Raw genomic sequence first — 47602 nt, 5'->3', positions numbered from 1 at the left:
ATCCCGTCACACCCGCGCAGGCGGGTGTCCACGAACTCCGGGCGGCATCCCGGTCCGTGTGGATGCCCGCCCCCGCCTACGCGGGGGCAGGCTCTGCGCGGGCATGACGGAATGACTTCACTGGCCATCGCGAACTGGAATCAGCGAGGCTGGCGCAGCAGGCACTGCGCAGTTCGACATGCTTCAAGTGCCGCCAGATTCCCTCCTGGGGATCGAGCTCGGGCGCGTAACCGGAGAAGCGTTCGAGGCGCAGCCTATCGCCGGCCTCCTCATGCAGGAACTGCCTGGCAGCGCGGCAGCGATGGATCGGCGCGCCGTCCCAGAGCACGAGCAGCTTGCCTGGTCAACCGGCGCCCGGGCGTCGTAGCGGCCATCCATGAAAAACAGGCTCTGTGGCGCCCTGCTCCGCGGCGGTGAAGCCATGCCGCGGTCAGTCGATGTTCGGCGCATCTACCTGCGGCTGGTGGTGCCCAGGGCGAGCCCTGAAGCGGCATGGACAGGTGCAGCGGCCTGGCACCGGCCGGGCAGGTTGGGGGCGTACGATAGGACTGTCGCGACCGACCCGGCGCGGGCCCCGCATCCCGTTTCGGCTGCACCGCCCGTTGATACACAGTGCCTTGCGCTGGCACCGTGAATGGCTCCCCTGGCCGTCATTCAGGCCTGAAACCGCTCTTTCCGCTCCTTCAATCATTCACCGTCCAATATTCACCATGCCACCTGCCAACCAAAAGCTCCTTCGTATTGGCATTTTCTACGACGGCAATTATTTTCGAGGGGTGAGCAATTACTATTCCAGTGCCCATTCACGAAAAGCCAGAATCAGCATCGAGGGCCTGCACAATTTCATCCGTTCGCGCGCGGCCGCCGAGGAAGGCATCGACATCAAGTTCACGCAGATCGTCGATGCGCATTATTTCAGGGGGCGGATGAAGGCCAGGGAGGCCGAGGAGCGCGACATTCTTTTCCAGGAACGCTCCTTCGAGGACGTGCTCATGTACGAGGGCGTCACCACCCACTACCTGCCCACGGGCCCGGGCGGCGAAAAAGGCATCGACGTGTGGCTCGCCCTGGAAGCGTTCGAGATGGCCATCTACAAGCGTTTCGACGTCCTGGCGCTGATTGCCTGCGACGGCGATTTCGTTCCCCTGGCGCGCAAGCTCAATACCCTGGGCACGCGGGTGATGCTGCTCGGTTGGAATTTCAGTTTCACCGACCACAACGGCAACCTGCGCGAGACGCGAACGTCGCAGGTGCTCCTGGGCGAGGCGACCTATCCGCTGAAGATGGCGGAACTCATCGATGTGTCGCCTCCCGGGGAAAATCCCGTGGTGGATGGCCTGTTCTATCGCCCGCAATACTCGCCCGCGCCCATCCCGAGTCCGCTGACCACCAACATCGACCTGCTGACCGCGCCGCCCGAGGCGGGCTCCATCCAGCAGGGGCGCATTCTCAATCTCAAGGGAACCTACGGCTTCATCCAGCCCGAGGCCGGCGGGGACAGCGTCTTTTTCCCATTCAGCGCGCTGTCGCCCGACGATGTGCAGCGTCTGCAAATGGGGATGCGCGTGTCCTATGAATACACCCGAGGGGATCGGGGGCCGCTGGCGCCGAAGGTCTGGATATTGCCGGACCAGGGTTGAGCAGCGTGTCGTTATACCTTGCAAGAAGCGCGTCACATGTGTCAGCGTTCCGGGACAAGTGGCCAGCCATGTATCCCGGGCATGCCCACTCCGCCGGAGCGACGCCGAGATGTGGCCGCCCTACGCCCGGGCACCAACGTTACTGACCTCTTCCCGGGAAACGCAGAAGCCGTGGCGAACTAAAGGCCGGTATTGAAAAGGTCCCGATCAAGAGCGCAGCGCATTCACCGTGGAGTAGCGGGCGAACGTCGCCACGGCGCTCATGTGGTGCAGGAAATGCCTTGGTCTATTAGCCGGAGGCCTGCCATGTTTCAACGCACCGTGTCTTGCCACCGTTCACTGTCAGCAGCATTGGTGGCGCTGGCCTTGTCGTCACCCGTGCTGGCGGCACGGGAGCTTTTTTTCGATGACTTCAACACGTTGCCGGGAAGCGCTTACCAGACGGCGCTGCCAACGGCTCCGTGGCGCTTTGCGGGGTCGGATTCCAATGTGGCCCAGTACATCGGACCATCGCAAGCAGAACTTCAAATCCTGGACGGCGCCACTGTTCTGCGCATGAACGACCTCATGGGCAATGCTCAGCGCAAAGGCTGGAGCACGGACAAAGTCTTCGACACTGCTCATGGGCTGCGCCTGGAGGTGCGCTTCAACACCATGGTGCAGTCGCCGGCCACGGCCATCGATCAATTGCTGGAATTGTGGCTGATTGATAGCGAAAATATTCAACACTATGCGCAGGGAGCGCTGCTTGCGCCAGACTATGGCAGACAGCGTGTATTCTCGGCCATCACCAGCCAAGGTGGCGGAACCGAATTTCCATTCGAGTTTCAGGATAATACATGGTATCGCTTCTCTTTGGAAGCTTCTCGTGGCGGCATCATATTAGCATCCGTGGAACCAGACACGGGCCCAAACAAATTTATCACTATAGGCGTCAGCCAATTGTTACCCGAGTACCAATCAGGCGTTCGGTTTGGTTTCAGCCAGTCCATCGGCTTGCCAGGCACTCCTTCTCCAACCGACGTAGCAATTGATTATGTTCGCGTCACAACGGCCCCCATTCCTGAGCCAGGCAGCTTTTCTTTGTATCTCGCTGGATTGGTCGCAATATTGCTGAAATTTGCAAAGGGTTGCGGCGGCATCCCTGGGGTTGCTGGACTTTCCATGCGAATCGGTGCGCTGCGGAAGAAAAGCACGCTTGCCGGATGACTCGCGGCGTAGCGTGGCCGCGTGCGAGCCCAGCCCGCGGCAGCAGCCCGAACAGCTCGTGGTCCGACTTCGTCGGATATCCCCCCGAGGCTGCCGGGCCGCTGTAGCAGGTGCCTGTACACCGACCCGGATCCACATCAATGCCAGTGCGTCATGGAGTTCGGCTCAGTTGCAGTAGCCCTGCGACGCATAGGTGCCGCCGCCGGGCGCGGCCGAGGAGCACAGCGTGTTGAGCAGTGAGCCGATGTTGCCGGCGCCGTAGCCGCCGTAGCTGGCGTTGGGATAGCGCGAGTTCTGGCGGAACTGCGAGGAGTAGTTGTCCTTGGGCGCGTTGGGATCGCTGGAGCCCCAGGAGGTCACGCCGATCACGGCCATCACGGGGGCCGTGCCCGCCACGGCGCCGCCGGTCAGCGCAGCGGTGCGCGGGGCGAAGTTCACCACCCACGGGCCGCCGCTGGAGCCGCCGGTGAGGTTGCTGCCCTGCCAGAGCTGACCCGCGCGGCCGACCGTGGTGGTGTAGGTCGGCCCGTCGGTGCGCTGCATGATCGCGCCGCGGTCCATCAGGAACGGATAGCCCAGGGTCGTGACGGCGGCGGTGTGCAGGTTGCCGGTCTTGGACGAGGTCACGAAGGAATAGTTGTTCCAGCCGTAGGCCAGATAGCCGGTGAGGTCGCCCACGAAGCGGCCCCGGGCGTCCCGTGCCAGCGCGATGACGGCCAGGTCGTTGTCCCGCGCCGCGCCGCTGCCGATGTCGGTGCCGTTGGCCCAGCTGGCCGGGCGCACCAGCGCCGCCCAGTTCCAGGTGCCGTAGGGCGCGATCTGCGCCGCCGTGGCACCGGCCGCGCCGTAGTGCCCGGGGCGGAACTGGAAGCCCGAGAAGATCGAGGCGCCGCTGCCGAAGTTCTGGATGCAGTGCGCCGCCGTCACGATCACGCTGCGCCGGATCAGGCTGGCCGAGCAGTAGCCCGCCGAGAAGGTGAGCTTGCCCACGGTGCGGTAGGGGTACGTGGTGCTCAGGCGGCTGGCCGCGGTGGTGCCCGCGGCGCTCTGGTTGCCGTCCTGCACGCGCGTGGTGGTGTAGGGAATGCCGAAGCTGCCGAAAGCGCGGCCAGCGCTGCCGCTGACGATGCCGCTGCGGGTCTTGGCGCCCGACGGGTAGGGCCCGGCGCCGATGTCGGCTGCGATGGATGAGGTGTCCGGCGCCGGTAACGGGTTCGTAAACGGTTGCAGCCGCGACAAATCTGTCGCTGACAAGCCACGCATGGAGAGTTCGGTGTTCTGCAAAGCGGTATCGCTGGCCATGGCGACACCAGAGCCGAGTACCGGCAGCACGGCTGCGGTGAGGAAAAGCACGCGGGAGTTCATACGGATTTCCTGTCAAACGTTGTCTACATGGACAGTGAGCGAGGCACTGGGCGTGATCCAGACCGATTCCTCGGACTTCGACTGGCGTTCGTCGCCGCCCCTTCTCGCAAGGGCTTGTCTTCCGGCCTGAATTCGATGAGCGATGCCTGTGTCCGGCACAGCCGTGCAGCGCAAGACTGCAACGGCCTCTCGTGGTGGCAGCGCAAATTCAAGATCCAGTGCGCTGCTCGGGGCCATGCCAGGACGGCAGTGTGCTGCCGGAGCGTTTTCGCCCGCGCCGCCGCGAGCACGGTGGCGAACGGGGTGGACAGCTCTTCCTGGGAAGCGCGCCGCGCGTAGCCAGACGTGGCCGACACCGCCGCTTGCGTGTCCAGTCCTGGACCTGTGTCCATGCTCGTCTCCTCGCTTGGTTGCCGCGTCCCAGCGTGGCGTCGGGCGCTTCGGTCGCGTTGGGTTGCCGCCAGGAGTAGAGCGGTTCAAGAAATCGGAGTCCGGAGATGGATTTCCGAGCAGGCCCAGGTTCTTGCGAGCGTGTTTCGAGGTACGGCCTGCGGCTGGCTCCCGGTGCGCCATGGCGGTAGGGCGCAGCGCCGTCTCCATGCTGAACGTTGTGCGCACAGCGCAATCTCAACGAGCTCAAGCAAATGTCTCAGCGTCCGCTGCCGTTCCAGCCTCCGCCCAGGGCCTGGTGCAGCGCCACCAGCGCATTGAGCTCGTCTCCCACCGACTGCACCAGCGCCAGCTCGGCAGCCAGCAGGTTGCGCTGGGCATCGAGCTGTTCGAGGTACGAGGAATAGCCGGCCTGGTAGCGGTTGACCGCGTGCCGCCAAGCCTCGCTCACCGCCTCGCGCTGCGCCTGCAGGTGCGCGCGCTGCTCGCGCAGCCGCGCCACGGCGCTGAGGTTGTCCTCCACCTCGCGCAACGCCACCAGCACGGTGCGCTGGTAGTTCCAGGCCGCCTGGTCGCGCCGTGCCGCCGCGGCCTCGACCTGGCCGCGCAACCTCCCGGCCGAGAAGATCGGCGCCAGCACGCTGGTGCCGAGGGTCCAGATGGTCACCGGATCGGCCAGGCTCGACGAAAAAACCTGCCCGGCCGTGGCGCTGAGGCGCAGCTGCGGCAGGAACTGCGCGCGCGCGGCGGCCAGCGTCGCGTCCGAGGCCGCCAGCGTGGACTCGGCCTGCGCGATGTCGGGCCGGCGCCGCAACAGCTCGCTGGGCAGCGCCGGCGGAACGGGCGGCGGCACGAGCGCCTGCAGGGCCGCCCCGCGGCGCACCGGAGCGGGCACCTGGCCGGCCAGCACCGACAACGCATGCTCCTGGCGCGCGATGGCGGCCTCGGCTTGGGGCAACTGCTGAGCAGTAGCCTCGTACTCGGCCTGGGCCTGGCGCCACTCCAGCTCCGAGGTGTAGCCCACCGCCGCGCGCCGCGCCGCCAGGCGCAGCGAGTCCTCGCGCGAGCGCAGTGTCTCGCGCAGGATGGCGAACCGCGCATCGAGCACCCGCAGCGTGATGTAGCCGCTGGCGGTGGCGGCCGCGACACCCAGGGCCACGACATCACGCGTCTGCCCGGCGGCCACGCTCCCCGCCTCGGCCGCCCGCACCTGGTTGCCGATCCGGCCGAACAGATCCACCTCGTAAGCCGCCTGGAACAGCGGCTGGACGCCGGTGGACTCGGTAGGGTGGCCCAGCGGATCCAGGCTGCGCGAGCGCGTGGCACCCACGGCCAGCTCCAGCGTGGGCCAGCGCTGCGAGCGGGCCACCTGCTCCTGTGCGCGCGCCTCGCGCACCCGTGCGACGGCGGTGGCGATGTCGGTGTTGTTGGCAAGGGCAGCCTCCACCCACTGCGTCAGCACCGGGTCGCCGAAGTCGCGCCACCAGTCGGGGCGCTGCGCCACCGTGGCGTCGAGACGGGTCTGCCACTGGTCCGGCAGCGCCAGCGGCGGCGGCGTTGACAGGGGCGGCGCCGTGCCGGTGCAGCCGGCCAGCAGCGCGGCGCCCAGCACCACGGTCCAGCGCGTCATGGCGTCGTCCCGGGATCAGCAGCCTCGGCGACGGCTGTGTCCACATGCGCCTGCACCGACATGCCCGGCCGCAGTCGCGACAGCAGCGGCTGGCCGGGATCGAGCGTGATGCGCACGCTCAGGCGCTGCGGCACCTTCACGAAGTTGCCGGTGGCGTTGTCGGGCTTGATGACCGCGAACTCGTTGCCCGTGGCCGGCGCGATGCGCTCGATGCGGCCCTCCAGCCGCGCCCCGCCCAGCGCATCGACCGTCACCCAGGCCGGCTGGCCGGGGCGCATCCGCGCCGTCTGCGCCTCCTTGAAATTGGCCACGATCCACACCGTGGGCGGCACCAGGAACAGCAGCTGCGAGCCCGCCGTCACGTACTGGCCGATGCGCACGCCGACCTCGCTGACGCGGCCGTCGCGCGGGGCGACGATCTCGGTGTTGGCCAAGTCGATCTCCGCCAGCCGCAACGCGGCCTGCGCGCTTTGCACGGCCGCTTCCAGGCCGGCGCGGCCCACCGTCACCGTGCGCAGCTGCTCCTGGGCGACGCTGCGTTGCGCCTGTGCCTGCTGCAGCGCGGCCTCGGCCTGGCGCAGCGCCGCCAACGTCTGGTCGCGCTCGCGCAGCGACACGGAGCGATCCGCCACCAGTTCCTCGACGCGGCGCATGTCGGCCTGCGCGCGCTCCAGCTGGGCGCGGGCGCTGGCCACCGCCGCCCCCTGCCCTTGCAAGCCGGCGGCCGCGGAGCGCTGGCTCTGCGCCGAGTTGGCCAGGGTCGCCTGCTGCACCGCGATGGCCGCGCGCGCCTGCTCGACGCGCTGGCGGTAGATGCGCGCGTCGATGCGCACGATCGGCTGGCCCTGGCGCACCTCCTGGAAATCCTGGACCAGCACCTCCGTGACGTAGCCGTTGACCTGCGGGCTGATCACCGTGGTCTGGCCGCGCACGTAGGCGTTGTCGGTGGACTGCACATGGAACCTGAAGGGCGGCAGTCCCCAGGCGTAGAGCACGACCAGCGCCCCGGCGAGCACGAAGGCCACGAACACCAGCGTCATGCGCAGTCCGCTGCGCGGCGGGGCCCAGCCCTTGGGCGCAGCGGCGGGCGCCTCGGCCTGCGTCTCGGCAACTTCCACCGGATCGTCGAGCCGGGTGTGGTCGTCACCGGCCTCACCGGCCGGGGGACGGGCACCGGCGTTGACCGTTTCACGCGGGGGCTGTTTCAAGGGCCGCCTTTCTCTGGAGCTGGTGAAGGGGTGGAGCCTTCGGCGGCACGGCTGGCCCGCAGACGGGCCAGCGTCGCCGACTCCTCGGCCAGCGGGTTGATGCCCTTGACACGGTAGAGCAGCCAGCGCGCGCCGACGAGCAGGAAGGCCAACGTGGCCAGCATGCCGATCAGGAGAAACACGTCGTTGAAGGCCAGCACATTGGCCTCGCGGCTGACCTGCTGGCTCAACAGCGTGCTGCCCACAGCGCGGCGCGCAGCCGGATCGGCCAGGACGCGGCCATAGCTCAGCGCCAGCAGGTCCAGCCGGCCGGCCACCAGCGGGTCGGTGCCCAGCAGCGCCTGCACCAACTCGTTGGAGTGCAGCCGCTCGCGCGCGATCTGGATGCTGCCCAGCAGCGATGCGCCGGCCAAGCCGCCCAGGCTCTGCGAGATGCCGAACACCGCGGAGAAGCTGATGATGTGGCTGGGTCCCCTGGCCAGCGCGGGCAGGATGCCGCTCACCATCAGCGGGCCCATGAAGTAGATCGCCGCGAAGCTGATGAGCGCCTGACTGACGTAGAACTGGGCCGGCCGCGTGAGGTTGCTGGCATCGGCGTCCATGAAGGCGCCCACGGCGATGAGCGCCAGCGAGATCACCACCGGCCGCAGCAGGTCCTTCGGGTCGAGCGTGGCCAGGCTGGCGGCCAGGCCAGCCACCGTGGCGAGGGTCACGATGGCGTAGAGCGTCACCAGCTGGTCCGGCCCCATGCCGACGGCGGCCAGCAGTCCGGTGGCGCCGAAGCCCTGTTCCGACAGGAGCACGCGCATCGTCATGCCCAGCGTGGCGAACTTCAGGATCTGGCCGCTGGCCATCCAGCGAGTGTTGAGCAGCGGATTGGCGCGGTTGTGCTCCACCAGCATGGCCGCGCCCAGCAGCACGATGGTCGCCGCCAGCGCGGCGCCGATCCAGGGCGTGCTCCACCAGGCCACGCGGCCCACCGCGAACACGCCGCACAGCAGCGCCATGCCCGGCGCGAACAGCGCGAAGGTCAGGAAATCCAGCGGCTCGAAGGTCTTGACGTGCTCGCTGGGCGGCAGCGGCAGCAGTGCCACGCAGCCCAGGCACAGCAGCGACAGGCCCCACTCCAGCAGGTACAGGTTCTGTACCTCGCCGCCTTGCAGCAGTGCCGGCGAGATCACGCGCGCCAGCGGCAGCGCGATCTGCGAGATGCCAACGCCCAACACCATCCCGCCCAGGCGCGCCTTCGCCGGCATGGCTTGCATCACGTAGAACAGCGCCAGCGTGGACAACCCGCTGCCGACGATGCCGCTGGCCGCGCGCACCAACAGCTCCGTCGCGTAGCCCTGCACGTAAAGCTGCAGCAGGCTGACCACGGCGAAGGCCGGCAGGAAGATGCGCGTGAACCAGCCCGTGCCGAACTGCTGCCGGAACTTGATCAGCAGCAGGCTCATGCACACGTTGGTCATCGAGTACGCGGCGGTGAGCCAGGCGCCCTGCACGCTGGTGAGGCCCAGCGCGCCCTGGATCTGGGCCACATTGGCAAGGAGCAGCCCGTTGCCGAAGCCGCCCGTGAGCCCCAGCAGCACGCCGATGGCCAGGTAAGCCGCCCGCCGCGCCACCGGGTGCTCGGGTGTCGCCGGTGAGCCGGGCATGAAAGGTCGTTCATGCAGCTTGAACTGATAGGCCGAATCGGCCTGCGGTGCCGGCTGGGGCTTGCGTCTGGCCATGGGGAGGCGCAAGGCAAAGCCCATTCCTGACCCTTTCCAGCACCACCACCGACACCTCGCGGTCGGCCGCGGCGGCGAGCTGCTTGAGCCGGATGGCAGTGGCCAGCCCCTCGGGGCCGGCGCCGACGACCGCCACGTCGTAGTCCATGGACTCGCGCGGGCCGTACCGTTCGAGCAGATGCAGCGGCGTCATTTCGGTATCCCGGGCTGCTTTGGCTTACAGCGCCTGGACCAGCGCCGGCAGGGCCTCGAACACGTCGGCTTCCATTCCGTAGTCCGCCACGCTGAAGATCGGCGCCTCCGGGTCCTTGTTGATCGCCACGATCACCTTGGAGTCCTTCATGCCCGCCAGGTGCTGGATCGCGCCGCTGATGCCGCAGGCGATGTAGAGCTGCGGGGCCACGATCTTGCCCGTCTGGCCCACCTGCCAGTCGTTGGGGGCGTAACCGGCATCCACCGCGGCGCGCGAGGCACCCAGCGCGGCGCCCAGCTTGTCGGCCAGCGGCGTGAGCACTTCCGTGAATTTTTCAGCGGAGCCCAGTGCCCGGCCACCCGAGACGATGATCTTCGCGGCGGTCAGCTCGGGCCGATCCGACTTGGTCAGCTCGCGGCCAACGAAGGCGCTCTTGCCGCTGTCACCCACCGCGGCCACGCTTTCAACGGCGGCGCTGCCGCCGGTGGCGGGCGCGGCGTCGAAGCCCGTGGTGCGCACGGTGATGACCTTCACCGCGTCGGCGCTCTGCACCGTGGCGATGGCGTTGCCGGCGTAGATCGGGCGCTCGAAGGTGTCGGCACTCAGGACCTTGGTGATGTCGCTGAGCTGCGCCACGTCGAGCTTGGCGGCCACGCGCGGGGCGGCGTTGCGGCCGTTGGCGGTGGAGGGGAACAGGATGTGGCTGTAGGCCGGTGCCACAGCGAGCACCTGCGCCGCCACGTTCTCCGCAAGTTGCTTGCCCAGCGCGGGCGAGTCGGCGTGCAGCACCTTGCTCACGCCCTGCACCTGGGCGGCGGCCTGGGCCACGGCGGCGGCGTTCTCGCCGGCCACCAGCACGTGCACTTCGCCGCCGCAAGCGGCTGCGGCAGTCACGGTGTTGAGGGTCGCGCCCTTGAGGGACGCGTTGTCGTGTTCGGCAATGACGAGTGCGGCCATGTCAGATCACCTTGGCTTCGTTCTTGAGTTTCTCGACGAGGGTCGCCACGTCGGGCACCTTCACGCCGGCGCCGCGCTTGGGCGGCTCGCTGACCTTGAGCGTCTTGATCCGGGGCGCGACATCGACGCCCAGGTCGGCCGGCTTGACGGTCTCCAGCGGCTTCTTCTTGGCCTTCATGATGTTGGGCAGCGTCACGTAGCGCGGCTCGTTCAGGCGCAGGTCGGTCGTGACCACGGCCGGCAGCGTGACCTCGATGGTCTCCAGGCCGCCGTCCACCTCGCGCGTCACCTTGGCCTTGCCGTCCGCCACTTCGACCTTGGAGGCGAAGGTGGCCTGCGGCAGGTCGGCCAGCGCGGCGAGCATCTGGCCGGTCTGGTTGTTGTCGTCATCGATGGCCTGCTTGCCCAGGATCACCAGGCCCGGCTGCTCCTTGTCCACCAGCGCCTTGAGGATCTTGGCCACGGCCAGCGGCTGCAGCTCGGCGTCGGTCTCGACCAGGATGGCGCGGTCCGCGCCGATGGCGAGAGCCGTGCGCAGCGTCTCCTGGCACTGCGCCACACCGCAGGAGACCACGACGATCTCGCTGGCGACGCCCTTCTCCTTGAGCCGAACCGCTTCCTCGACGGCGATCTCGTCGAAGGGATTCATGCTCATCTTCACGCCGGCGAGGTCCATGCCCGAGCCGTCGCTCTTCACGCGGACCTTGACGTTGTAGTCCACCACCCGTTTCACGGGCACAAGGATCTTCATGTGCATTCCTTACAAAAGTGTTATTGCAACCGTCCTGGGCAGCTGTGGTGCTGCAGCGCTACGCAGCCCTTTCCAATCCCGGCGCGATCTTCAAGGCTGCTTCCGTCGCTTCGAACACATCCCGGACCGTGACACCCGGCGCGGTCTCCTTCAGCACCAAACCGGTCGCGGTGGGCTCGATCACTGCAAGCTCCGTGACAACGAGATCGACGCGTCGCAACGACGTGATGGGCAGAGAACAGCGCTTGACCAGCTTGGAACCGGACGGCGAGCGGTGCGTCATTGCCACGATCACGCGGCGGGGCCCCGTCACCAGATCCATCGCTCCGCCCATGCCGGGGACCATCCTCCCTGGGACCATCCAGTTCGCAAGGTGGCCGGCCTCGTCGACTTCAAGCCCGCCAAGCACCGTCACGTCGAGATGGCCGCCGCGAATGAGACCAAACGAGAAGGCGGAGTCGAACGCGCTGGCGCCTGGCAAAGCGCCGATCGGGCGGCCGCCAGCATCGGTGAGGCAGGGATCGTCAAGTCCTTCTCCCGGCAACGGGCTCATGCCCATGATCCCGTTCTCGGAGTGGAAGTGAACGCGCACCGATGGCGACATGTAGGCGGCGACCATGGTGGGCAGGCCGATGCCGAGATTGACGCAGTCGCCATCACGCAACTCCTGCGCCACGCGCCTCGCGATGACTTCCTTGGCGTTGGGGCGGTGCTTCATGTACTGGCTCTCCTGACGAGATATCGGACCAGGATGCCCGGGGTAACGACGGCATCAGGAGCTATCGCACCGACCGGTACGATCTGTTCGGCTTCGGCGACCGTCGTGCGGCCGGCCATGGCCATCAGCGGGTTGAAATTGCGCGCCGTCAGCGCGTACTCAAGGTTGCCGTCATAGTCGGCACGCCTGGCGGCCACCAGCGCGAAGTCGGCCTTGAGTGCCGTCTCGAGCAGGAAGGTCTGCCCATCGACTTCCAGTGTCCGCTTGCCCGCGGCCGCCAGTGTGCCGACCCCTGTCGGCGTGAGGACGCCGCCAAGGCCGAAGCCGCCTGAGCGGATGCGCTCGGCAAGCGTGCCCTGCGGCACCAGTTCCACGTCGAGCGCCCCGTCGAGCATCAATTGCTGGGTCTTGGGATTGGTGCCGATGTGGCTCGTCACCACTTTGCTGACCGCGCCGGCGTCAATCAGCTTGCCGATGCCAATGCCTGGCCGGGCCGTGTCGTTGGCAATGACCGTCAGCCCGCGCTTGCGCTGGCGCACGATCTCGTCGATCAGCAGCACCGGGCTGCCGCTTCCCATGAATCCACCGATCATCAGGCTGGCGCCATCAGGGATCATGGCAACCACGTCAGCGATGAGCGCCGGGTTCTTCATCGGCCGGCCTCGGTATGCATCGCGCGTCTGGCAAGCATCGCGCGCGTGAGCTTCGAGCCGGGCTCGCGGCCAAGCGCCGCCGAGACCCACGCCGACGTGTCGACGAGCAGGTCCAGGTCGATGCCGGTCTGCGCGCCCAGGCCATGCAACAGATAGACAACGTCCTCGGTCGCGACGTTGCCGGATGCACCCTTCGCATAGGGGCAGCCACCCAGCCCGCTCACCGAGCTGTCGAAGGAGCGCAGCCCGAACTCGTACGACGCGTGCACGTTAGCTATCGCCATGCCGTACGTGTCGTGGTAGTGGCCGGCCAGGTGCCGTACCGGTACGCGCCGGGCCACGGCGTCGAGCATGCGCACGATCGAGGCCGGCGTTCCCACGCCGATGGTGTCACCGAGCGACACCTCGTAACTGCCCAGCTCATACAGCTGTGCCGACACGTCGGCCACACGCTCGGGAGCAATCGGTCCTTCGTAGGGGCATCCAACGACGCAGGACACGTAGCCACGCACCCGAACGCCCTCGCGCCGCGCGGCGTCGAACACCGGCCTGAACCGCGCTATCGACTCAGCGACAGAGCAGTTGATGTTGCGTTGGGAAAACGTCTCCGACGCCGCCGCAAACACGGCGACCTCCTTTGCCCCGGCGGCCACGGCGGCCTCGAAGCCCTTCAGGTTCGGTGTCAATACCGAATACGCGACCCCGGGCTGGAGCGGCAGGCGTTGCATGATGTCGCCGTGGTCGGCCATCTGAGGCACCCACTTTGGCGATACGAACGACGTCGCTTCGACGACTCTCAGCCCCGCCTGGACCAGCCGCTCGATCAGTTCGAGCTTCGTCTGCGTCGCTACGGGCTGCTTCTCGTTTTGCAACCCGTCGCGCGGACCCACCTCAACGATCCGGACTGCTTTGTTGTCCACGTCCGCCCCTTCGATGCTCATGCGCGGCTCCATGCGGGCTTGCGCTTCTCGAGGAACGAGCCGACGCCTTCACGGCCCTCCGCCGAAGCGCGCACCTGCGCAATGACGCTGGCCGTCATGGCGAGCAGAGCCGGGTCGATGGTCCTGTCCACGACATCGTCGAGCAGCTGCTTGGTCGCGGCCAGCGCAGCGGGCCCTGCCGCGACCAGGGATCGCGTGAGCGATGCAATCGTCGTGTCAATGGTCCCGGGGTCGCACAGTTCGTGCACGAAGCCGATGCGGTGGGCCTCGGCGGCCGAAACGCGCTCGGCCGTGAGCATGTAGCGGCGTGCCGCATGAGCGCCAAGCGCCTGGACGACATAGGGCGAGATGGTTGCCGGCACGAGCCCTATCCTGACCTCGCTGAGACAGAACTCGGCGGTTGTCTCGGCAACGATGATGTCGCACGCCGATGCCAGGCCCATGCCTCCGGCATAGGCCGGTCCATGCACCCGGGCAATCGTCGGCTTTGGCAGCGCGTGCAGCCTCTGCAGCATCGTGGCGAGCTCCATGGCGCTGGCTTGGTTCTGTGGCTCGCTGAAGTCCGCCATCCGCCTCATCCAGCCCAGGTCCGCGCCGGCGCAGAACGCCGGCCCCCTGCCTCCGAGGACCACGACGCGCACGTTGTCGTCCGAGCCCAACGCGGCCAAGGCCGCAGTGAGCTCGCTGATGACGTCCTCGTTCATCGCGTTGCGTACCGCCGGCCGATTCAGCCACAGCCTCGCAACGCCTTGGTCAATGCAAACCTCGATCGTCTGGTAGTTCATCGCAGGCCTCGGCGTTCAGTAGGACTTGGGCAGGCCGAGCGCCTTCTCGGCGATGAAGCACAGGATCAGCTGTGGGCTCACGGGCGCCAGCCGCGGGATCCATGCTTCGCGCATGTAGCGCTCGACGTGGTACTCCTTGGCGTAGCCCATGCCTCCGTGCGTGAGGATGGCGTTCTCGCAGGCGTGGAAGCAGGCCTCGCCGGCCAGGAACTTGGCGGCATTGGCCTCTGCCGCGCAGCTCTTGCCCGCGTCGTACAGCGACGCGGCCTTGAGCACCATCAGGTTGGCCGCCTCCAGCTCGATCCACGACCGTGCCAGGGGATGCTGGATGCCCTGGTTCTTGCCGATCTGACGGTCGAACACCACGCGTTCGTTGGCGTACTGCGCGGCACGCGACAGTGCCGCCTTGCCCAGGCCAATGGCTTCCGAGGCGATGAGGATCCGTTCGGGATTCATGCCGTGCAGGATGTACTCGAAGCCCTTACCTTCCTCGCCAATGCGGTCAGCCACCGGAATGCGCAGCCCGTCGATGAAGACCTGGTTCGAGTCGACGCACTTGCGCCCGAGCTTCTCGATCTCCTGCACCTCGATATGCGAGCGGTCCAGATCGGTATAGAAGAGCGACAGTCCCTGCGTTCCCTTGCATTCCTCCACCGGCGTCGTGCGCGCCAGCAACAGCATCTTGTTGGCCACCTGGGCCGTAGAGATCCAGACCTTCTGCCCCGAGACGACGTAGTGGTCGCCCTTGCGCACCGCCCGCGTCTTGAGCTTGAGGGTGTTCAACCCGGTGTTGGGCTCGGTGACCGCGAAGCAAGCCTTGTCCTTGCCTTCGATGAGCGGTGGCAGCCAGCGGGCCTTCTGCTCCTCGTTGCCAAAGACGACCACGGGATGCAGGCCGAAGATGTTCATGTGCACGGCCGAGGCGCCGGAGAGTCCCGCGCCGGTGGCCGAGATCGTCTGCATCATCAACGCCGCCTCGGTGATGCCCAGCCCCGCCCCACCGTACTCCTGCGGCATCGCGATACCGAGCCAGCCTGCATCGGCCATGGCGCGGTGGAAGTCATGGGGAAAGCCGCCTTCGCGATCCTTGCGCAACCAGTAGTCCGCATCGAAGGGGCTGCACGTGCGCTGGATGGCGTCGATGATCTGTTGCTGGTCGTCGGTGAGTTCGAAGTTCATTTCAGCGTTCCTTAGTGTCAGCATCCGTCGTCAGGTCGGGCTCGTGGTGCCCCGTGCGTTCTTCAATGCCTCGATGTCGGAGGCGGACCAGCCCAGTTCCCCGAGCACCGCAACCGAGTCCTCGCCCAGGCGTGGCGCAGGGGGCAGGTCGCGACACGGCGTTCGTGACCAGGCAGTGGGGTTGCCGATGGTGCGCATCGGGCCTTCGGTCGGATGCTCCTCGCGCCTGATGAAGCCCACGGCGTTGAGGTGTGCGTCCTCCAGGAGCTCGTGCGGCGAGTTCATCGGCATGTTCGGAATGTCGGCGGCATCGAGCAGCGCCTGCCACTGGGCCGTCGTGCGGGTGCGCATCAGTTCGGCAACGTAGGCGTAGACCTGGTCTATGTGCTTGGCGCGGTTGGTATGGCTGGAGAAGCGCGAATCGCTCTCGAAGCGCTCGCCTTGTCCAATCGCCGTGAAGAAGGACTTCCAGTGCTTGTCGTTGTAGATGAGCACGCAAAGGTGGCCATCCTTGGTCTCGTAGGGACGGCGATGTGCCGTGAGCAGCCGCGCATAGCCGGGATCACCGTTTTGCGGCTCGAACGTCAAGCCGGCGAAGTGGTCGCCGAGCACGAACTGCACCATCGCCTCGAACATGGGCACCACCACGGCCTGGCCGACGCCGGACTTCTCACGCTCGTAGAGGGCGGCCGTCACCGCGTATACGGCATGCAGTCCTGTCACGCGGTCCGCCAGGGTCACGGGGGCATAGCATGGTGCCTCTGCGCCGTACTGGCTCATCAGCCAGGGCAGGCCGGAGGCGCCCTGGATCAAGTCGTCATAAGCGGGCTTCGCGGCGTAGGGGCCGTCCTGGCCGAATCCGCAGCACGACACGTGGATGAGGCGAGGATTGCGTTCACGCACCGAGTCGTAGTCCAGGCCCAGCCGTGCCAGCGCCTTGGGTCGCACGTTGGAAATCAGCACGTCGCAGCGCTCGGCCAGTTGCAGCACAGCTTCGCGTGCCTGGGGCTGCTTGAGGTCCAGCACGACACTGCGCTTGCCCCTGTTGGCATGCAGGTAGATGTGACCCATGCCGGGATGCATCATGGGGCCGACATGGCGCATGTTGTCGCCCTCGGGGGACTCCACCTTGATCACGTCGGCGCCCAGCGCGGCGAGGATCTGCGTGGCGAACGGTCCCATCACGACCGACGTCAAGTCGAGGACCTTGACCCCTGCCAAGGGTCCGCTGCTGCGTTGCGCAGTGCCGGGACCGCTGGCCGGCCCCATGGATTCGTCGTGTTTCATGTGTCTCCTTGCCGTCGGTTGTCGTTCGAAGGAACGACGAATCACGATGGAGCCACTTTAGGCAGGGCGACGATTGCGGTCCAATTGAGTATTCGGCTTGAACGATTCGTTTTGCGAATCGTCCGCGCGCCATGCCGCTGGCATTTCAGAAGCTGCGCGGGTTCCGGCTACGGGTTTCTTACACAACCATTTGGCGCCAGCGCCCGGATAGTCCCGGCCAACGACGATTACGGGCTGGTTTCCGGCTGAAGAATCTCTTCGGCGCAGTGGACGAAGCTCTCCAGCGCAACCGAGCTATAGCTGGGGTTCCAGGCCATCAGGGCCGGAGAAGCGGCATACTCGTCGCGCAACGGGACGAAGCAGACGCCGCTCATGCCACAACGGGCCAGGCTTTGCGGCACGAGCCCGATGTCAATGCCGTTGGCAACCATCGCGATGATGGTCAGCCACTGCCTTGCGGCATGGTAAGTGCGCGGATGGACTCCGGCGTGACTGAAGGAGGCAATGACGTTGTCGTAGTTGGCCGGAGCGACGTCCCGGTCGAACATGACGAAGCGCTCCTGCGCAAGATCGACGATCCGCAGCGACTTGCGAGTGGCCAGGGCATGCCCCTCGGGCAGGCAGACCACAAGCTTGTCCGTGCGCAACGCGATGGAGCGCAATTGCGGCGGCACGGTGGCCGCGTTGATAAAGCCCGCATGCAGCTCACCGTGGAGCAAGGCGTCGACCTGTTGCGCAGAACCGATCTCGCGCAACGTGACCTCGATATTGGGCATGAGGTCGCCGAAGGCCTTCAGGATGCTGGGCAGCTCCCGGTAGAAGAGCGAGCTCGTCACGCCGATGTCCAGGCGTCCACGCAACCCGCTGGCCACCGCCTTGGCGGTCTCCTTGGCGCGCGCCACACGCTCCAGGATCACCTGGACGTCGACAAGGAACGCAGCACCCGCCGGCGTGAGCTGCACCTGCTTGCTGTCGCGCTCGAACAAGCGAACGCCAAGCTCTTCCTCAAGCGCCTTGATTGCTGAGCTCAGCGGGGGCTGGGTGATCGCCAGGCGGTCGGCGGCACGGCCGAAATGAAGTTCTTCGGCCAGGACGGAAAAGTAGCGCAGGGAATGGAGCTTCATGGCCAATTTTGGCCGGAACTCCGTCGAGGCAGGGCAGCCCGTTTCCAGTTGCGGCCCGATCTCGTCGCTGGCGCCGCCGCCGAGCGGCGGTCATGGCACGGGTAACCAACCGGGGAGATGCCTTCCCGGCAGCAGACATGCGTTGGGTGCTCAGCGTCACGCCGCCCGGATGACCTTGTCAGGCGACTCGCCGTACGGTGGGCTGTAGAAGACGAGCAGCCGTACAGGCTCATCGCTGGTCACGGTGAACACGTGTTTCTCGTTGGCGGGGAAGAAACACATATCGCCCGCAACCATGTCGAAGCATTCACCCGCAACTTCGGCCCGAGCCGTACCCTCAAGCAGGTAGCACGCCTGCTCAATGCCAGGATGCGCGTGCGGCAGCGCCCCACCGCCGCGTGACAGTGTCCCGAGCACGACTTCCATGTGCCGAGCACCGACGTTGTCCGGGCCGATCAGGCGCTGATTGCTCGTGTGGTTGTGGTTGGCCGGCTGGTAGGCCGGGACGTCTGCGCTACGGATGAGATAGCGGAAAGGATGACTCATGATGTCAGGCGCGCTCGGTCAGCCGACGCTGCTACGGTATTGGGTCACTCGGCCTGGATGCCCGCTTGCTTGATCATGGAAGTCCAGTGTGCCAATTGGTCGGTCACGTACTTGCCGAACTCTTCCGGTGACTTGCTCGGCCAGACCTCGAATCCAAGCTGGCTGAGTTGCTCCTGGACACCCTTGTCGCTGAGCACGGCCAGAACCTCGGCATTGATCCTGTCGACCACGGGTCGAGGCAAGCCAGCAGGTCCGAGGATGCCGTTCCATGACGTGACGTCGAACCCCTTGAGCGTCTGCGAGACCGGAGGTATGCCCGGGAGGGTGCTGACTGCCTTGACGGTTGTCGTTGCGAGCGTGCGAACCTTGCCGGCCTTGATCATCGCCGCGCCCGATCCGAGATCGACGACGTACATGTCCACGTTCCCGCCAATGAGCTCGGTCAGCGCCTGCGGACTCGACTTGTACGGTATGCCGACCACGTCAATGCCGGCCAGCCGCTTGATCGTCTCGGATGCCACGAGCGAGGTGCTGTTTGGCGTCGCGTAGGAGAGCTTGCCGGGGTGTGCCTTTGCATAAGCAATCAACTCCGGCAGTGACTTCACGGGCAGTTGGGGCTTGACGACGACCGCGAAGGGAAGTTCGCCGACTCGTGTAATGGCGGTGAAGTCCTTGACGGGGTCATAGCGCAGCTTGCGATACAGGCCGGGATTTGCGGAATGCGGCGTGTTCGTCGTCATCATCAGCGTGTAGCCGTCCGGCTTGGAACTGGCCACGAACTGGGCAGCGATCTGGCCATTGGCTCCGGCACGGTTGTCGATGAGTACCTGCTGCTTCAGGCGCTCGGAGAGGCCCTTGGCGACCACTCTGGCCACGGCATCCGTACCGCTGCCTGCGGCAAACGGAACAACCAAGGTGATAGGGTCCGTCGGGTACGACTGCGAATGCGCCGTCTGGGCGAACAGCAGTGCGGTGAGCGAAAGGGCAAGGGAAGCCAGTCTCATGGTTTTGTCTCCTACTTGACTCCGGTGGATCGGCAAGCGGGTCGCGGCACCTGGCACGACAGCGAGGCATGCGCGATGAGCAAGTCAGGAAGATTCTTTGGGCTGGACCGATTCGAGTCCAATTCAGAGTTAGGTTCGGTCGATTCGTTTTGTGAATCGTCGCTCCAGGCTGGCGGCCCAGGCTCCGAGCGGCGGCAGGTCCCGAACCGGCTGGCCCGGACTCACGACCGAGAGCCCAGCACCTGGCCGATGTCCTCCATGGAGGCGGGCTTGGTGAGATGGGCGTCGAAGCCGGCACTGCTGGACAGCTGCCGGTCCTTCGCAGCGCCCCAGCCGGTGAGCGCCACCAGCGTGACACCGCAGTGCGCCGGGTCCCGGCGCAGCCGCGCCGCCACTTCACGCCCGTCGATGTCGGGCAGCCCGATGTCGCAGAAGACGACATCGGGCCGCAGTGCCTGCGCGGCCTGCAGGCCGGCGCTGCCGCTGTAGCGGGCGCATGCGGTGTGGCCCATGGCCTGCAGGCACATGCACAGCGCGTCGGCGGCGTCGGCGTTGTCGTCGATGACCAGCACACGCAGCGTATTGGCCGGCTTCGGCGGACCGCTGTTGCACGCAGCTGGCGCCTGCGGCGCCGGCGTGGACAGCAGCGGCAGCGCCACCACGAAGGTGCTGCCCGCACCCGGGCCGGGACTGTGAGCGGCCACCGTGCCGCCGTGCATCTCGACGAGCCGGCGCACCAGCGACAAGCCCAGGCCCAGGCCGCCCTGCGCGCGCGAGGCGCCGTCCTGGAGCTGCACGTACATGTCGAACACGCGGGTCAGCATTTCCGGCGCGATGCCCACGCCGGTGTCCGCCACGCTCAGCTCGGCGCTACCCCCGCGCAAGCGCAACTCCACCGTGATGCGGCCGCCATCGGGCGTGTACTTGGCCGCGTTGCCGATGAGGTTGCCCAGCACCTGGACGAGCCGGGCGCGGTCAGCCTCGACCCACACCGGCTGGGGTGCCAGGTGGACCTCGACCTCATGGCGCGCAGCCCTGATCAGCGGCGCACAGCCTTCCAGGGCCGCGTCCACCACCTCTCGGAGTTCCAGCGGCTGGCGCACCAGGTCGATCTTGCCGCGCGAAATGCGCGCCACGTCCAGCAGGTCATCGACGAGCCGCACCAGCAGCCCCATCTGCCGCTCCATCATCCCCAGCACGCCCGCGAAGCGAGGGTCCGGCGATGGCAAGGCCAGGGCTTTCAGCACCGACAGCCCGTTGCGCAAGGGCGCCAGCGGGTTGCGCAGTTCGTGCGCCAGGGTGGCCAGGAATTCGTCCTTGCGCCGATCGCCTTCGCGCAACGTAATTTCCGCGCGCTCCTGCAGGAGGAGGTGATCGCGAATCTGGTACTGGCGCTCCCGCGCCCGCAGTGCGGACCGGACGGCGCTGAGCATGGAGCGGGCCGAGACGGGCCGGTCCAGCAGCGTCACGTTGCCAAGCCGCTCCAGCACTCGGGCCACCACCAGTGGCGGCTGGCGATCTCGTGCCAGCACCACCACCGGCATGTCCGACCAAGGCGGCTGCAGCGCCAGCGCAGCCACGAGCTGCTCGATGGCCGGGTCGCACAACGCGGCCTCGGTGAGCATGACCACACCTGCGCCTTGCGCCATGTGCTCGCACAGCAGGGCCGGGGTGGCGCACACCACGCCATCGAGGCCGGCCTGCGCCAGCAAGGCCAGCGTGACCTCGCCGTCGCGGCGCGTCGGCGGCAACACCAGCACGCGCTGTCCAAGCGGATTCATGACCGGGCGGCTCAGGATATCGGGCCCTCGGCGTGCAGGCTGTCTTCCACGGGCACCCCGGCCAGCACACCGCGCAGCCGCGTCAGCGGCGCGCTCAGGTGCACGCCATCACCATCGAACCAGATCTGCCGAATCGTCTCCTCGTGGCAGCCGCTGCGCTTCTTGAGCACCGAGATGGCCTTCTTCACCCGGCCCTCGTGCTCGAACATGCGCAACATGATCACGGTGTCGGCCAGGTAGCTGGCATCCACGGGCGCCTGCATGTTGGGGCTCAGCACGCCGCTCTGGGCGGCGACCAGGAACGTCGCCACGCCGTGGTTGTTGAGGTAGCTCAGCAACTCGTGCAGCTGGGCCGTGAGGAAGCGCCCGTCGGGCATGGCGTTGAGATAGCCGTTGAGGCTGTCGATGACGATGACTCGGGCCCCGGACGCCTCCACCGCCTCGCGCACCAGCGCGGCGAACTCGCCCGGCGCGATCTCCGCGGGGTCGATCTGGCGCACGTGGACCTGCCCCGCGCCCGTGCCGGCCACCAGCGGCATGCCCAGCCCCGCGCAGCGGGCCAGGAGAATGGCGCGCGACTCGTCGAAGGCGAACACCGCCGCATGCGCCCCACGGGCCGCGGCCGCGTGCGCGTATTGCAGTGCCACGGTGGACTTGCCGCTGCCCGGCGGGCCGATCAGAAGCGTCGTCGTGCCCCGGTCGATGCCTCCGCCCAGCAGCGCGTCCAGGGCCGCCACGCCGCTGGGCACGGTGTCGCGCTGGAAATCGTTGCCATGGTCGACGGCGGCCAGGCGCGCGAATACCTGCAGCCCGCCACGGCGAATGGCCATGTCGTGAAAGCCACTGCGGAAGTCGCTGCCGCGGAACTTCACCACCCGCAGCTGCCGCTGCGCCTGCCCATAGGGCGGTGCCCGCTGTTCCAGCGCAATCACGCCGTGGGCGATGCTCTGCAGTTGCAGGTCAGGCCCCTCGGCCGTGCGGTCGTCGAGCAGCAGCACCGTGCAGCGGCGCGCGGCGAAGAACTGTTTGAGCGCCAGGATCTGGCGCCGGTAGCGCAGCGAGCTGTTCGCCAGCAGCCGCAGCTCCGACAGGGAGTCGAAGACCATGCGGCTGGGGTTGACGCGCTGCACGGCCTGCAGCACCTGACGCGTCGTCTCGGTGAGCTCCACCTCCGAGGGGTGGTACATCGTCAGTTCCGCTTCGCCGTCGAGCTCGCCCTCGTGCCCGACAAGCTCCTCGATCTCCACGCCGTCCAGCTCGATGGCATGGGAGGCGGCGCCGGCCAGCAACTCGTCCCGGGTTTCGGACAGCGTGATGTAGAGGCAGCGCTCACCCACACGCACGCCTTCACGCAGGAACTGCAGCGCCAGCGTCGTCTTGCCCGCGCCCGGGTTGCCGTCAATGAGGTACAGCCGGTGCTCGATCAGCCCGCCGTGCAGCACGTCGTCAAGGCCGGGCACGCCGGTAGAGGAGCGTCGAGTGTCGTCGTGGTGTTCCATGGCAGCCGCCTCACGAAAGCAACCCGCATGCGCAGCCAGATGCTGCGCAAGGTCTGTGACTCGCAGCCCCATTGATCAGAGGCCGACATCCGGCAGCGCCGCCATGTCGGAGTCGCGTGCCCGGTGTGCCAGGGGCCGCCGCGCGGCAGGGTCAGGGACCACCGGCTCCGGCATGGCCTTGGCACTCTAACCCCTGGACACACCCAGGGACTGCCTGGGCCAGCGGAATCTTTGAGCGCTTCCTGGATCACGCGAGAACCCGCTGCCTCCATGCGTATGGGCGGCCTGGGTCCTTGCAACTGGTTCACCGGCAGGTCCACCGGCTGGCTGCAGAATTTCCCGATAGGCCCGGGGTTTGCCCACCATCTTCCCTTCGTTGCATCGTCTCCTCATGCTGGGCGCCCGAGGTGTTGGCCGGCGAAGCCGGGTCAAACGGCAGGTGCGCCCACGGGCGCCGCGGCGGGATACCGTCCGGACAGCAGCGCGCCGGCGTTGGGCACCACCGCCTCGAGCCCGAGATGGTCGAGCATGCGCCGCACCGTGCAGATGGCGGTCGACACGACGGGAACTCCCAACCGATCCTCCAGTGGCTGGATGGCGGGCAGCGAGGGCATTTGCACGCACGCGGAGCCCACCACCACATCGGCTCCTTGGGTGTTGAGGCGCTTCACGTCTTGCAGCAGAAGGTGCGGGTCGCGCAAGCCGACTTCGAGGTTGTCCGGGATCTCGAAGCAAATGGCGTCAATCACCTCGATGCCTTCATGCTCGATGTACTGCACCACCAGGTCCGTGAGCGGTCGCATGTAAGGTGCCATCAGCGAAATGCGTCTGGCCCCCAGCGTCTTGAGTCCATCGATCAGCGCGCCGGCCGAGGTCATTACGGGTGCCAACGAACGATTCGCTCGCGCGACTTCGGTCAGCTCGCGCTCGACCTTGCGGTGGTGGCCGACCCCCATTGCCATGATCGCCACCAGGCAGGCGGTACTCATGACGTCCACGCGTGCATCAGCCAGCTCGGCGGCGCAGCGCAGGCCCTCCTTGTTCATCGCTTCGAGCTCTTCCTTCGTCACCTTGTGCATGCGCATGCGGCTGGAGTGGAAGGTGAAACGCTCGGGACGGACTGCTTCGCGCGCGCGCAGCATGGCCGGAACCTCGGTTTCCATGGTGGTGTTGGAACTGGGCACGATCTGCCCGATGCGCAACGGGGTCAACATGTCGTTGTCTCTGGATTGAGCGTAAGTTGAGGATGCAGCTTCAAACCTGGACGGGTGAGGCGACAGGTCTCGGGCGCCGGGGCTCGCCCTGCGCTTGAACCGGCACGGGGATGCGGCCGCACCCGGGCTTGTTTCCCAGTGCAGCGTCAGTCGAGTTGGATACGGGCCTGCTTGACGATGTCGGCAAAGCGGCGGGTGTCGGCATCGATGGCGGTGGCGACATCCGAAGGCGCCCCACCCCACGGCTCGAAGCCGAAGACGGCCAGGCGCTCGCGGACCTCGGGGGCCATCAGCGCAGTGCCGACGCCGGCGTTGATCCTCTCGATCACGGCCTTGGGCGTGCTCCTGGGGGCGAACAGCGCCACCCAGGTCTTGAGCTCGAAGCCAGCCGGTCCGGCGGCCTCGGCCACCGTGGGCACGTCGGCGTAGCCGGGCAGGCGCTTTGGCGCCGCCACGGCCAGCAGCCTGACCTTCCCGGCCTTGTAGAGCGGAGCCACGGTGGCCGCGGTACCGAAGGCCCACGCCACCTCGCCGGTGGCCACGGCCGAGTAGAGCTGGGGCAGTTCCTTGAACGGCACGTGCGTCATGCGGGTGCCGGTGGCGGACTCGAGCATCGAGGTGCCCACATGGGCGACGCTGCCCATGCCCCAGGTGCCGTAGGTGAGCCTGCCGTCCTCGGCCTTGGCTGCCGCCACCAGGTCGGCCACCGTCTTCCAGGGCGAGTTGCCCGGCACGACGATGAAGAAGTACGTCGAGTACAGCGGCGACACCGGCTCGAAGTCCTTCGTCGGCGAAAACGGCAGCTGCTTGTAAAGGTGCGGCTGCAACGTCACGTGGGTGTTGTCCACGGCCAGCAGGGTGTAGCCGTCCGCCGGAGCACGCTTGACGTCGCCCACCGCCAGCCAGCCGTTGGCACCAGGCTTGTTTTCCACGATGACCTGCCGGCCCCAGTCCTTGCCCAGCTTCTCGCCCACCTGGCGCACCACGGCGTCGGGACCGCTGCCTGCGGAGTACGGCAGCACGGCCCGCACCGCCTTGGCGGGAAAGGTCTGCGCCGTGGCGGGGGCCACCAGGCCCACGGCCAGGAGGGCGGCGGTGTACAGCCGGCGATGTGTCAGCGATGTCGTCACGGTCTTGTCTCCGGTGGTGGTGGTCGTGCTTCAGGCGGCGGTGGCCTGGGGATGCAATTGCTCGTAGGCCCCCGTGAAGTGCGGGTCGCGCCGGCGCAGCTCCTCGTGCGTGACCTGGCCCGTGCGGCGCATGTAGTCGTAGGCGAAGCTCACCGGGTCCAGGTGCATGCGGTCGGCAACGTTCTCGTACCAGTCGAGACTGCGGGCCGCGGCGGCCTGGAACGTGGACGACGCGGGGCGCCGAGTGCCGTCGAAGGCCGCGAAGGCCGCGTCCAGGTCCGAGGGGTGCTCGGCGATGGCGTGGTGCAGCGCGATCGCGTCCTGCATCGCCATGCGCGTGCCCGAGCCGAGCGAGAAGTGCACGGTGCGCAGCGCGTCGCCCAGCAGCACGATGTTGCGGTGCGTCCAGCGCTCGTTCCTGACGATGTTGGCCTCGAACCAGAGCGAGCGGTTGGTCAGCAACTCGTTGCTGCCCAGGTCGGCGGCGAACACCTGCGCGCAGTAGCGGCGGCTCTCGTCCTCGCTCATGCGGCCCAGGCCGGCGCGCTGCCACGTGTGCGGATCGACTTCGACCAGGAAGGTGCTGAGCTCGGGGCTGTACTGGTAGCTGTGCGCGATGAAGACGCCGTGCCCGGTCTCGCGGAAGATGAGCGACACCGGGTGGAAGCGCTGGCGCGTGCCGTACCAGGCGAACTTGTTGCGCCGCTTCTCGAAGCTGGGCCGGAAGTGCTGCGCGTACTGCCGGCGCACGGCGCTGTTGCCGCCGTCGGCCGCAATCACGAGGTCCACCTCGCGCGAGAGCGCCTCCACGTCCTCGATGCGGCGCCCGTACTCCACCTGGATGCCCTGGCGCTCGCAGGCGCGCTGCAGCACGCCCAGCATGTCGATGCGCGAGGTGCGCGAAAAGTGGTTGCCGTGCACCTGCACGCGCGTGCCACGGTGCACGATCTCCATGTAGTCGCAGCGCTCGTGGTGCGCGGTGAACTCGGTGAAGAACTCGGGATCGGCCTCGCGCAGGAAGCCCAGGCCCACGTCGGAGAACACCACGCCCCAGCCGTAGGTGGCATCGCGCGGGTTCTGCTCGACGACGCGGATCTCGTGCCGAGGGTCGTGCTTCTTGGCCAGCAGCGAGAAGTACAGGCCGGCCGGGCCGGCGCCGATGACGGCGATCTTCATGGGGTGGTCTCCTGGTGGGATGCGTGGAGGGGGAGCAGGCTCGCGACGTGTTCGGTGCTCATCACGGCCGGCTTCCCTGGGCCGCGGCGGCCTCGCGCTCCAGGGTCTCGGCGATCCGGCGCTTGAGCGCCGGCTTGTCGAGCTTGCCCACGCGCGTGACCGGAAAGGCCTCGATGGTCTCGACGCGCTCGGGGCACTTGTACTTGGCCAGCCCCTGCGCCACCAGGAACCGCGCCAGCTCGGCCACGTCGGGCGCTCGCTGGCCCGGGCGCGGGATGATGAAGACGCAGCCCTTCTCGCCGTAGAACGGGTCGGGCATGGCCACGAGCTTGGCATCGGCCACGGCCGGGTGCCGGCTCACGAAGGCTTCCACCTCCTCGCAGCCGATCTTCTCGCCGCCGCGGTTGACGTTGTCGCGCAGCCGCCCCTCGAAGGCATAGCAGGTGACGCCGTCCACCACGTGCGCGCTCATCATGTCGCCGGTGCGGTAGAAGCCGTCCGAGGTGAAGGCCTGGGCATTGGTTTCGGGCGCATCGAAGAAGCCGGGCAGCGTCGAAGGGCCCCGGAAGCACAGCTCGCCCATCGCGCCCGGTGCCACGGGCGTCTCGGAGCCCGGCTCCAGCAGGCGGATCTCGTCCTGGGCGCAACCCGAGGCACCTTGGGTGCGATGGCGGCGCAAGGCCGGTGCATCCGGCCCCGAGCCCAGCAGCAGCCCCTCGGTGATGCCGTACAGGTTCGAGCACGGCAGCCCCAGATGCGCCTCCAGGCTGTCGGCACGGCTCATCGTCGCGAACAGGCGCAGGGAAGAAAGGTCGTGGCGCGGGAGCTCGGTGTAGGCCAGCAGCTGCGGCGCGATGGGCCCGATGGACAGCGCATGCGTGACGCGGTGCTGCTCGATGAGTTCCAGCATGCGGCGGATATCCACCCTGGGCATCAGCACCGCCGTGACGCCCAGCAGCGCGACCGGGACCAGGGCATAGAGCTGGCCGGCGTTGTGCAGCAGCGGCAGCGACCAGATCAGGCGGCTGTCCGCATCGATGCCGTAGGTGCGCATCCAGCCCGCGGCATGGCCCAGGTACTCCGCGTGGAAGCGCGGGATGATCTTGGGCAACCCGGTGGTACCGCCGGAGAGCTGGAAGCTCAGCACGTCCTCGGGCCCCAGGGGCACGTCGCGCAGGCGCCGGCGCGCCTCCTGCAGCGGCATGGCGTCGATCAGTGCCTGCAGGTCAGGCAATCCCTCCGCCCGGCCGCGCACGACCACCAGGTGCCGCAGCGCGGGAAGCTGCTGCGCCATCTGCCGGGCGAAGCCCACGAGGTCGAAGCTGCCGAAGTCGGCCTGCGCGAAGTAGCCGCGCGCGCCGCTTTGCCGCGCCAGCTGCCCGATCTCGACCTCGCGGTGCTGGGGCAGCGAGCACACCGGCACGATGCCCGCCTTGAAGCAGGCGAGCAGCGCGAGCGCCGTTTCCACGGTCGTGCCGAGCTGGAAGATCGCACGGTCGCCCGCCTCCAGCCCCAGCGCCAGCAATGCGGCGCCCAGACGGTCCGTCGCCTCGTCGAGCTCGCGAAAGGTGATGCCGCGCTCATCGCTGGCGAAGGCGACACGGTCGGGGTGGCGGCGCGCGGTGTCGTGCAGCACGTCGCCGACGGTGTTGCCGATCCACGCGCCTTCGGCCAGCCAGCGGCGGGCATCCTCGGCACGGTGGTAGATGACGCCCTCGATGGGGTTCAGGGGGCCGGACATGGCTTGCCTCCTCGGGTGATGCTCTGGAAAGACCGGTGTCTCAGGCCGCCTGCGGGACGATGCGCACGTGGTCGCGATCGAAGGCCTCGATGGTCCCGCGCAGGCCCCCGGTGAAGAGCCCCCACCAGACGGCCGGCTTGAGGCCGAGCTCCCTGCGGCCGAACTCGATGGGTTCGTCGGCGTCGATGACGTGGTAGCCCGCGGCCTCGCTGACTTGGCAGGCATCCCGTCGGCGCGCGGCCTGCACCAGCGAGGCGAACTCCTCCACCCGCGGCACGAACAGGCGCACGCCCGCGCCGCGCTCGCCATCGAGCAGCGCCCCCTTGCGCGCCCAGACCTCGTCAATGCGCGTGACACGGCGGCCAGCCTGCGCGGCCCGGTCCTCGGCCTCCATGGCGGCCTGCAGCGTCAGCGCGGCATCGGCCGCGTCGATCTCGGCGAGCGGGCGCAGCTTGCGCGTGAACTCGATGAAGTAGCCGTTGGGGTCGCGCACGTAGATCGACTCGATGACTTCGTGCGTGGTTTCCACCGAAACGTTCAGGCCCCGGGATTCCAGCCGTTCCTTCCAGGCACGCAGCTCCGCGGCGTCCTGCACCAGCCACGCCGTGTGCGTGGCGTCGAAGACGTGGTCCTCGGGCAGCGGCGAACGCTTCGCGCGGCCCTGCAGCGACGCCGGCTCGTCGCTGCCCAGGTAGTAGAAGAAGGCGATGGTGCTGCCGTTGCCGCTGTCGAAGAAGAAGTGCAGGAAGTCCGGATGCGTGGCCGGGCCCCAGCCGCGGGCGGAGATCACGTGCACCAGCGGCAGGCCCAGCGTGTCGCGATAGAACTCGACCGTCTCGCGCAGCTTCCAGGTGGGGCGCGCGGTGTGGTCCACGCCGCGCAGCACCAGCCGCGACGGCATCGGGGATTGAGCCGACATGAAAGTCTCCTGAGGGAGTGAGGAAAGAAGATCAGCGAGGGAAGGTCTGGCGCAGCCAGTCGGCCAGATGGCGGCCGGCGGCCAGGCGGCCCGGCTCCTCGCCGGACGAGAGGGCGCGGCCGTGGTGGTCGCCGCGCACGCGCAGGTGCTGCTTGTCCGAGGAAGCGATGGCCTCCACGATGCGCCGCACGTCGCCGGGGAAGCACGCCTGGTCGCCCGTGTACTCGACCACGAGCGTGGGCTGCACCAGCGCGGCGGCGGTCTTCTCCAGCGTGGCGTTGGAGCTCAGGCCCGACCAGGTCGAGAGCCAGCTCTCGGGCGTGCACTGGCGTGCGAAGCCCACGGCGCCGTAGTTCGACGCGAAGGGGTCGCTGCCCCACAGCGAGCCGAACCGGCGCTCCGAGGGGTCGAGCGAGAGGTCGAAGCAACGCAGGTCCGCGTCGGTGCGCCAGACGTTGATGATGGGCGTGTGCGCGGCCATGCGCCGGTCCATGGCCGAGGCCGCATCGCCCATGTCCTTGATGCGCTTGCGCGCGGCCATGCGCGCCGCGATGAGCTCGCGCGCCAGGGCGTCGATGCGCTCGACGCGTGCGCGTTGCGCGGCGCGGTAGCGCTCGATGAACGCTGGCGCGTAGCGCGTGCCCTCGCGGCCGCAATAGCCGTTGTCGGGGTTCAGCGGGTCCAGCGACGCATCCACCGACAGCGCATCGCCTTCGTCGCTGACCGAGGGGTCGATGCAGTTCATCAGCAGTGCGCCCTGCCCCGGGTGCGGACCCACGAAGACCAGGCCGTCCACGGTAGGCATGTCCAGCTCGGCCAACTGTGTCGGCCGGCCACCCGGCGTGCGCGCGATGCGCTCGCTCCCAGGCAGCGACGACTGCTGGACGTAGAAGGCGTACAGGCCCGCCCCGCCCGAGTTGCCCAGCAGCACGATGCGCTCGAAGCCCTGCGCGCGCAGGAACGCCAGGCCCGCGGCCACGTCATGCAGCGCGAACTCGTGCTCCAGGCGCAGGTCGTTGCCCACCGAGCGCGGCGACTGCGACCAGGCCGCACAGCCTGCCCCGACGATGTCCGGGATCAGGTAGTGGCACGCCATGAACTCGCGCGGGTGCATGACGCACACCACGGTGCGGCTGCCGCCCGCCGGCGTGTACAGCGAGCCCCCGGTGGCCGCGCCATCCGCGGTGCGCAGCACCACGTTGCGCGTTGCCGTGCCGTTCGGGATGTCGCGCGGGTTCCAGTCGGTGTTGAGAAAGCCGGCGGTGGGCTGGGCCAGGGTTTGACGCATCGTGCAAACGCCGCGGCAGCGGCGCCTCTCGTTGACATGGCTCAACGATAGAACGCACTGACGCTTACGTCAAACGTTTGACACTTGAGTCAGATCAGGACTTTCCCCAGGAGTCACGCGCTCAAGGCGACGCGTGGCGCGTCTGCTCCTCCAGGAGGTCGAGGTGCTCGCGCAGCAGTCGGATCGACTCAGCGACAGAGGCGGGGCGCTGGTGACGCTGCTGGTCCCGCACCACGCAGCGCAGCGCCAGCTCGGTGAGCGCCTGCGCCACGGGCTCGACGGCACTGCCCTCCGGCTCGAACCACCAGGCGCTCCAGTTGCACATGCCAATGACGGCCAGCGCGGCGACCCGGGCGTCGGGTGCGAGAAAAACACCCGCGTCGATGCCGCGCTGGATGACGTGCACGAAATGGTTGAGTACCGAGTGGCGTGCCGCGCGCGCCGCGGCGCGGCGGGGCTCCGGCAAGCTGCTTTCGCTGCGCTCCACGACCCGGAATTGCAGCGGGTGCGTCAGGATCAGCGTGGCATGCTGCTTCACCAGCTTGCGCAGTGCCTCTTCGGGCGGCAATTCGTCGTGGCCGCTGACGCTGCGGGCAAGCTCGCCGGCCTGTTCCGTCACTTCCTCGGTGAGCGCTTCCAGGATCGCTTCCTTGCTCTGGAAGTAGTAGTAGACGGCGGTGCGTGTCGCACCCAGCGCATCGGCGATGTCGTTGATGTTGGTGCCGCCGAATCCCTTGTCGATGAAGAGCAGCGAAGCCGCGTTGAGGATCGACTGGCGATTCAGTTCACCACGGGACTGCTGGCGGGTCTTGGTTGCGATAGCGGCCTTGGACATGGCATCTCCTTTGACGGAAAGCTTGCCACGGGGCAGCGGCCAGGAACGGGGAACGGCCCCCTACGAGGCCTTCGGTGCGGCCGGAAAACCTGTCTTGAAGTGGCCGGCCGCCATGAAAAGGCGACTCGTGGCGGCCGACCTGGGCAAACGAGCCGCAATGGGTTGCCAACTGTTGACGAAAATATGGACAAGTAAGACACGTGCACTGTGGCTTGATGCATGGCCTCAGCTCGGGGGCGGCCACAAGGGTGAACTTGCACGCCGGGTGCAGCGGTATGTGCATGCCCACGGCACAGCAGATCGACGTCATTGAAGGAGTCAGGGCTGCACGACTGGTGCGACGTACACAGGCCGACGCTCCCTTCGGATACACGACCCAGCGGGCGAGCCGGCCGATGCAGGTGCTGCGCAAGCCATACAGCGTTGGCGAGTTCGTCGAAGCGTTGAGCAGGCGATCAACACGCATCGGATCGAACCGGCAAACAGGCCGCATAGGGTGGCGGAGGAAGTCGCGCGGCTGACTCCCATTTCACCCCCGCGCAGGGGTGCAGTTGGCGGGCGCCCCTGCCTACCCTGCGCGGTTTCGTTTTGCCCGACCTCCGCCATGCCGCACTGCTTCGATTCGCGCCCGCCCAGCCGACGCCGCTTTCTCAACCTGATTGCCGGTGCCACCGCCTCCGTCAGTACGCCGTTGTGGCTGGCCGGCTGTGGAGGCGGAGGCGATGGCGGGAGCGACGACGCCGGCACACCAGAGGGCCCCACCGAGCCCAACGCCCCGGCCGGCGGCGATGCCGCCGACACGGCACGGCTTGCGACCATCGCGGCCATCGAGGCCCACTGCCGGGAGCTCGAGCCGCAGCAGCTGGCACCCCTTGCTTACGTCGAGGCCGTCGCGGCGCGGATGGCCGCCAGCGGCGGCTATGCACACACCGGTGTCGATGCCGCGACGCTCACCGCCTGCGGCATCTTCGAGGACGGCCGCGTGCACCTGGTTGCGCGCAATCGCTTTGTCGAACCCGAGACCAGGGCCCTGTCCACGGCGGCTGCGCCGGCTCTGCGAGAGCTCGCCGCGCGCGTCGAGGTTCCAGGCTCACGCCACGCGCGGGTAATCCACTCGTTCGGCCCCAACTTCGATGGCCAGTCCACGGTGACGCAACTCGGGTCGCTGCTGTCCGCACACGGCTACACGGTGCGGCCGAGTGCGGAGGGCGATGGCCGGCTGACGACGCTGCGCGCGGTGCAGGGGGATGGCTTCTTCTACCTGAATGCCCATGGTGGCGCGTGGGCTCACGTGCTGCACAACGACAAGGATGCGCCCTACCTGTACTCGGTGCAGTCGTCGACGCCGGTTACTGCCGCGACCGAGGCGATGCCGGATATCCGCGATGACATGGCCAACCTGCGCCTGACGTACTTCACCGCTGATACCGGACTACGTGAGAACGTCAACGGCAAGATGGTGCCGGTGCTGCAGACACGCTATGGCATCACCGCCGAGTTCGTGACCCGCTATTGGCGGTTCGCCGATCACAGCGTCGTGATCATCAACGCCTGCAGCAGCGCCAACACCTCGAGTGCGGCCCATGCCGGCGGCTTCATCTTCGCGTGCCACGCCAGGGGCGCCGGCGTTTACCTGGGATGGACGGAAACCGTCTCAGCCGCTGGCGCCTACAGCGCACCGCCGTACTTCGTCGATCGACTGCTCGGCGCCAACGTCATCGAGCCGGAGAGCCCACGCCAGCGCGCTTTCGCGTGGGACGACGTGATTGCCGACATGGACCGCAAGGGCCGCAGCACCGATCCAGAGAGCGGCGCCCGATTCGTCGGCAAGCCGCGGCCCGGAAGCGCCGCGAGCTCGATCCTGGCACCCGCGATCCACCATGTCGAAGTTGACGAGCGGAGCAACGAGCTGCGCATCCTGGGCCAGCTGGGTACGCGAACAGGCAAGGTCTACATCGACAGCACTGAGCGCCAGGTGCGTTCCTGGAGCAACGACCTCGTGGTCTGCGACCTGCCGGCCAGCGGGATGGGCTCGGCTGGCGGGGTCTACGTGAAGGTTGACGAGCACCGCAGCAACGTGCGTCAGATCACCGAGTGGCGGATGCCGGTGGACTACCAGTGGCTCGACCAGACCCGCAACGGCCTGCGCGTGGACGGCAGCATGGTGCTGCGCTGGCGCGCCGACATTGGCAAGGTGCGCGAGGCGCCGGGCCGTGCGCCGACGAACCCGGTGCGCTTCGCAACGGGCGCCCGCGACACCGGCATGTGGCTGTCCGCGTCAGGATCCTACCGGGTGGACAAGTATTGCACCGTCACCTGGAGCGACTCGGCGGACTTCGGCTCGCAGCTGGACATGATCGACGGCGACGGCAGCACCGCCGGCCGCTTCATCTTCGCCAACCTGCGGGTGGACACCGCGACGTCCACGGGCCACATCGGTCTGGCGCTGGGCGCCCCGGCCTCGGCGCCGATGTTCACCGAACATGGCTGCCACGGTGCCGAGAAGTTCGTGACCGCCTTGGGGCTGCTGGACGAAGTGGTCGACTTCGAGGTGGTCGGCGCGACGGCCAAGCTGCCGCTGCCGGCGCTGGGTGTCGACTTCGGCAGCAACTACGCCATTCTTGGCAACAGCCATACCGACGACGAGTTGCGGCTGCGCTGGAACGACGTGGTGCCCAACTTCCCGCCCCTGAGCGACGGCGCCATCTGAAAAGACGCTTCTCCGGCAGGCCACCGCCTCGCAAGCGGTGGCCCCGCGCGCGTTCAAGCGGCAAGCGCCCTGGGTGTTCGCAAGACTTGCGCGACCTCGGCTACCGAGCTCACGCCGAATTCCGCATAAACGGCCTTCAGACAGTCCTTCATCATGGACTCGCTGAGCGCCATGCGCTCCCGAACCTTGTCGCGTTGACCAAGCAGCGCCAACCAGTACGCGGCCTCCAGTGCTTGCGGCGGCAACTTCGTTGCCGTCAGGGCACGCCAGACGCGCAGCGGGTCCGGTACGAGCCGCTTGAGCACGATGCCCACCAGGCCGTCGGCAGCCCGGCCGTCACCGACGTCCAGACAAGCCGGCGAAGGAGCCTGCCCCTGCAGTCCCAGCCACTGCGCATGGGCGACCAGCACGCCGCCGGGCACCGGCCAGCGGGCATAGGGCAGAGAGCCGGGATGTTGCTCAGCATCATGGAGACGCTCGAGCAGTGCGGAACCCAGGGCGGGCATCCTGCGACGATCTGGCCAGACCGCGCCGCACAAGGGCAGGCTTTCGAGCAGGGCCTGCGCTTCGCTGCTGGCGAAAACCACCCGTCCCGCAGCGTTGGCCACCAGCATGGCTTCTGCCTCGCAGGTCCAGTGCGCCGCCGAGCTGGCTTCGTCGGGCATCACGCCGACACGCAACGCATGCTCCACATGAAGTGCGATGCGCTGCAAGTGCGACAGGTCTTGCCGATCAAAGCCGCGTCCGGGCGGGCGAAACACGCTGAGCAAGCCGCTTCTCTGGCCATCGGGCTCAAGCCGGGCATCGAGCGCATGGTGATGGCCGGAGCCTCGCACCAGCAACTGGTACGTGTTGCTTGCGAAGTACTCGGGTGGCGGGGCCAGCAACTGGCCGAGCTTCGGTGCGCCCACGTCGCCGACCAGTCGGAAGACGTTGTACTCGCCGTCGCCCTGGAACAGCTGCGGCTCGCTGCGGAACAGTGCCTGTACGGATGGAGGCGAATCCTCATGGAAGAAGGCGTGCGGCACCCCCTGGCCATCGGTCAGGAAAAGCGCACCGACCGACTCCGGCATCAGCTCACGCGCGATCGCGCAGACCTCGGGCACCACGCTCATCACGGGCACGCCGGAGCAACACAGCAAGCGCAACTGTGCCCAGGCGCGCACATGCTTGCGAGCCGTCATCGTGGCAATGCGCTGGATGTCCGCCGAACCGCGCCCTGCCCTTTTTCCTCTCTTGCCTCAACCACCCTCACCTCCGTGCCCCACGCCGGGCGCATGCAATACGGCATTGGTGCCGCTTCCTTGCGCCGCCACGGAGTGTGCCCTGGTGCGTCACGGCGGCGGTGTCTTCGCTCTGGAGACCATTGGTAGAGCTCGACGCCGCGGCCTGACGCGCGGCAGCGCCGTGAGCGTTCAGCATGCGCGTGCCAGGTCGCCCATGCTCTTGCCGCTCCGCGCCTTGTCGCGTGACAGCGCCCCGAGGACAGCCAGCTGCTGCACCGCCAGCCTTTGGTCCTCTTCGGTTCGTGAGCCACTCAGACGCAAGCTGTTTGCATATATCCAGGCGACAGATGGCCGTCTGAAGCCAGGGCATCGGCTTGTTGCCTGCATTTCAACGCCTCATGGGTTAGGGAAAACCACAAACCGTTTCTGTGGCACTTGGCTTGTTTATTCGGAATGGCACGCCTACGATAAGTCAATATATTTACCTAACCAGGTGTCTGACGTACTCGACATTGAGCACGCCCAGACCATGGATGCGAAAGGAAGCGTGATGCAGCGTTGCGAAAAGCGGTCCGCGATCCCCACCGGCGGCATCGGCGGGACGGCCTGCTGCTGGCTTGACCAGGAGGGCCGGCACAGCGACGGCGCGTCGGAGCTCAAGGACCAGCCCAAGCCGGGTTTGCGCAGGTTCGCCATGTAAGCGCGGACCCGTCCCCTCAACAGAACCGCCTGATGGCGCGCTTTCGCAAGGAAGCGCGCCAGGGCATGCCTCACCCCAACGACACGCACTACCCATGAATCCGTACCTCGATGACGACCTGGCGACACTGGCCGACCATGCGCGGCGCTACGCGACTGACCGCGTGGCACCGGGCTTCCAGGAGCGCGACACCACCCGCGTGCTCGACCGCCGACTCATGCGCGAGATGGGCGAGATGGGCTTCATCGCGCCTGAGTTGCCAGAGGAGTACGGGGGCCAGGGGCTGGGAGTGCTGGCGGCCGGTGTCATCCACGAGGAAATCGCTCGCGCCGATCTGAGCATTTCCTACATCAACCTGCTGGCCTCGCTCAACGGCCAGATCCTGTCGCAACACGGCGATCCCGACATCGTGAAGCCCTGGCTGACCCGGCTGACGCGTGGCGAGGCGTTGCTGGCCATCGCACTGACCGAGCCGCGCGGCGGCTCCGACGCGGCCAACCTGCGCCTGCGCATCGAGCGCGACGGCGACAGCTACATCCTCAACGGCGAGAAGACCTCGATCTCCGCCGCCGACCAGGCCGACGCGGCGGTCGTCTTCGGCCGCACCGGCACGCCGGAGTCCGCAGCCCATGGCGTGACGGCGCTGCTGGTGCCCTTGGACCTGCCCGGCGTCACGCGCAACCGCTTCGACTGCCACGGCCAGCGCGCCATCGGTCGCGGTTCCATCTTCTTCGAGAACGTGCGCGTGCCCATGACGCACCGCCTGGGCGACGAGAACAAGGGCTTCGTCCAGGTGATGCAGGGCTTCGACTACTCGCGCGCGCTCATCGGGCTGCAGGTGCTGGCGGTGGCGCGCGTGGCGCTGGAGGGAACCTGGGGCTACGTGGCCGAACGCCAGGCCTTCGGCAAGCCGCTGTCGGCCTTCCAGGGCGTGTCGCACCCGCTGGCCGACTACGACACCCAGGTCGAAGCGGCGCGGCTGCTGTGCCTGCAGGCGCTGTGGCTCAAGGACAAGGGCCTGCCGCACAGCGCGGAAGCCGCGATGTGCAAATGGTGGGCGCCGAAGCTGGCCTACGACGCGGTGCACCAGTGCCTGCTCATGCACGGCCATGGCGGCTATGACCGCGGCCCGATGGAGCAGCGCCTGCGCGACGTGCTGGGCTTCCAGATCGGCGACGGCACGGCCCAGATCATGAAAACCATCATCGCCCGTACCCGTGCCGGCCGCGGCGCCGTACCGGCCTGAACCCGTCCGTTCATCCACCGAGGAAGGAGACAGCCCATGGATTTCGACGCCGTATTGCTGCCGCCGCGCCGCGCGCGCAGCGTCGCGCAAGGCCACTGGCACGACCGCACCATCAACGACGCGCTCGATGCCTGCGTGGCCGCGCATCCCGACAAGCTGGCCCTGACGGCCCTTCGGGTCGAGACGGGCGAGCTGCGGCGCTTCACGTACCGCGAGCTGGGCGAGGCGGCCGACCGGATTGCGCTCGGCCTGGCCCAGCGGGGCATCGGCCGCAACGACGTGGTGGCCATCCAGCTGCCCAACTGGTGGCAGTTCACGGCGCTGTACCTGGCGTGCTCGCGCATCGGCGCCGTGCTCAATCCGCTGATGCACATCTTCCGCGAGCGCGAGCTGAGCTTCATGCTCAACCACGGCGAGGCCAAGCTGCTGGTGGTGCCCAAGGTCTTCCGCGGCTTCGACCACGAGACCATGGCGCGCGCGCTCAAGCCGGCCGTGCCCTCGCTGCAGCACATCATCGTGGTGGACGGCGAAGGCCCCGATGCCTTCGATGCCCTGCTGGCGGGCCACGACGCGCAGCGCGGCTCGGACGCCGCGGGCATCCTCGGCCGCCACAGGCCAGGCCCGGACGACATCACCCAACTGCTCTACACCTCGGGCACCACCGGGGAGCCCAAGGGCGTGCTGCACTCGGCCAACACCCTCATGGCCAACATCGTGCCGTATGCCGAGCGCCTGGGCCTGAGCCAGCACGACGTGGTGCTGATGGCCTCGCCCATGGCGCACCAGACGGGCTTCATGTACGGCCTGATGATGCCGATCATGCTACGCGCCGGCGCGGTGCTGCAGGACATCTGGGACCCACGCAAGGCCGCGGAAGTCATCCGGGCGGAGGGCGTCACCTTCACGATGGCCTCCACGCCCTTCCTCTCCGACCTGACCAAGGCGGTTCAGGACAGCGGCCAGCCGGTGCCCAGCCTCAAGACCTTCCTCTGTGCCGGCGCACCCATCCCCGGCCCGCTGGTCGAGCAGGCGCGCGCCGCCCTGGGCACCAAGATCGTGTCGGCCTGGGGCATGACCGAGAACGGCGCCGTCACGCTCATCAAGCTCGACGATCCCGACGAACTGGCCTTCTCCACCGACGGCTGCCCGCTGCCCGGTGTCGAGCTCAAGGTGGTGGACTTCGACGGCAAGGAACTGCCCGCGGGCCAGGTGGGCAAGCTCCTGGTGCGCTCCTGCTCCAATTTCGGCGGCTACCTCAAGCGCCCTCAGCTGAACGGCACCGATGCCGAAGGCTGGTTCGACACCGGTGACTTGGCTCGCATGGACGCCAGCGGCTACATCCGCATCAGCGGACGCAGCAAGGACGTGATCATCCGCGGCGGCGAGAACATCCCGGTGCTGGAGGTCGAGGCGCTGCTCTACAAGCACCCCGCCGTGGCGCAGGTGGCCATCGTTGCCTATGCGGACGAGCGCCTGGGCGAGCGCGCCTGCGCCATCGTCGTACCCAAGGCCGGGCAGCACCTCGATTTCGAGAGCATGGTCGCCTTCCTCAAGGCCCAGAAGATCGCTCTCCAGTACATCCCCGAGCGGCTGATCGTGCGCGACGCGATGCCGGCCACGCCGTCAGGGAAGGTGCAGAAATTCAAGCTGCGCCAGATGCTCAACGACGGCTCGCTCTGAACAAGCGGCCATTGCTTGATGACGCAACAACACCGGGAGACACGCATGACCAAGATGACGCGCTGCCTGCAGCGCCGCACCCTGCTGGGCCTGGCAGCCTCGGCGCTGTGGATGGCGGCTGCGCCATCGATGGCCTCGGCCCAGTCGCAATGGCCGGCCCGGCCCATCCGTGTCGTCGTCGGCTTCGCGCCGGGCGGCACCACGGACGTGATGGCGCGGGTCGTGTCCCAGGCCCTGGGCGAGGCGCTGGGGCAGACCGTCATCGTGGACAACAAGCCCGGCGCCAGCGGCAACATCGCCGCCGGCGAAGTCATCAAGGCCACGCCCGACGGCTACACGCTGCTGGTGGCGCCCACCTCGGTGGAGACGGCCAATCCTTCGCTGTTCAAGGCAGCCTTCCATCCGGCCAAGGATCTGACGCCGGTGGCGGCCTTGGGCAAAACCGCGATCTACCTGGTGGCCAAACCCGGCATCGAGGCCCGGGACGCCCGGCAACTTGTCGCCTGGGCCAAGGCCCATCCGGGCAAGCTGTCCTATGCGTCTGCCGGTGCCGGCACCCCGCCGCATCTGGCCGGCGAGCTGTTCAAGCAGCAGTCCGGCGCCTTCATGACGCACATCCCGTACCGCGGCGCCGCGCCGGCGCTGCAGGACGTGATGGCGGGCCAAGCCGACGTCGTGTTCGACCCGGGCATCGCGTTCCCGCACATCCGCAGCGGCAAGGTCAAGCTGCTGGGCGTTGCCAGCACCAGGCGCTCGCCCTTCTTCCCGGACGCACCGACGCTGGCCGAGCAGGGCATCAGCGGGGCCGAGCTCGACATCTGGTTCGGCTTGTGGGCGCCCAACGGCACGCCGCCCGAGGTCGTGGCCCGGCTCAACAAGGAACTGGCCAAGGCGCTGGCGCAGCCGGGGCTGAAACAGCGCTTCGCTGAGCTTGCCGCCGAGCCGGCGTTGCTGGACCAGGCCCAGTTTCGCAAGCTGCTGGCCGACGAGGGCCGCGTGCTGAGCGCGCTGATCCGCGATCGCAAGATCGCCATCGACTGACCTTGGAAGACCCTCCCATGCAAGAACCGACCATCCTCTTCGAGCGCCGCGGCCGCGTGGGCATCGTCACGCTCAACCGCCCCGGACAGCTCAACGCCCTCAACGACGAAGTCATGGACGGCCTGGGCCAGAGGCTGCTGGAGCTTGACGGCGACGACGGCATCGGTGCCATCGTCATCACTGGCGGCCCCAGGGCCTTCGCCGCCGGGGCCGACATCGCGGCCATGGCCGACTGGAACTACATCGACGTCTACCGCAGCGAGTTCATCACCCGCAACTGGGAGACGATCCGGCGCGTGCGCAAGCCCGTCATTGCCGCCGTGGCCGGCTTTGCCATGGGCGGCGGCTGCGAGCTGGCCCTGTCGTGCGACATCGTCATCGCCGCGCACAGCGCGCGCTTCGCGCTGCCGGAGATCAAGCTGGCGCTGATGCCCGGGGCCGGCGGCACCCAGCGGCTGCCGCGCGCCATCGGCAAGGCCAAGGCCATGGACATGTGCCTGTCGGCGCGCATGCTCGATGCCGACGAGGCCGACCGCTACGGGCTCGTGTCGCGGGTCGTGGCGGATGACCGGCTGATGGACGAGGCCCTGGCCCTGGCCTCCACCATCGCCGGCTTCTCGGCGCCGGCGCTCATGGCGATCAAGGAGTCCGTGAACCGCGCCTATGAGGCCTCGCTCAACGAGGGCATCCATTTCGAGCGCCGGCAACTGCACGCGCGCTTCGCCAGCGCCGACGCGCACGAGGGCATGAAGGCCTTCCTCGAGAAGCGCAAGCCGGCCTTCGAACACCGCTGAGCCCTTCGCCCGAATGGTCGCCTCGAGGCCAACGGCCATGACGCCCTCGGGCTGTTTCCAAGCTTGAAGCGAAAGTGAAAGCTCACCGTTCGCCCTGAGCCCCGTCGAAGGGCTCAGGGCGAACAGGGCTTCTTTCAGCGCAAGCGAAGCACTGGAACCAGTCTTTCACCCGCCCGCGGCCTCTCATGGCACACCCGCTGCAGGCCTGCCAGGTCGGCGCCAGCCGTCCGAGCCTCAGCGCTCTTCGGCGTCGCCGCTGCCGTCCGAATTTCCGCGCTCGCTGTCGATCCGCTGCATGTTCTCCAGCATCTTGAGCAGGTAGTGCAGCGTGTGGGTGACGTCCTCGACCGAGAAGCCGCTCAGGATCTCTTCGTAGTAGGCCCGGATCTTCGGCAGGGCCAACTCTTCCCACACATGCCGGCCCGAGTCCGTCATGGTCACCAGGCGAGAGCGCCGGTCTCGCGGGTCCGGCAAGGCGGCCAGGTGCCCGTCGCGCTCCATGCGGCTGATGACGCCCGAGAGGTTCTGCCGGCTCACCATCAAGTAGCGGGCCAGGTCGCCCATGCTCATGCCGCCCTGCGCCTTGTCGCGTGACAGCGCCCCAAGGACGGCCCACTGCTGCGTCGTCAGTCCTTCGTCTTCTACAGCGCGCGTGCCTGTTTTGTGCAACATGTTTGCGCATTGATAGAGGCGAAAGAAGAGCCTGTTGGCGAGTTCCAGCTTCGTTTCCAGGCTTCTCTGCTGAGTTTCTTTAGGGAAAACCATAGTGATCTCGGTTGATACCGGGCTTGTTTGTTGACGATGGCATGCCTAATATACGTCAACATGTTGACCAAATCCCATACACGACGCGGTCATCATCGTTCACCCCCAGAGCTTGGACAGCAAAAGGAAGCACGATGCAGCGATTCGAGAACCAGACCGTGATCGTCACCGGCGGCGGCGGCGGCATTGGCGGGGCCACCTGCCGCCGGTTTGCCAAGGAAGGCGCCCGGGTGGCGGTCTTCGATCTGAACCTGGAGGCGGCGCAGAAGGTGGTCGCGGACATCCGCGCCGAAGGCGGCGTGGCCGAGGCCCTGCGCTGCGACATCACGGACCGCGACAGCGTCAATGCCGCCGTCGCCGCCACGGAGTCCAGGCTCGGCCCGGTGGACGTGCTGGTGAACAACGCCGGCTGGGACGTCTTCAAGCCTTTCGTGAAGACCGAGCCCGCGCAGTGGGAGCGGCTCATCGCCATCAACCTCACCGGCGCGCTGCACATGCACCACGCGGTGCTGCCCGGGATGGCCGCGCGCAAGAAGGGCCGCATCGTCAACATCGCCTCGGACGCGGCGCGCGTGGGCTCCTCGGGCGAGGCCGTCTACGCCGCGTGCAAGGGCGGGCTGGTGTCCTTCTCCAAGACCATCGCCCGCGAGCACTCGCGCCACGGCATCACCGTCAACGTCGTGTGCCCGGGGCCCACCGACACCGCGCTGTTCGCCGAATACAAGGAAGGCGCGGGCAACCCCGAAAAGCTGATGGAGGCCTTCACGCGCTCCATCCCGCTCGGACGCATCGGACAGCCCGGCGACCTGCCTGGCGCGGTGCTGTTCTTCGCGAGCGACGACGCAGCCTACGTCACCGGCCAGGTGCTGAGCGTGTCGGGCGGTCTGACGATGAACGGCTGAAGCAACGCAACTCAAGAGGAAACTGGACATGAACTTCGAAGACATTCTGTACGAGGTCCGCAACGGGGTTGCCTGGATCACGATCAACCGCCCCGAGAAGATGAACTCCTTCCGCGGCCAGACCTGCGACGAGCTGATCAAGGCGCTGAACAAGGCCGGCTATGACCGCGACGTCGGCGCCATCGTGCTGGCCGGCGCCGGCGACCGGGCCTTCTGCACCGGCGGGGACCAGTCCGCGCACGACGGCAACTACGACGGCCGCGGCACCATCGGACTGCCGATGGAAGAGCTGCACGATGCCATCCGCAACGTTCCCAAACCCGTCATCGCCCGGGTGCAGGGCTTCGCCATCGGCGGCGGCAACGTGCTGTGCACGATCTGCGACCTGACGATCTGCTCCGAGAAGGCGATTTTCGGCCAGGTGGGCCCCAAGATGGGCTCGGTGGACCCGGGCTACGGCACCGCGTTCCTGGCCCGCGTGGTGGGCGAGAAGAAGGCCCGCGAGATCTGGTACCTGAACAAGCGCTATTCGGGCCAGGAAGCCGTGGCCATGGGCCTGGCCAACGTCTGCGTCCCCGCCGACAAGCTCGACGAGACGGTGCAGCAATGGGCCGAGGAGATCTGCGAGCGCAGCCCGACCGCGATCGCCATCGCCAAGCGCAGCTTCAACATGGACACGGCCCACCAGAGCGGCATCGCCGGCATGGGCATGTACGCCCTCAAGCTGTACTACGACACCGACGAGTCGCGCGAGGGCGTGGCGGCGCTGAAGGACAAGCGCAAGCCCAACTTCCGCAAGTACGCCAAGTAAGTCGGATTGGAGTGCGAATCATGCAGGTCGATGTTTCCAACGCCTCGCCCGTCGTATGGCGGCCCGACACGGACACCGTGGAAGGGGCCAACCTGACCCGCTTCATGCGCGCGCTCGGCGTGGACAGCTTCGCGTCGCTCAACGAGCGCGCCAGCGCCGACCCGGCCTGGTTTCACGACGCGCTGATTCGCTTCCTCGACTATCGGTTCGAGCGTCCCTACGAGCAGGTGCTGGACCTCGGTGATGGCCTGCCCTTCGCGCGCTGGTGCGTGGGCGGCGAGACCAACGTGGTGCTCAACTGCATCGACCGGCGGCGCGGCACGGCGCGCTACGAGCAGCCGGTGCTGGTCTGGGAAGGCGAAGACGGCGCGCAGTCCAGCTGGACCTTCGCCGATCTGGACCGCGAGGTCTGCCGCCTCGGCTGGGGCCTGCGCCAGCTCGGCCTGGGCCGGGGTGACGTGGTGGGCATGTACATGCCCAACCTGCCTCACGCAGCGGCCGCGATGCTGGCCGTCGCGAAGATCGGCGCCGTCGTGCTGCCGATGTTCTCGGGCTTCGGCGCCGATGCCATGGCTCAGCGCCTGGGCGATGGTCAGGCCAAGGCGGTGATCACGGTCGATGGCTCGCTGCGCCGCGGCAAGCCGGCCGGCGCCAAGGCCGTCGTCGATGCGGCGCTGGCCCAGTGTCCCGGCGTGCGCCACGTCGTGGTCCTGAGCCACCTGGCCACCGGGCACGACTGGATCGAAGGACGCGACCACTGGTGGCACGAGCTCGCCGCGGGCGCTCCCGAGGACTTCACGGCCGTGGCGACGGAATCCATGCCCGCGGACGACCCGTTGATGCTGATGTTCACTTCCGGCACCAGCGGCAAGCCCAAGGGCGTGGTGCACTCGCACTGCGGCTTTCCGATCAAGACGGCGCTGGACCTGTCGATCTGCATGGACCTCAAGGCCGAGGACCGCTTCCTGTGGATGTCGGACATGGGCTGGCTGGTCGGCCCGATCCTCGTGTTCGGCGGCCTGCTGGTCGGCTCGACCATCGTGCTGGCGGAAGGGGCCCCCAACTATCCGCAACCCGACCGCCTGTGGCGGCTCATCGAGCGTCACCGCGTCAGCTATCTGGGCCTGGCGCCCACGGTGGCGCGCCTGTCGATGTCGCTGAGTGACGCCGAGCTCGCCGAGCGGGATCTTGGTTCGCTGCGCGTCATCGTCTCCACCGGCGAGCCGTGGACGCCCGAGGCCTGGCAGTGGACCTTCGAGCGCGTGGGCCGGCGGCGTGTGCCCCTGCTCAACTACTCCGGCGGCACGGAGGTGGGCGGGATCCTCACGGGTACCGTGATCCACCCGCTCAAGCCGTGTGCCTTCGCAGGCCCGGTGCCAGGCACCGGCGCCGACGTGGTCGATGCCGAAGGCGCCAGCGTCAGCGTGGGCGTCACCGGTGAGCTGGTGATGCGAACGCCCAGCATCGGGCTCACGCGCGGACTGTGGCGGGACCGCGAGCGCTACCTCGACAGCTACTGGTCGCGCCTGCCGAACGTGTGGGTGCATGGCGACTTCGCCAGCCGCGACGCCGATGGCATGTGGTACGTGCACGGGCGCTCCGACGACACGCTCAAGATTGCCGGCAAGCGCACGGGCCCCTCCGAGATCGAGGCGCTGCTGATGGGCACGGGCCTGGTGCTCGACGCGGCCGCCGTCGGCATGCCCGACCCCGTCAAGGGCACCGCCGTGGTGTGCGTCTGCGTTCCACGGCCGGACATCGCGCTGGATGCCGCGGCCAAGAGCCTGTCGGCCGCGGTCGTTGCGGGACTGGGCGGGGCGTTCAAGCCGGCCAAGGTGGTTTTCGTTCCCGATCTGCCGCGCACCCGCAGCTCGAAGCTGATGCGCCGCGTGGTGCGCGCAGCCTGGCTCGGCGAAGCGGTGGGCGACCTCAGCACGCTGGTCAACCCGGAGGCGGTGGAGGCCATCCGTGCGGCGCGCGGGGATGGCGCCATGGCGAACCGGACCTGAGCGAATCAGCCCCCGGGGCTGTCCGTGACAACACGCGCTTGCACCGGCCCGGTTCCGGGCCGGTGCCGGCTCAACCTGCGCGCTCGCCCACTGGCCGGCGAGCAAACCCTGGCTGGCTCGTCAGCCGCTCGCCGAAATCAGGAGACATCCATGATCCCCATGCCCAGTCGAACCATTCGTTGCCTGCCGCGCCGCTCGGTGGCCGCGTGCGCGGCCGCGCTCCTGGTGGGAGCGGCCCTGCCCGCGGCCAGCCAGACCGCGGCGTGGCCCTCCAAGCCCGTGCGCCTGGTGGTGGGTTTTGCCGCCGGCGGCGGCACGGACGTGATGGCCCGCGTCCTGGCGCAGTCGCTCACCGAAGCGTTGGGGCAGACCGTCATCGTCGACAACAAGCCCGGCGCCAGCGGCAACCTGAGCGCGGGCGAAGTGGCGCGGGCTCCGGCCGACGGCTACACCTTCCTGGTCGCACCGACCTCGGTCGAGACGGCCAACCCCTCCCTGTTCAAGTCCAACGTCCTGCCCTCGCGCGACCTGACGCCCGTGATGGGGTTCGGACGCATGCAGATGTACCTGCTGGCCCGTCCCACACTGGACGTCAAGGATGCCAAGCAACTCGTCGCCCTGGCCAAGTCCCAACCGGCCAAGCTGAGCTACGCGTCGTCCGGCACCGGCACGCCGCCCCATCTGGCCGGCGAGCTGTTCGTGCAAAGCACCGCCGCCTCGATCACGCACATCCCGTATCGCGGCTCCGCGCCCGCCCTGCAGGACGTGATGGGCGGTCAGGCCGACCTCGTGTTCGATCCGGGCATCGCCTTCCCGCACATCAAGAGCGGCAAGGTCAAGCTGCTGGCCGTGGCCAGCGACCGCAAGTCGCCCTTCTTCCCGGACGCACCGACCTATGCGGACCTGGGCATCCAGAACGCCAGCCTGGACATCTGGTTCGGCATCTGGGCACCGAACAAGGTGCCGGCCGAGATCACCGAGCGGCTCTCGCGCGAGCTGAGCAAGGCCCTGGCGGCGCCAGCGGTCAAGCAGCGCTTCGCCGAGCTGGGCGCCGAGCCGGCTCCGCTGGAGCAGGCGGCCTTCCGCAAGCTGCTGGCCGATGAAGGCAAGACGCTGTCGGCCCTCATCAAGGACCGAAAGATCATCGTCGAGTGAGCCAGGCGCCGGCCCGTTCTCGACCACCGCTGAACCTTTGTTCCTTCTCCCCGAGGCACCCCACCATGGCCATCGACAACGAATCCTTCGAGCTGTTGCTCTCATCCGTCCAGCGCTTCGTCCGCGAGCGCCTCATGCCCGCCGAGGATGCGGTGGAGGAGCACGACGAAGTGCCCGCCGACATCGTCGAGGACATGAAGGCCATGGGCCTGTTCGGCATCTCCATCCCTGAGGAATACGGCGGCATCGGCCTGTCGATGAGCCAGGAATGCCGTGTCGCCTACGAGATCGGCCACACCTCGCTGGCCTTCCGCTCGGTGTTCGGCACCAACGTCGGCATCGGCTCGCAGGGCATCCTGATGGACGGCACCGAGGAGCAAAAGCGCGTCATCCTGCCGCGCGTGGCCACGGGCGAGCTGGTCATGTCCTTCGCCCTCACGGAGCCGGACGCCGGCTCCGACTCGGCCGCGCTCAAGACCCGTGGCGAGCGCGTGGGCGACCATTACGTGCTCAACGGCAGCAAGCGCTTCATCACGAATGCGCCGCGCGCGGGCGCCTTCACGCTGATGGCGCGCACCGACGGCCCCGGCCCCGGCGGCATCTCGGCCTTCATCGTCCCGGCAGACCTGCCCGGCCTGAGCCTGGGCAAGCCCGACAAGAAAATGGGCCAGCGCGGCACCAAGACCTGCGACGTGCTGCTGGACAACGTGCGCGTGCCGGCGTCCAACGTGATCGGCGGCAAGCCGGGCCAGGGTTTCAAGACAGCCATGAAGGTGCTGGACCGCGGCCGGCTGCACATCTCCGCGGTGGCCTGCGGCATGGCGCAGCGCATCCTCGACGAGTCGGTCGCCTATGCCCGCGAGCGGCGCCAGTTCGGCAAGCGCATCGGCGACTTCCAGCTGATCCAGGCCATGCTGGCCGACAGCCAGGCCGAGCTCTATGCCGGCTGGAGCATGGTGCAGGACTGCGCGCTGCGCTACGACGCCAAGCCCGTGGGCCAGAGCGATCCGCAGGTGAGCATGCGGGCCTCGTGCTGCAAGCTGTTCTGCACCGAGATGGTGGGCCGCGTGGCCGACCGCGGCGTGCAGGTGCACGGCGGCTCGGGCTACATCAACGAGTACCCGGTGGAGCGCTTCTACCGCGACGTGCGGCTGCTGCGCCTGTACGAAGGCACCACGCAGATCCAGCAGATGATCATCGGCCGCGAGCTGGTGGGCCGGGACTGAAGCCGGCTCAAGCAGCTCGCCGCCGCGGCGGCCCGCGAGGTGTCGGTGGTGGTGCTGGAAAAAGGTTCAACGCCTGCAGGTCAATGCCCAGAACTGCCTGCACTGCAAGACCTGCGACATCAAGGACCCGATGCAGAACATCACCTGGGTCACGCTCCAAGTCGCGCTTGTTAACGAAGTATTCCGTTCGTCCTGATGCTTCGATACCTCAGCACAGGGCGCACCCTGCCCTGAGGTATCGAAGGGTCAGTACGAACGGGTCATTTCACGACCGAAATGAACTTGGAATAAAAGGAGTTTCCACGATGAAAGTGATCGTCGCCGTCAAGCGCGTGATCGACTACAACGTCAAGGCGCGCGTGAAGTCCGACGGCTCGGGCATGGACCTGGCCGGCGTGAAGATGAGCATGAACCCCTTCGACGAGATCGCCGTCGAGGAGGCGG

40 protein-coding genes and 2 pseudogenes are annotated in these 47602 nt (G+C 67.7%); 14 read left to right on the top strand and 28 right to left on the bottom strand.

Annotated features, from left to right (window positions below; translation table 11 throughout):
• Positions 1-76: 76 nt before the first annotated feature.
• Positions 77-328: a transposase gene (locus Q0741_RS28885; RefSeq protein WP_367184093.1), complete on the bottom strand. Its 252-nt coding sequence runs from the start codon at positions 326-328 to the stop codon at positions 77-79.
• A gap of 382 nt (positions 329-710) precedes the next feature.
• On the opposite strand from Q0741_RS28885, the gene Q0741_RS10210 reads away from it, so the two are divergent.
• Positions 711-1640, top strand: coding sequence for an NYN domain-containing protein (locus tag Q0741_RS10210; RefSeq protein WP_298233092.1), 930 nt, complete (start codon positions 711-713; stop codon positions 1638-1640).
• Positions 1641-1946: 306 nt separating this feature from the next.
• The gene (locus Q0741_RS10205; protein ID WP_298233091.1) at positions 1947-2849 is read left to right on the top strand and encodes a hypothetical protein; all 903 of its coding nucleotides are present in this window, start codon (positions 1947-1949) and stop codon (positions 2847-2849) included.
• A 165-nt stretch (positions 2850-3014) separates the two neighbouring features.
• Here the strand turns inward: Q0741_RS10205 and Q0741_RS10200 are convergent, their stop codons facing one another.
• The 25 genes from Q0741_RS10200 to Q0741_RS10080 all read right to left on the bottom strand — a co-directional run bounded on the left by Q0741_RS10200 (position 3015) and on the right by Q0741_RS10080 (position 30893).
• Positions 3015-4214: a trypsin-like serine protease gene (locus tag Q0741_RS10200; RefSeq protein WP_298233090.1), complete on the bottom strand. Its 1200-nt coding sequence runs from the start codon at positions 4212-4214 to the stop codon at positions 3015-3017.
• A gap of 649 nt (positions 4215-4863) precedes the next feature.
• A complete protein-coding gene (locus Q0741_RS10195) occupies positions 4864-6234 on the bottom strand; it encodes an efflux transporter outer membrane subunit (RefSeq protein ID WP_298233089.1) in 1371 nt (456 codons plus the stop codon).
• Positions 6231-7442: an HlyD family secretion protein gene (locus Q0741_RS10190; RefSeq protein WP_298233088.1), complete on the bottom strand. Its 1212-nt coding sequence runs from the start codon at positions 7440-7442 to the stop codon at positions 6231-6233. Before Q0741_RS10190 ends, Q0741_RS10195 begins: the two co-directional genes overlap by 4 nt.
• Positions 7439-9097: an MFS transporter gene (locus Q0741_RS10185; RefSeq protein WP_298233087.1), complete on the bottom strand. Its 1659-nt coding sequence runs from the start codon at positions 9095-9097 to the stop codon at positions 7439-7441. The genes Q0741_RS10190 and Q0741_RS10185 overlap by 4 nt, the downstream gene beginning before the upstream one ends.
• A gap of 10 nt (positions 9098-9107) precedes the next feature.
• Positions 9108-9365 (bottom strand): hypothetical protein, encoded by a 258-nt coding sequence (locus Q0741_RS10180; RefSeq protein WP_298233093.1) that lies wholly within the window; start codon positions 9363-9365, stop codon positions 9108-9110.
• 24 nt (positions 9366-9389) lie between these two features.
• Positions 9390-10322, bottom strand: coding sequence for an electron transfer flavoprotein subunit alpha/FixB family protein (locus tag Q0741_RS10175; protein ID WP_298233086.1), 933 nt, complete (start codon positions 10320-10322; stop codon positions 9390-9392).
• Between the two features lies 1 nt (position 10323).
• Complete coding sequence (locus Q0741_RS10170; RefSeq protein ID WP_298233085.1) at positions 10324-11073, bottom strand: electron transfer flavoprotein subunit beta/FixA family protein; 750 nt, start codon at positions 11071-11073, stop codon at positions 10324-10326.
• Between the two features lie 58 nt (positions 11074-11131).
• Positions 11132-11791 carry a 3-oxoacid CoA-transferase subunit B gene (locus tag Q0741_RS10165; protein WP_298233084.1) on the bottom strand — a complete coding sequence of 220 codons (660 nt, stop codon included), beginning with the start codon at positions 11789-11791 and terminating at the stop codon, positions 11132-11134.
• Positions 11788-12444 (bottom strand): CoA transferase subunit A, encoded by a 657-nt coding sequence (locus Q0741_RS10160; RefSeq protein WP_298233083.1) that lies wholly within the window; start codon positions 12442-12444, stop codon positions 11788-11790. The genes Q0741_RS10165 and Q0741_RS10160 overlap by 4 nt, the downstream gene beginning before the upstream one ends.
• Positions 12441-13385: a hydroxymethylglutaryl-CoA lyase gene (locus Q0741_RS10155; RefSeq protein WP_298233082.1), complete on the bottom strand. Its 945-nt coding sequence runs from the start codon at positions 13383-13385 to the stop codon at positions 12441-12443. The genes Q0741_RS10160 and Q0741_RS10155 overlap by 4 nt, the downstream gene beginning before the upstream one ends.
• Complete coding sequence (locus tag Q0741_RS10150) at positions 13382-14170, bottom strand: enoyl-CoA hydratase/isomerase family protein (protein ID WP_298233081.1); 789 nt, start codon at positions 14168-14170, stop codon at positions 13382-13384. The genes Q0741_RS10155 and Q0741_RS10150 overlap by 4 nt, the downstream gene beginning before the upstream one ends.
• Positions 14171-14185: 15 nt before the next feature.
• Positions 14186-15349, bottom strand: coding sequence for an acyl-CoA dehydrogenase family protein (locus Q0741_RS10145; RefSeq protein WP_298233080.1), 1164 nt, complete (start codon positions 15347-15349; stop codon positions 14186-14188).
• Positions 15350-15379: 30 nt separating this feature from the next.
• Positions 15380-16636 carry a CoA transferase gene (locus Q0741_RS10140; protein WP_298233079.1) on the bottom strand — a complete coding sequence of 419 codons (1257 nt, stop codon included), beginning with the start codon at positions 16634-16636 and terminating at the stop codon, positions 15380-15382.
• A gap of 227 nt (positions 16637-16863) precedes the next feature.
• Positions 16864-17760: a LysR substrate-binding domain-containing protein gene (locus tag Q0741_RS10135; protein WP_298233078.1), complete on the bottom strand. Its 897-nt coding sequence runs from the start codon at positions 17758-17760 to the stop codon at positions 16864-16866.
• Positions 17761-17916: 156 nt separating this feature from the next.
• On the bottom strand, positions 17917-18306 hold the full coding sequence (locus Q0741_RS10130; protein WP_298233077.1) for a cupin domain-containing protein: 390 nt from the start codon (positions 18304-18306) through the stop codon (positions 17917-17919).
• 44 nt (positions 18307-18350) lie between these two features.
• Entirely contained in the window at positions 18351-19310 is a 960-nt protein-coding gene (locus Q0741_RS10125; protein WP_298233076.1) for a tripartite tricarboxylate transporter substrate binding protein, read from the bottom strand.
• 221 nt (positions 19311-19531) lie between these two features.
• Complete coding sequence (locus tag Q0741_RS10120) at positions 19532-21091, bottom strand: hybrid sensor histidine kinase/response regulator (protein ID WP_298233075.1); 1560 nt, start codon at positions 21089-21091, stop codon at positions 19532-19534.
• 11 nt (positions 21092-21102) lie between these two features.
• Entirely contained in the window at positions 21103-22590 is a 1488-nt protein-coding gene (locus Q0741_RS10115) for an ATPase domain-containing protein (protein ID WP_298233074.1), read from the bottom strand.
• Positions 22591-23018: 428 nt separating this feature from the next.
• On the bottom strand, positions 23019-23804 hold the full coding sequence (locus tag Q0741_RS10110) for an Asp/Glu racemase (RefSeq protein ID WP_298233073.1): 786 nt from the start codon (positions 23802-23804) through the stop codon (positions 23019-23021).
• A gap of 146 nt (positions 23805-23950) precedes the next feature.
• Positions 23951-24934 carry a tripartite tricarboxylate transporter substrate binding protein gene (locus Q0741_RS10105; protein ID WP_298233072.1) on the bottom strand — a complete coding sequence of 328 codons (984 nt, stop codon included), beginning with the start codon at positions 24932-24934 and terminating at the stop codon, positions 23951-23953.
• 30 nt (positions 24935-24964) lie between these two features.
• Entirely contained in the window at positions 24965-26110 is a 1146-nt protein-coding gene (locus Q0741_RS10100) for an FAD-dependent monooxygenase (RefSeq protein ID WP_298233071.1), read from the bottom strand.
• A 61-nt stretch (positions 26111-26171) separates the two neighbouring features.
• Positions 26172-27851: an AMP-binding protein gene (locus Q0741_RS10095; RefSeq protein ID WP_298233070.1), complete on the bottom strand. Its 1680-nt coding sequence runs from the start codon at positions 27849-27851 to the stop codon at positions 26172-26174.
• Positions 27852-27891: 40 nt separating this feature from the next.
• Entirely contained in the window at positions 27892-28770 is an 879-nt protein-coding gene (locus Q0741_RS10090) for a VOC family protein (RefSeq protein ID WP_298233069.1), read from the bottom strand.
• Between the two features lie 31 nt (positions 28771-28801).
• Entirely contained in the window at positions 28802-30058 is a 1257-nt protein-coding gene (locus Q0741_RS10085; protein WP_298233068.1) for an alpha/beta hydrolase, read from the bottom strand.
• A gap of 121 nt (positions 30059-30179) precedes the next feature.
• Positions 30180-30893, bottom strand: a complete 714-nt coding sequence (locus Q0741_RS10080) for a TetR/AcrR family transcriptional regulator (RefSeq protein ID WP_298233067.1) — start codon at positions 30891-30893, stop codon at positions 30180-30182.
• Between the two features lie 604 nt (positions 30894-31497).
• Here Q0741_RS10080 and Q0741_RS10075 point away from each other — a divergent pair.
• Positions 31498-33603 carry a hypothetical protein gene (locus Q0741_RS10075; protein ID WP_298233066.1) on the top strand — a complete coding sequence of 702 codons (2106 nt, stop codon included), beginning with the start codon at positions 31498-31500 and terminating at the stop codon, positions 33601-33603.
• A 53-nt stretch (positions 33604-33656) separates the two neighbouring features.
• On the opposite strand, the gene Q0741_RS10070 is transcribed toward Q0741_RS10075, so the two are convergent.
• A complete protein-coding gene (locus Q0741_RS10070; protein ID WP_298233065.1) occupies positions 33657-34787 on the bottom strand; it encodes a hypothetical protein in 1131 nt (376 codons plus the stop codon).
• 836 nt (positions 34788-35623) lie between these two features.
• On the opposite strand from Q0741_RS10070, the gene aliB reads away from it, so the two are divergent.
• The 4 genes from aliB to Q0741_RS10050 are packed head-to-tail and all read left to right on the top strand — an operon-like array spanning position 35624 to position 40290.
• On the top strand, positions 35624-36775 hold the full coding sequence (gene aliB, locus Q0741_RS10065) for a cyclohexanecarboxyl-CoA dehydrogenase (protein ID WP_298233064.1): 1152 nt from the start codon (positions 35624-35626) through the stop codon (positions 36773-36775).
• A gap of 36 nt (positions 36776-36811) precedes the next feature.
• Positions 36812-38455, top strand: a complete 1644-nt coding sequence (aliA, locus tag Q0741_RS10060; protein ID WP_298233063.1) for a cyclohexanecarboxylate-CoA ligase — start codon at positions 36812-36814, stop codon at positions 38453-38455.
• A 45-nt stretch (positions 38456-38500) separates the two neighbouring features.
• Positions 38501-39496, top strand: a complete 996-nt coding sequence (locus Q0741_RS10055) for a tripartite tricarboxylate transporter substrate binding protein (RefSeq protein ID WP_298233062.1) — start codon at positions 38501-38503, stop codon at positions 39494-39496.
• A gap of 17 nt (positions 39497-39513) precedes the next feature.
• The gene (locus Q0741_RS10050) at positions 39514-40290 is read left to right on the top strand and encodes an enoyl-CoA hydratase (RefSeq protein WP_298233061.1); all 777 of its coding nucleotides are present in this window, start codon (positions 39514-39516) and stop codon (positions 40288-40290) included.
• Positions 40291-40524: 234 nt separating this feature from the next.
• Here Q0741_RS10050 and Q0741_RS10045 read toward each other — a convergent pair whose 3' ends face one another.
• Positions 40525-41055 (bottom strand): MarR family winged helix-turn-helix transcriptional regulator, encoded by a 531-nt coding sequence (locus Q0741_RS10045; RefSeq protein WP_298233060.1) that lies wholly within the window; start codon positions 41053-41055, stop codon positions 40525-40527.
• A 134-nt stretch (positions 41056-41189) separates the two neighbouring features.
• Here Q0741_RS10045 and badH point away from each other — a divergent pair, with 134 nt between their 5' ends.
• The 7 genes and pseudogenes from badH to Q0741_RS10010 all read left to right on the top strand — a co-directional run.
• Entirely contained in the window at positions 41190-41957 is a 768-nt protein-coding gene (gene badH / locus Q0741_RS10040) for a 2-hydroxycyclohexanecarboxyl-CoA dehydrogenase (RefSeq protein ID WP_298233059.1), read from the top strand.
• A 28-nt stretch (positions 41958-41985) separates the two neighbouring features.
• Positions 41986-42768 carry a 2-ketocyclohexanecarboxyl-CoA hydrolase gene (gene badI, locus Q0741_RS10035; RefSeq protein WP_298233058.1) on the top strand — a complete coding sequence of 261 codons (783 nt, stop codon included), beginning with the start codon at positions 41986-41988 and terminating at the stop codon, positions 42766-42768.
• A 20-nt stretch (positions 42769-42788) separates the two neighbouring features.
• A complete protein-coding gene (locus tag Q0741_RS10030; RefSeq protein WP_298233057.1) occupies positions 42789-44777 on the top strand; it encodes an AMP-binding protein in 1989 nt (662 codons plus the stop codon).
• Positions 44778-44927: 150 nt separating this feature from the next.
• The gene (locus Q0741_RS10025) at positions 44928-45932 is read left to right on the top strand and encodes a tripartite tricarboxylate transporter substrate binding protein (RefSeq protein WP_298233056.1); all 1005 of its coding nucleotides are present in this window, start codon (positions 44928-44930) and stop codon (positions 45930-45932) included.
• Positions 45933-45997: 65 nt separating this feature from the next.
• A complete protein-coding gene (locus Q0741_RS10020; protein ID WP_298233055.1) occupies positions 45998-47158 on the top strand; it encodes an acyl-CoA dehydrogenase family protein in 1161 nt (386 codons plus the stop codon).
• Between the two features lie 67 nt (positions 47159-47225).
• Positions 47226-47354: pseudogene (locus Q0741_RS10015) on the top strand (4Fe-4S dicluster domain-containing protein); the annotation flags it as partial.
• Positions 47355-47463: 109 nt separating this feature from the next.
• Positions 47464-47602, top strand: a pseudogene (locus Q0741_RS10010) (electron transfer flavoprotein subunit beta/FixA family protein); the annotation flags it as partial.

Origin of the sequence: uncultured Azohydromonas sp. (assembly GCF_937926365.1) — a bacterium.
GTDB lineage: Bacteria > Pseudomonadota > Gammaproteobacteria > Burkholderiales > Burkholderiaceae_C > Azohydromonas.
This window is presented reverse-complemented; position numbering and strand designations above follow the sequence as displayed.

Bases quoted from the DNA above. Each gene is read 5' to 3' on its own strand.
- Q0741_RS10210 (WP_298233092.1), top strand. From the start codon at position 711: ATGCCACCTGCCAACCAAAAGCTCCTTCGTATTGGCATTTTCTACGAC.
- Q0741_RS10205 (WP_298233091.1), top strand. From the start codon at position 1,947: ATGTTTCAACGCACCGTGTCTTGCCACCGTTCACTGTCAGCAGCATTG.
- Q0741_RS10200 (WP_298233090.1), bottom strand. From the start codon at position 4,214: ATGAACTCCCGCGTGCTTTTCCTCACCGCAGCCGTGCTGCCGGTACTC.
- Q0741_RS10195 (WP_298233089.1), bottom strand. From the start codon at position 6,234: ATGACGCGCTGGACCGTGGTGCTGGGCGCCGCGCTGCTGGCCGGCTGC.
- Q0741_RS10185 (WP_298233087.1), bottom strand. From the start codon at position 9,097: ATGCCCGGCTCACCGGCGACACCCGAGCACCCGGTGGCGCGGCGGGCG.
- Q0741_RS10180 (WP_298233093.1), bottom strand. From the start codon at position 9,365: ATGACGCCGCTGCATCTGCTCGAACGGTACGGCCCGCGCGAGTCCATG.
- Q0741_RS10175 (WP_298233086.1), bottom strand. From the start codon at position 10,322: ATGGCCGCACTCGTCATTGCCGAACACGACAACGCGTCCCTCAAGGGC.
- Q0741_RS10170 (WP_298233085.1), bottom strand. From the start codon at position 11,073: ATGAAGATCCTTGTGCCCGTGAAACGGGTGGTGGACTACAACGTCAAG.
- Q0741_RS10165 (WP_298233084.1), bottom strand. From the start codon at position 11,791: ATGAAGCACCGCCCCAACGCCAAGGAAGTCATCGCGAGGCGCGTGGCG.
- Q0741_RS10160 (WP_298233083.1), bottom strand. From the start codon at position 12,444: ATGAAGAACCCGGCGCTCATCGCTGACGTGGTTGCCATGATCCCTGAT.
- Q0741_RS10155 (WP_298233082.1), bottom strand. From the start codon at position 13,385: ATGAGCATCGAAGGGGCGGACGTGGACAACAAAGCAGTCCGGATCGTT.
- Q0741_RS10150 (WP_298233081.1), bottom strand. From the start codon at position 14,170: ATGAACTACCAGACGATCGAGGTTTGCATTGACCAAGGCGTTGCGAGG.
- Q0741_RS10145 (WP_298233080.1), bottom strand. From the start codon at position 15,349: ATGAACTTCGAACTCACCGACGACCAGCAACAGATCATCGACGCCATC.
- Q0741_RS10140 (WP_298233079.1), bottom strand. From the start codon at position 16,636: ATGAAACACGACGAATCCATGGGGCCGGCCAGCGGTCCCGGCACTGCG.
- Q0741_RS10135 (WP_298233078.1), bottom strand. From the start codon at position 17,760: ATGAAGCTCCATTCCCTGCGCTACTTTTCCGTCCTGGCCGAAGAACTT.
- Q0741_RS10130 (WP_298233077.1), bottom strand. From the start codon at position 18,306: ATGAGTCATCCTTTCCGCTATCTCATCCGTAGCGCAGACGTCCCGGCC.
- Q0741_RS10125 (WP_298233076.1), bottom strand. From the start codon at position 19,310: ATGAGACTGGCTTCCCTTGCCCTTTCGCTCACCGCACTGCTGTTCGCC.
- Q0741_RS10120 (WP_298233075.1), bottom strand. From the start codon at position 21,091: ATGAATCCGCTTGGACAGCGCGTGCTGGTGTTGCCGCCGACGCGCCGC.
- Q0741_RS10115 (WP_298233074.1), bottom strand. From the start codon at position 22,590: ATGGAACACCACGACGACACTCGACGCTCCTCTACCGGCGTGCCCGGC.
- Q0741_RS10110 (WP_298233073.1), bottom strand. From the start codon at position 23,804: ATGTTGACCCCGTTGCGCATCGGGCAGATCGTGCCCAGTTCCAACACC.
- Q0741_RS10100 (WP_298233071.1), bottom strand. From the start codon at position 26,110: ATGAAGATCGCCGTCATCGGCGCCGGCCCGGCCGGCCTGTACTTCTCG.
- Q0741_RS10095 (WP_298233070.1), bottom strand. From the start codon at position 27,851: ATGTCCGGCCCCCTGAACCCCATCGAGGGCGTCATCTACCACCGTGCC.
- Q0741_RS10090 (WP_298233069.1), bottom strand. From the start codon at position 28,770: ATGTCGGCTCAATCCCCGATGCCGTCGCGGCTGGTGCTGCGCGGCGTG.
- Q0741_RS10085 (WP_298233068.1), bottom strand. From the start codon at position 30,058: ATGCGTCAAACCCTGGCCCAGCCCACCGCCGGCTTTCTCAACACCGAC.
- Q0741_RS10080 (WP_298233067.1), bottom strand. From the start codon at position 30,893: ATGTCCAAGGCCGCTATCGCAACCAAGACCCGCCAGCAGTCCCGTGGT.
- Q0741_RS10075 (WP_298233066.1), top strand. From the start codon at position 31,498: ATGCCGCACTGCTTCGATTCGCGCCCGCCCAGCCGACGCCGCTTTCTC.
- Q0741_RS10070 (WP_298233065.1), bottom strand. From the start codon at position 34,787: ATGACGGCTCGCAAGCATGTGCGCGCCTGGGCACAGTTGCGCTTGCTG.
- aliB (WP_298233064.1), top strand. From the start codon at position 35,624: ATGAATCCGTACCTCGATGACGACCTGGCGACACTGGCCGACCATGCG.
- aliA (WP_298233063.1), top strand. From the start codon at position 36,812: ATGGATTTCGACGCCGTATTGCTGCCGCCGCGCCGCGCGCGCAGCGTC.
- Q0741_RS10055 (WP_298233062.1), top strand. From the start codon at position 38,501: ATGACCAAGATGACGCGCTGCCTGCAGCGCCGCACCCTGCTGGGCCTG.
- Q0741_RS10050 (WP_298233061.1), top strand. From the start codon at position 39,514: ATGCAAGAACCGACCATCCTCTTCGAGCGCCGCGGCCGCGTGGGCATC.
- Q0741_RS10045 (WP_298233060.1), bottom strand. From the start codon at position 41,055: ATGGTTTTCCCTAAAGAAACTCAGCAGAGAAGCCTGGAAACGAAGCTG.
- badH (WP_298233059.1), top strand. From the start codon at position 41,190: ATGCAGCGATTCGAGAACCAGACCGTGATCGTCACCGGCGGCGGCGGC.
- badI (WP_298233058.1), top strand. From the start codon at position 41,986: ATGAACTTCGAAGACATTCTGTACGAGGTCCGCAACGGGGTTGCCTGG.
- Q0741_RS10030 (WP_298233057.1), top strand. From the start codon at position 42,789: ATGCAGGTCGATGTTTCCAACGCCTCGCCCGTCGTATGGCGGCCCGAC.
- Q0741_RS10025 (WP_298233056.1), top strand. From the start codon at position 44,928: ATGATCCCCATGCCCAGTCGAACCATTCGTTGCCTGCCGCGCCGCTCG.
- Q0741_RS10020 (WP_298233055.1), top strand. From the start codon at position 45,998: ATGGCCATCGACAACGAATCCTTCGAGCTGTTGCTCTCATCCGTCCAG.